Origin of the sequence: Serratia sp. 201 (assembly GCF_037027545.1) — a bacterium.
GTDB lineage: Bacteria > Pseudomonadota > Gammaproteobacteria > Enterobacterales > Enterobacteriaceae > Serratia > Serratia bockelmannii.
Map to the genome: position 1 here is coordinate 1,512,697 of NZ_JAXCHC010000001.1, position 56,689 is coordinate 1,569,385.

General features: G+C 59.4%; 51 protein-coding genes (2 of these 51 running past the window's edge). 20 read left to right on the forward strand and 31 right to left on the reverse strand.

Annotated features, from left to right (window positions below; all coding sequences use genetic code 11):
- Positions 1-880, forward strand: the 3' portion of a protein-coding gene (locus WA302_RS07780; protein WP_025302695.1) for a Mal regulon transcriptional regulator MalI. Its footprint begins 152 nt before the window's first position; 880 of the gene's 1,032 nt are visible here — the last part of the coding sequence; its start codon lies off the left edge, out of view; the stop codon is at positions 878-880.
- Here the strand turns inward: WA302_RS07780 and WA302_RS07785 are convergent.
- The gene (locus WA302_RS07785; RefSeq protein WP_043143290.1) at positions 877-1,758 is read right to left on the reverse strand and encodes a LysR family transcriptional regulator; all 882 of its coding nucleotides are present in this window, start codon (positions 1,756-1,758) and stop codon (positions 877-879) included. The two genes, WA302_RS07780 and WA302_RS07785, sit on opposite strands and share 4 nt — an antisense overlap.
- 206 nt (positions 1,759-1,964) lie before the next feature.
- Here WA302_RS07785 and blaSRT point away from each other — a divergent pair, with 206 nt between their 5' ends.
- Positions 1,965-3,101 (forward strand): SRT/SST family class C beta-lactamase, encoded by a 1,137-nt coding sequence (gene blaSRT / locus WA302_RS07790; protein ID WP_049208135.1) that lies wholly within the window; start codon positions 1,965-1,967, stop codon positions 3,099-3,101.
- A gap of 26 nt (positions 3,102-3,127) precedes the next feature.
- Here the strand turns inward: blaSRT and WA302_RS07795 are convergent, their stop codons facing one another.
- Positions 3,128-4,036 carry a LysR family transcriptional regulator gene (locus WA302_RS07795; protein ID WP_025302698.1) on the reverse strand — a complete coding sequence of 303 codons (909 nt, stop codon included), beginning with the start codon at positions 4,034-4,036 and terminating at the stop codon, positions 3,128-3,130.
- A gap of 102 nt (positions 4,037-4,138) precedes the next feature.
- On the opposite strand from WA302_RS07795, the gene WA302_RS07800 reads away from it, so the two are divergent.
- The gene (locus WA302_RS07800; RefSeq protein ID WP_336063373.1) at positions 4,139-5,302 is read left to right on the forward strand and encodes a serine hydrolase domain-containing protein; all 1,164 of its coding nucleotides are present in this window, start codon (positions 4,139-4,141) and stop codon (positions 5,300-5,302) included.
- A gap of 44 nt (positions 5,303-5,346) precedes the next feature.
- Here WA302_RS07800 and WA302_RS07805 read toward each other — a convergent pair whose 3' ends face one another.
- Both WA302_RS07805 and manA read right to left on the reverse strand, forming a co-directional pair.
- Complete coding sequence (locus WA302_RS07805; RefSeq protein WP_025302700.1) at positions 5,347-6,879, reverse strand: YdgA family protein; 1,533 nt, start codon at positions 6,877-6,879, stop codon at positions 5,347-5,349.
- Between the two features lie 140 nt (positions 6,880-7,019).
- Positions 7,020-8,198 (reverse strand): mannose-6-phosphate isomerase, encoded by a 1,179-nt coding sequence (gene manA, locus WA302_RS07810; RefSeq protein ID WP_197764856.1) that lies wholly within the window; start codon positions 8,196-8,198, stop codon positions 7,020-7,022.
- 476 nt (positions 8,199-8,674) lie between these two features.
- Between manA and WA302_RS07815 the strand changes: the two genes are divergently transcribed.
- Both WA302_RS07815 and fumC read left to right on the forward strand, forming a co-directional pair.
- On the forward strand, positions 8,675-9,007 hold the full coding sequence (locus WA302_RS07815) for a hypothetical protein (protein WP_336063376.1): 333 nt from the start codon (positions 8,675-8,677) through the stop codon (positions 9,005-9,007).
- 230 nt (positions 9,008-9,237) lie between these two features.
- Positions 9,238-10,635: a class II fumarate hydratase gene (fumC, locus tag WA302_RS07820; RefSeq protein WP_025302703.1), complete on the forward strand. Its 1,398-nt coding sequence runs from the start codon at positions 9,238-9,240 to the stop codon at positions 10,633-10,635.
- A 49-nt stretch (positions 10,636-10,684) separates the two neighbouring features.
- Here the strand turns inward: fumC and WA302_RS07825 are convergent, their stop codons facing one another.
- Positions 10,685-11,350, reverse strand: a complete 666-nt coding sequence (locus WA302_RS07825; protein WP_089180859.1) for a peroxiredoxin-like family protein — start codon at positions 11,348-11,350, stop codon at positions 10,685-10,687.
- Positions 11,351-11,453: 103 nt separating this feature from the next.
- Here WA302_RS07825 and WA302_RS07830 point away from each other — a divergent pair, with 103 nt between their 5' ends.
- The 3 genes from WA302_RS07830 (at position 11,454) to WA302_RS07840 (ending at position 13,494) form a co-directional block, all read left to right on the forward strand.
- Positions 11,454-12,344, forward strand: a complete 891-nt coding sequence (locus WA302_RS07830; protein ID WP_043143283.1) for a LysR family transcriptional regulator — start codon at positions 11,454-11,456, stop codon at positions 12,342-12,344.
- Position 12,345: 1 nt separating this feature from the next.
- A complete protein-coding gene (locus WA302_RS07835) occupies positions 12,346-13,035 on the forward strand; it encodes a helix-turn-helix transcriptional regulator (protein ID WP_025302706.1) in 690 nt (229 codons plus the stop codon).
- Positions 13,036-13,125: 90 nt separating this feature from the next.
- Positions 13,126-13,494 carry a VOC family protein gene (locus tag WA302_RS07840; RefSeq protein ID WP_028128189.1) on the forward strand — a complete coding sequence of 123 codons (369 nt, stop codon included), beginning with the start codon at positions 13,126-13,128 and terminating at the stop codon, positions 13,492-13,494.
- Here WA302_RS07840 and tus read toward each other — a convergent pair.
- Positions 13,484-14,422 (reverse strand): DNA replication terminus site-binding protein, encoded by a 939-nt coding sequence (gene tus / locus WA302_RS07845; RefSeq protein ID WP_043143278.1) that lies wholly within the window; start codon positions 14,420-14,422, stop codon positions 13,484-13,486. The two genes, WA302_RS07840 and tus, sit on opposite strands and share 11 nt — an antisense overlap.
- A 366-nt stretch (positions 14,423-14,788) precedes the next feature.
- Here tus and WA302_RS07850 point away from each other — a divergent pair, with 366 nt between their 5' ends.
- Both WA302_RS07850 and WA302_RS07855 read left to right on the forward strand, forming a co-directional pair.
- Complete coding sequence (locus WA302_RS07850) at positions 14,789-16,585, forward strand: glycoside hydrolase family 3 protein (protein WP_336063382.1); 1,797 nt, start codon at positions 14,789-14,791, stop codon at positions 16,583-16,585.
- Positions 16,586-16,711: 126 nt separating this feature from the next.
- Positions 16,712-17,998 carry a glycoside hydrolase family 10 protein gene (locus WA302_RS07855; RefSeq protein WP_197764858.1) on the forward strand — a complete coding sequence of 429 codons (1,287 nt, stop codon included), beginning with the start codon at positions 16,712-16,714 and terminating at the stop codon, positions 17,996-17,998.
- Between the two features lie 51 nt (positions 17,999-18,049).
- Here the strand turns inward: WA302_RS07855 and WA302_RS07860 are convergent, their stop codons facing one another.
- Positions 18,050-19,318 carry an MFS transporter gene (locus WA302_RS07860; RefSeq protein WP_031300458.1) on the reverse strand — a complete coding sequence of 423 codons (1,269 nt, stop codon included), beginning with the start codon at positions 19,316-19,318 and terminating at the stop codon, positions 18,050-18,052.
- Between the two features lie 147 nt (positions 19,319-19,465).
- Between WA302_RS07860 and WA302_RS07865 the strand changes: the two genes are divergently transcribed.
- The 3 genes from WA302_RS07865 to bioD all read left to right on the forward strand — a co-directional run bounded on the left by WA302_RS07865 (position 19,466) and on the right by bioD (position 22,543).
- Positions 19,466-20,356: a LysR substrate-binding domain-containing protein gene (locus WA302_RS07865; RefSeq protein ID WP_025302712.1), complete on the forward strand. Its 891-nt coding sequence runs from the start codon at positions 19,466-19,468 to the stop codon at positions 20,354-20,356.
- A gap of 159 nt (positions 20,357-20,515) precedes the next feature.
- The gene (mlc, locus tag WA302_RS07870) at positions 20,516-21,733 is read left to right on the forward strand and encodes a sugar metabolism global transcriptional regulator Mlc (RefSeq protein WP_025302713.1); all 1,218 of its coding nucleotides are present in this window, start codon (positions 20,516-20,518) and stop codon (positions 21,731-21,733) included.
- 144 nt (positions 21,734-21,877) lie between these two features.
- Positions 21,878-22,543 (forward strand): dethiobiotin synthase, encoded by a 666-nt coding sequence (bioD, locus tag WA302_RS07875; RefSeq protein ID WP_025302714.1) that lies wholly within the window; start codon positions 21,878-21,880, stop codon positions 22,541-22,543.
- A 5-nt stretch (positions 22,544-22,548) separates the two neighbouring features.
- On the opposite strand, the gene WA302_RS07880 is transcribed toward bioD, so the two are convergent.
- Entirely contained in the window at positions 22,549-23,043 is a 495-nt protein-coding gene (locus WA302_RS07880) for a DUF2938 family protein (protein WP_043143271.1), read from the reverse strand.
- Between the two features lie 69 nt (positions 23,044-23,112).
- On the opposite strand from WA302_RS07880, the gene WA302_RS07885 reads away from it, so the two are divergent.
- Positions 23,113-23,505 (forward strand): helix-turn-helix domain-containing protein, encoded by a 393-nt coding sequence (locus WA302_RS07885; RefSeq protein WP_043143268.1) that lies wholly within the window; start codon positions 23,113-23,115, stop codon positions 23,503-23,505.
- Here WA302_RS07885 and clcB read toward each other — a convergent pair.
- The 5 genes from clcB to WA302_RS07910 all read right to left on the reverse strand — a co-directional run bounded on the left by clcB (position 23,502) and on the right by WA302_RS07910 (position 28,362).
- Positions 23,502-24,803, reverse strand: coding sequence for a voltage-gated ClC-type chloride channel ClcB (gene clcB / locus WA302_RS07890; protein WP_049295515.1), 1,302 nt, complete (start codon positions 24,801-24,803; stop codon positions 23,502-23,504). The genes WA302_RS07885 and clcB overlap by 4 nt on opposite strands.
- Before the next feature lie 125 nt (positions 24,804-24,928).
- The gene (osmV, locus tag WA302_RS07895; RefSeq protein WP_016927861.1) at positions 24,929-26,068 is read right to left on the reverse strand and encodes an osmoprotectant ABC transporter ATP-binding protein OsmV; all 1,140 of its coding nucleotides are present in this window, start codon (positions 26,066-26,068) and stop codon (positions 24,929-24,931) included.
- Complete coding sequence (gene osmW / locus WA302_RS07900) at positions 26,065-26,715, reverse strand: osmoprotectant ABC transporter permease OsmW (RefSeq protein WP_015377782.1); 651 nt, start codon at positions 26,713-26,715, stop codon at positions 26,065-26,067. The genes osmV and osmW overlap by 4 nt, the downstream gene beginning before the upstream one ends.
- Positions 26,716-26,723: 8 nt before the next feature.
- Positions 26,724-27,581, reverse strand: coding sequence for a glycine betaine ABC transporter substrate-binding protein (locus WA302_RS07905; RefSeq protein ID WP_169541220.1), 858 nt, complete (start codon positions 27,579-27,581; stop codon positions 26,724-26,726).
- Positions 27,582-27,645: 64 nt separating this feature from the next.
- The gene (locus tag WA302_RS07910) at positions 27,646-28,362 is read right to left on the reverse strand and encodes an ABC transporter permease (protein ID WP_043143261.1); all 717 of its coding nucleotides are present in this window, start codon (positions 28,360-28,362) and stop codon (positions 27,646-27,648) included.
- A 509-nt stretch (positions 28,363-28,871) separates the two neighbouring features.
- On the opposite strand from WA302_RS07910, the gene WA302_RS07915 reads away from it, so the two are divergent.
- Positions 28,872-30,359 (forward strand): MDR family MFS transporter, encoded by a 1,488-nt coding sequence (locus WA302_RS07915; RefSeq protein WP_049203477.1) that lies wholly within the window; start codon positions 28,872-28,874, stop codon positions 30,357-30,359.
- A 50-nt stretch (positions 30,360-30,409) separates the two neighbouring features.
- Here the strand turns inward: WA302_RS07915 and WA302_RS07920 are convergent, their stop codons facing one another.
- Positions 30,410-30,709, reverse strand: a complete 300-nt coding sequence (locus WA302_RS07920) for a DUF1161 domain-containing protein (protein WP_019455911.1) — start codon at positions 30,707-30,709, stop codon at positions 30,410-30,412.
- A gap of 89 nt (positions 30,710-30,798) precedes the next feature.
- A complete protein-coding gene (locus WA302_RS07925; RefSeq protein ID WP_019455910.1) occupies positions 30,799-31,167 on the reverse strand; it encodes a DUF1283 family protein in 369 nt (122 codons plus the stop codon).
- A gap of 148 nt (positions 31,168-31,315) precedes the next feature.
- Between WA302_RS07925 and WA302_RS07930 the strand changes: the two genes are divergently transcribed.
- Complete coding sequence (locus WA302_RS07930) at positions 31,316-31,642, forward strand: YnfA family protein (protein WP_025302721.1); 327 nt, start codon at positions 31,316-31,318, stop codon at positions 31,640-31,642.
- Between the two features lie 36 nt (positions 31,643-31,678).
- Here WA302_RS07930 and ydfG read toward each other — a convergent pair whose 3' ends face one another.
- The 6 genes from ydfG to WA302_RS07960 all read right to left on the reverse strand — a co-directional run bounded on the left by ydfG (position 31,679) and on the right by WA302_RS07960 (position 37,460).
- A complete protein-coding gene (gene ydfG / locus WA302_RS07935) occupies positions 31,679-32,428 on the reverse strand; it encodes a bifunctional NADP-dependent 3-hydroxy acid dehydrogenase/3-hydroxypropionate dehydrogenase YdfG (protein ID WP_025302722.1) in 750 nt (249 codons plus the stop codon).
- Between the two features lie 125 nt (positions 32,429-32,553).
- Positions 32,554-33,075, reverse strand: coding sequence for a GNAT family N-acetyltransferase (locus WA302_RS07940; RefSeq protein WP_025302723.1), 522 nt, complete (start codon positions 33,073-33,075; stop codon positions 32,554-32,556).
- A 199-nt stretch (positions 33,076-33,274) separates the two neighbouring features.
- Positions 33,275-35,626 carry a TonB-dependent Fe(3+) dicitrate receptor FecA gene (gene fecA, locus WA302_RS07945; RefSeq protein ID WP_336063390.1) on the reverse strand — a complete coding sequence of 784 codons (2,352 nt, stop codon included), beginning with the start codon at positions 35,624-35,626 and terminating at the stop codon, positions 33,275-33,277.
- A 115-nt stretch (positions 35,627-35,741) separates the two neighbouring features.
- Positions 35,742-36,698: a ferric citrate uptake sigma factor regulator FecR gene (fecR, locus tag WA302_RS07950; protein WP_060447217.1), complete on the reverse strand. Its 957-nt coding sequence runs from the start codon at positions 36,696-36,698 to the stop codon at positions 35,742-35,744.
- Entirely contained in the window at positions 36,695-37,219 is a 525-nt protein-coding gene (gene fecI, locus WA302_RS07955; RefSeq protein ID WP_336063391.1) for a ferric citrate uptake sigma factor FecI, read from the reverse strand. The genes fecR and fecI overlap by 4 nt, the downstream gene beginning before the upstream one ends.
- Positions 37,220-37,307: 88 nt before the next feature.
- Complete coding sequence (locus tag WA302_RS07960) at positions 37,308-37,460, reverse strand: hypothetical protein (RefSeq protein ID WP_336063393.1); 153 nt, start codon at positions 37,458-37,460, stop codon at positions 37,308-37,310.
- 187 nt (positions 37,461-37,647) lie between these two features.
- On the opposite strand from WA302_RS07960, the gene guaD reads away from it, so the two are divergent.
- On the forward strand, positions 37,648-38,964 hold the full coding sequence (gene guaD, locus WA302_RS07965) for a guanine deaminase (protein ID WP_025302727.1): 1,317 nt from the start codon (positions 37,648-37,650) through the stop codon (positions 38,962-38,964).
- On the opposite strand, the gene WA302_RS07970 is transcribed toward guaD, so the two are convergent.
- Positions 38,946-40,112: an MFS transporter gene (locus WA302_RS07970; RefSeq protein ID WP_261463984.1), complete on the reverse strand. Its 1,167-nt coding sequence runs from the start codon at positions 40,110-40,112 to the stop codon at positions 38,946-38,948. The two genes, guaD and WA302_RS07970, sit on opposite strands and share 19 nt — an antisense overlap.
- Before the next feature lie 103 nt (positions 40,113-40,215).
- On the opposite strand from WA302_RS07970, the gene WA302_RS07975 reads away from it, so the two are divergent.
- The 3 genes from WA302_RS07975 to WA302_RS07985 all read left to right on the forward strand — a co-directional run bounded on the left by WA302_RS07975 (position 40,216) and on the right by WA302_RS07985 (position 44,946).
- Positions 40,216-41,130 carry a LysR family transcriptional regulator gene (locus WA302_RS07975; protein WP_025302729.1) on the forward strand — a complete coding sequence of 305 codons (915 nt, stop codon included), beginning with the start codon at positions 40,216-40,218 and terminating at the stop codon, positions 41,128-41,130.
- Between the two features lie 437 nt (positions 41,131-41,567).
- Entirely contained in the window at positions 41,568-42,854 is a 1,287-nt protein-coding gene (locus tag WA302_RS07980; protein ID WP_016927851.1) for an HlyD family secretion protein, read from the forward strand.
- Positions 42,847-44,946 (forward strand): peptidase domain-containing ABC transporter, encoded by a 2,100-nt coding sequence (locus WA302_RS07985; RefSeq protein ID WP_016927850.1) that lies wholly within the window; start codon positions 42,847-42,849, stop codon positions 44,944-44,946. The genes WA302_RS07980 and WA302_RS07985 overlap by 8 nt, the downstream gene beginning before the upstream one ends.
- Before the next feature lie 186 nt (positions 44,947-45,132).
- On the opposite strand, the gene WA302_RS07990 is transcribed toward WA302_RS07985, so the two are convergent.
- From WA302_RS07990 to WA302_RS08025, 9 genes are all read right to left on the reverse strand, one after another.
- Entirely contained in the window at positions 45,133-45,420 is a 288-nt protein-coding gene (locus WA302_RS07990; RefSeq protein WP_025302730.1) for a hypothetical protein, read from the reverse strand.
- 42 nt (positions 45,421-45,462) lie between these two features.
- Complete coding sequence (locus WA302_RS07995; protein WP_016927849.1) at positions 45,463-45,630, reverse strand: hypothetical protein; 168 nt, start codon at positions 45,628-45,630, stop codon at positions 45,463-45,465.
- Positions 45,631-45,654: 24 nt separating this feature from the next.
- A complete protein-coding gene (locus tag WA302_RS08000) occupies positions 45,655-45,915 on the reverse strand; it encodes a hypothetical protein (protein WP_016927848.1) in 261 nt (86 codons plus the stop codon).
- A 244-nt stretch (positions 45,916-46,159) separates the two neighbouring features.
- A complete protein-coding gene (locus WA302_RS08005) occupies positions 46,160-50,305 on the reverse strand; it encodes a non-ribosomal peptide synthetase (protein ID WP_336063399.1) in 4,146 nt (1,381 codons plus the stop codon).
- The gene (locus WA302_RS08010; RefSeq protein WP_060447212.1) at positions 50,305-54,111 is read right to left on the reverse strand and encodes an AMP-binding protein; all 3,807 of its coding nucleotides are present in this window, start codon (positions 54,109-54,111) and stop codon (positions 50,305-50,307) included. Before WA302_RS08010 ends, WA302_RS08005 begins: the two co-directional genes overlap by 1 nt.
- Positions 54,112-54,128: 17 nt before the next feature.
- Entirely contained in the window at positions 54,129-54,578 is a 450-nt protein-coding gene (locus WA302_RS08015; protein ID WP_025302733.1) for a toxin-activating lysine-acyltransferase, read from the reverse strand.
- Between the two features lie 18 nt (positions 54,579-54,596).
- Positions 54,597-56,123, reverse strand: a complete 1,527-nt coding sequence (locus tag WA302_RS08020) for a hypothetical protein (protein ID WP_050505189.1) — start codon at positions 56,121-56,123, stop codon at positions 54,597-54,599.
- 78 nt (positions 56,124-56,201) lie between these two features.
- Positions 56,202-56,489 (reverse strand): E492 group microcin, encoded by a 288-nt coding sequence (locus WA302_RS25320; protein ID WP_125460888.1) that lies wholly within the window; start codon positions 56,487-56,489, stop codon positions 56,202-56,204.
- Positions 56,486-56,689, reverse strand: partial view of a hypothetical protein gene (locus WA302_RS08025; RefSeq protein ID WP_049208108.1) — the 3' portion only. Its footprint extends 87 nt past the window's final position; only the last 204 of its 291 coding nucleotides appear in the window; the start codon falls outside the window, past its right edge; the stop codon is at positions 56,486-56,488. The genes WA302_RS25320 and WA302_RS08025 overlap by 4 nt, the downstream gene beginning before the upstream one ends.

A 56,689-nucleotide genomic window follows, 5' to 3' on the forward strand; every position in this document is an offset into this window, starting at 1 on the left:
CAATCGCCAGGCGGCGACGCTGCGCGGCGCGGAGTCCGGAGTGATTGGCCTTATTCTGCGCGACATCTGCGAACCCTTCTATGCCGAAATGACCGCCGGGCTGAGCGAGGCGCTGGAGGCGCACGACAAGCTGCTGTTTTTAACCCAGAGCGGACGCGATGGCCAAGGCTTGCAGCGGGCGTTTGACGCGCTGCTGGCGCAGGGCGTTGACGGCATCGTGCTGGCGGGCGGCATCCGCGCGGCGGCGGGCCTGAAGGAAAAGGCGGCCGAGCAGGGCGTGCCGCTGGTGTGCGTGGCGCGCTCCAGCGGTCTCGAGGGCGTGGACGTGGTGCGGCCGGACAATATGCAGGCCGCCAAGCTGGCCACCGAATTTTTGATCAAACGCGGCCACAGCCAAATTGCTTACCTCGGCGGCCAGAGCGACTCATTGACGCGCGCCGAGCGGCTGGGCGGATTTTGCGCCACGCTGGTACAGTACGGCCTGCCGTTTCGCAGCGAATGGATCGTCGAGTGTGATTGCCGGCAGCGTGAGGCGGCGGAAGCGGCGGAACAGCTGCTGCGCCACTACCCGAACATTACCGCCATCGTTTGCCACAAGGCGTCGGTCGCGCTCGGCGCCTATTTTGGCCTGACGCGCAGCGGCCGCAGCATCGGCTCGGACGGGGTCGACGCCTACTACGGCCGGCAGGTAGCGCTGATCGGTTTCGGCGACGTGCCGGAGGCCGAGCTGACCGAACCGCCGCTGACCTTCGTCTCCAGCTCGGCGCGGGAAGTGGGGCGCAGCGCCGCTGCGCGCCTGCTGCAGCGTATCGGTGACGCCGACCTGCCGGCGCAGAACGTCATTCTGCCGCCGACGCTGATCCGGCGCGGCTCCGCCTAGTCCCGCCGCTGCTCCTCTTCCGCCTCCCGGCGGATCCAACCGATAAAGGTTTTCATCGCCGGCGTCAGATCCCGCGACTTCAAATGGGTCAGCCAATAGGCGCCGAGCGCGGCCTCGGTGGCAAACGGCCTTTGCAGCGCGCCGGCGGCCAGTTCGCGGCGGAACATGCTGACCGGCGCCAGCGCCACGCCATCGCACTGGATCGCGCCTTCCACCATCAGCCTTGACGAGTCGAACACCGGGCCGTTGATCCGCCACGGCGTCACCTGCGCCGCCGTGAACCAGCGCTCCCATTCATCCTTGCGGTAGGTGCGCATCAGCTGCTCGTGCTGCAGATCCTGCGGCGTGCTCAGGCGCGCGGCGACCGTCGGCGGGCAGAGCACCGTCAGCGGCGCGTCGAACAGCTTAATATTGCAGGTGGCGGGCCAGAGGCCTTCGCCGAAGCGGATGGCGAAATCCATACCGTCGGCCGACAGATTGACCAGATTGTTGTGGGTTAGCACCCGCAGATCGATAAACGGGTGCGCCGTGCGGAACGCCGCCAGCCTCGGCATCAGCCAGCCGACGGCGAAGGTGCCGACCACCGCCACCGTCAGCACCTCGTGGAAATGCCCGCCTTCGAACTGCTGCAGCACCGCCTCAATGCTGTCGAAGGCGTCGCTCAACACCGGCAGCAGCGCCTGACCCTCTTCGGTCAAATCGAGCCCGCGCGGCAGGCGGCGGAACAGCTGGATGCCCAGCTGTTCTTCCAGCATGCGTACCTGCTGGCTGATGGCGGCCTGGGTCACCCGCAGCTCCAGGCCGGCGCGGGTGAAGTTCAGGTGGCGGGCGGAGGATTCGAACGCCCGCAGGGCGTTGAGGGGAAGTCGATTGCGCATTGTCGATAGCCATAAGTTTTTCTTTATGCTGGCTGAAATTATTATCGCTTGTCAACCCGGCGGCAAAATCCGATATTTGGCGCGGCTGCTGAGAGCGTCGCGGCAGCCGTAAAGGAATGACATCATCAATCAGGGAAAGCGCCGTGTATAACGCCAACAAAAACTTTTGGCCGCGGCCGATGCCCTGCAACCTAAGAGCTTCTATCATGACGAAAATGAACCGCCTGGCGGCCGCGCTGATCGCCGCGCTGATCCTGCCGACCGCGCACGCCGCGCAGCAGCAGGATATCGACGCCGTTATTCAGCCGCTGATGAAAAAATATGGCGTGCCGGGCATGGCGATCGCCGTGTCGGTCGACGGCAAACAGCAGATTTACCCGTATGGCGTTGCCTCGAAGCAGACCGGCAAACCGATCACCGAGCAGACGCTGTTCGAAGTGGGCTCGCTGAGCAAAACCTTCACCGCGACGCTGGCGGTCTATGCGCAGCAGCAGGGCAAACTGTCGTTTAAAGACCCGGCCAGCCGCTACCTGCCCGAGCTGCGCGGCAGCGCCTTCGACGGCGTCAGCCTGCTGAATCTGGCGACGCATACCTCCGGTTTGCCGCTGTTCGTGCCGGACGACGTAACCGACAACGCCCAACTGATGGCGTACTACCGGGCCTGGCAGCCGAAACACCCGGCGGGCAGCTACCGCGTCTATTCCAACCTCGGCATCGGCATGCTGGGCATGATCGCCGCCAAGAGCCTCGACCGGCCGTTTATCCAGGCGATGGAACAGGGGATGCTGCCGGCGTTGGGCATGAGCCACACCTACGTTCAGGTGCCGGCTGCGCAGATGGCCAACTATGCGCAGGGCTACAGCAAGGACGATAAACCGGTGCGGGTCAATCCCGGCCCGCTGGACGCCGAATCTTACGGCATCAAGTCCAACGCCCGCGATCTGATTCGCTATCTGGACGCCAACCTGCAGCAGGTGAAGGTGGCGCAGCCGTGGCGCGAGGCGCTGGCCGCCACGCACGTCGGTTATTACAAGGCGGGTGCGTTCACGCAGGATCTGATGTGGGAGAACTACCCGTACCCGGTGAAGCTGTCGCGTTTGGTTGAAGGCAACAACGCCGGGATGATCATGAACGGCACGCCGGCCACCGCCATCACGCCGCCGCAGCCGGAATTGCGCGCCGGCTGGTATAACAAAACCGGCTCTACCGGCGGTTTCTCCACCTACGCGGTGTTTATCCCGGCGAAGAATATCGCCGTGGTGATGTTGGCCAACAAGTGGTTCCCGAATGACGATCGCGTCGAGGCGGCTTACCACATCATCCAGGCGCTGGAGAAGCTCTGACGCTCAGGGGCGCCGGCGAGGCGCCCCTACCACCGATGCTGCCGTTCACGCCGCTCGCGCATGAAATCGATAAAGGCGCGCAGCTTGAGCGGCAGATGCCTGCCGGCGGGAAAGTAGATGAAAAATCCCGATGCCTCGCTGGCATACTCCGGCAGCACTTCCACCAGTTGCCCCTGCGCCAGTTCTTGCACCACCGTGCCCTGAAAACGCTGTGCGATACCCAGGCCCGCCAATGCCGCATCCTTGATCAACCGATCCTCGTTAAAGATCAAACTGCCGCTGACGTCCAGCGCGCGTTCATCGTCGCCCAGGCTGAAATACCAGGGCTCCATTTTTCCGCTGCCGGGAAAGCGGTAGCGCAGGCAGTGGTGAGCTGGCAGATCGTCCGGCGTGGCCGGTACGCCGCAGCGCGTCAGATAGTCGGGCGAGGCGACCAGCACCCGGCGCTGGCCGTTGTCGATTGGCACGGCGATCATGTCCTTTTGCAGCATCGCGTGCATGCGAATGCCGGCATCGAAACTGCCCAGTACCAGATCGGAAAAGCGGTCTTCGGTAAACAGCTCAAGCTGTACTTCGGGATAGCGCCGTTGAAATTCCGCCAGGTGCGGCATCACCAGCAGCGAAGCGGCCAGTTGCGGCAGCGTGATGCGCAGCAGGCCCGCCGGCTGTGCGCCCAGGGTGCGCACGTCGTCTGCCGCCACGTCGATCTGGCTCATGGCCGGCGAGACCTTCTGATAGAACAACCGGCCCTCGTCGCTGAGGCGCACCGAGCGGCTGGTGCGGTGAAATAAGCGCACCCCCAGCTGATTCTCCAGCGCCTGAATGTTTTGTGACACCGCCGGCGGCGTGACGCCCAGTTGGTTGGCTGCGCGGGTAAAGTTGCCCAGGCGTGCGACGGCTTCGAAATAGGGCAGCAGTTGCAGGAGTGAACTCATCTATTAATAACCTGTGTTTAATGATTCATTAAATTATGCCTTATTTTAATTTATGACGAACGTTTTAGACTGGTTTTACTTTCCCTCAGCGAGATAAAAATCATGTCGGCAACACAACGGGCGTTAACAGAACGGATCGCGGCGATCGATCAACAGGCGATGGCCGAAGGGCGCATCGTGGGCAGCGTGGTGCTGGTGGCGCGGCAGGGCGAGATTTGTTACGCCGGCGCGACCGGTTATGCCGATCGCGAAGCGCGGCGGCCGATGCGGCGAGAAACGCAGTTTCGGCTGTCGTCGGTCTCCAAACCCTATACCACGCTGGCGGCGCTGCGCCTGATTGAACGGGGCAAGCTGAGCCTGGACGATGCGGTCAGCGACTGGCTGCCGTGGTTTACCCCGGCGCTGGCGGATGGCCGGCGCCCGACGATCAAGATCCGTCATTTGCTGAGTCATACCGCCGGGCTGGACTATCGGCTGAACCAACCGCCGGCAGGCGTTTACCATCAGTTGGGGATCCAGGACGGCGTGGAGCTGTCGACGCTGACGCTGGAGCAAAACCTGCGGCTGTTGGCGCAGGCACCGTTGCTGTCGCAACCGGGAGAGCGCTTCAATTATTCGCTGGCTATCGACGTGCTTGGCGCGGTGTTGGAGCGGGTGACGGGCATGCCGCTGCCGCAGCTGTTTGTCGAATGGGTGGCGCGGCCGCTGGGGTTCGGCAATACCGCGTTTTATACGACGGACGCCGCGAATCTGGCGACGCCGTATTACAACACGCCGCAAGGGCCGCAGCGCATGCATGAAGGCCTGCGGGTGGCGCTGCCGGAGGAGATGGCGGGGGGCGAGGTGCTGTTTTCACCCGCGCGGGCGCTTAACGCGGAGGCTTATCCTTCCGGCGGCGCGGGCATGGTCGGCGATGCCGACGATGTGCTGCAGCTGGTGGAAGCGTTGCGCAGCGGCGGGCAGGGCATCTTGCAGCCGGACACGGTGGCGTTGCTGCGCAGTCCGCATGTGGGGGCGCAGGCGCAAACGCAAGGGCCGGGCTGGGGATTTGGTTTCGGCGGTGCGCTGCTGGTGGACGCAGAAGCGGCGCAGACGCCGCAGCATGTCGGCACGCTGACCTGGGGCGGCGTTTATGGCCACAGCTGGTTCTTTGATCCACAGGCGCAGCTGAGCGTGGTGATACTGACCAACACCGCGTTTGAGGGCATGTGCGGCCGCTATCCGCAGCAGATCCGCGATGCGGTGTATGCGGCGCTGCAGGGGTAAATAAAAAGGGCCCCGCAGGGGGCCCTTGTCAGGCTTTCAGGCGATTACTGCGCCGGTGCCGGAGCGGGTTCCGCTTCCTGCGCCGGTTCAGCGTCTTCCGCCGGGGCGCCCAGCATGGCGAACTGGCCGATGAACTCCTGCAGAGACATCTTGTTGCCGTTCAGGTCAACCTGATTGTCAGCGTAGTGGAACTTGCTCGCGATCACGCCGTCTTTCTGGGTGGTCAGCTTGAACATCTGGCCCATGGCCGCCAGGCCCTGCACTTGCTGCTGCGCCAGTTTCTGCGCGTCTTCCTCATTGTAACCCTGCAACAGAGCGGTCTTCGCGGTCACTTCGGTGGCCATCGCTTCTGGAATGGTCAGGCTGAGATCCAGCTTTTTGACCGCCTGAGCGATCACTTGATCCGGCGACTGTGCCGGGGAGGCGGCCTTGCTCGGATCGGTCATCGCCAGATCCAGCGTGAAGAGGCTCTCACCCTTGCTGTTTTTCCAGCTCAGCGGGGCGATGCTGAGGCTTGGGTTGCCTTTCAGCAGCATCGGCAGGTTCTTTTGCAGCATCTCGGAGGTCTGCTGTTCGTAGACGTCCGGATCCAGGTTCTCGCCCTGCTGCAGCAGCGCCATGGTTTGGCGGTTGTAGCTGTCGGAGAAGTCTTTCAGCGCCTTGCCGTCGACGTTGTCGATTTTCAGCGTCAGTTTACCGGCGCCGAAGTCGTTGCCCTGCACCTTGAGCGCGTCCATGGTGTAATCGATCTGGCCGCCGATGTTGCTGCTGCCTTGCTCGCCGAACTTGCTCACCAGATTGAAACCGTCCAACGCCACGGTGTCTTTACCGTCGATCGTCAGTTTGAACTGTTTCAGGGTCATCGTCTGATCGCCGAGCTTCACGCCGAACTTGCTTTCGTTGCTGTTGCCTTTCAGGTTGAAGCCCTGGAAGGTGATCTGCTCGTTTTGGCCGAATTCGTTCGGGCTGGCGAACACGATAGTGTCGCTATTGGCGTCCAGCGCGAATTTTTTCAGATCGCGGGACACGTCGGCGTCAATGGTGGCGCCGCTGAATTTCAACGAAGATTTATCCTTCTGGTAGTCCAGTGGGATAAAGTCGATGGTGGACGCGGTATCGCCGCTGTACGAGATGCGCGAATCGGCGGTAAACAGCGATTTGCCTTTGGTGGTTTCAAACAGGCCTTTCACCGCCGGGGTGTTTTCCAGCTCGGTATGCACCGACGCCATGCTCGGCAGCAGGTTGAATTTTTTCAGCTGCGCGAACGGGAACGGACCGTGATCGATGGTTTCCAGGAACGCCACTTCTTCACCGGCTTTCAGCGCCGCGTTTTCACTGGTATCCGTGCCGTCGGAACGCAGCACATAACGCACTTTACTGCTGAACAGGCCGCGCTGGTAATTTTCATAGCTCAGCTTGACGCCGGCTTTCGGCAGGTAGGCTTTCAGTTGGCCGTTGGCGTTGTCGACGACTTCGCCCATGTGCTGCTCGATCTGTTTCCCGGTGTACCAGGATGCCCCGGTCCATGCTGCGCCAAGAACGACAATGACGCTGACAGCGACTAACGATTTTTTCATAGCTCTGTTTCATCCTTTTTTCTTATCACCCTCCGTTGCGTGGGAGGGGCAAATAGGGGCCGCCAAAAAACGCCCGCAGGCGTTTAATTGTGGGGGCAGCTCTCGCTTTCAGCAAGCAATTTGCTGAAATTTATCAACGGTTAGGCCAGTTGGTTATAAACCCGGGCGATGCGGCCGCTGCCGCTGACGTTGACCGGGGATTCGAAGGCGCCGATAAAGCAGGATTCACCCGATTTGAGCGTCAGGCGCTGCCCGGATTTTTCCAGCGTCGCTTCGCCGCTGACGCAGAACACGATAGCCGCGCTCCGCTGTGCCAGCGCCTGCGGCGCGGCGGTCAAATCGTGCAGTGAGAAGGCGAAATCTTCCACCGGGATCGGGAAGAACAGCTCGTTGCCGCGCCGCTCCGGTTGGGTCAGCAGGCCGGAAGCCGGCTGCGGGCGAAACTGCAGGTTGGCCAGCAGCTCGGGCACGTCGATAAATTTCGGCGTCAGGCCGGCACGCAGCACGTTATCCGAGTTGGCCATCACTTCCAGCGCCACGCCTTTCAGGTAGGCGTGCGGCGTTTCGGCATACAGGAACATCGCTTCGCCCGGCGCGAGCTGCACCACGTTCAGCAGCAGCGGTGAGAACAGGCCGCTGTCGTCCGGATAGAAACCGGCGATGAACCGCACGGTATCCCAGGGTTCACCCTGCTGGTTGTTGAGCGCGGCTTTCAGCACGCCGAGCGCCAGCGACTTCTGCTCGCCGCTCATCGTCAACAGGCTGGCGAACAGGGTGGACAGATGGGCGGTGTCCGGCTGCTGCAGGAAGGCGGCGATATCGTGGTGCGCGCCGGCGATAGGTTGCAGCAGGGAAACGATATCGGCCAATTCACGAAAACCGTTCATCGCCAGGAACGGCGTCAGCGCGAACACCAGCTCGGGCTTGTGATTGGGATCTTTGTAGTTGCGTTCGGCGGCGCTCAGCGGGATGCCGGCGGCGTTCTCTTTCGCGAATCCGACCTCGGCCGCCGCTTTGCTCGGGTGGACCTGGATCGACAGCGGCTGATCGGCGCACAGCACTTTAAACAGGAACGGCAACTCGCCAAAACGGCTGGCGACGTTGGCGCCCAGCTGTTTTGGCTGGTCTTCGTCGATCAGATCGCGCAGCGAACGCAGTTCACCGTCGGCGCCCGGCACGCGGGAAGGGCTCTTGGGATGGGCGCCCATCCACAGTTCGGCCATCGGCTGATTATCCGGGTTGGCGATGCCGTAAAGACGGGTCAGCGCGTCGTGGCTGCCCCAAGCGTAATTCTGTACCGCGTTGGTCATTTTTTGCATGTCGATAAACGTCCTTCTGCGTCATTGCCGCACTATTGGCAATTAACCTTCTGATTTTATACGGTTAACTCAATCTATGCCGACGACCATCATACCCTCGCGTCGGCAGGAAAAATCATGGGCGCGATCAAAACATCGCCGGATAACGTCGCGCCCGGCAACGGGGCCAAAGTATAGCGTGATAACGATCGGCGTCTCAATTGGTGCGCAGGTCTCAACGCGGCCCAGAAAATCCGTCGCAAGATTATTCTTTGGGAGAATGGGTTATTGCCGATAGCCCGCTTATCCTGCGTCATTATTTATTCTTCAACATGTCAAACTATGTCGGCTGAATTTATTTTTTACCGTCTGAGCCATTCCCTTATTATTATTTTCGCGCTGCGCCGGGCGATCACACGCCGAGCTTAAACCGGCGCGTCAGACCCCTTTACCGTAACGGCCAACGAGTCGATTTAACGAAACAAGAGGTCTGTTGCATGAAAAAACTGTTGTTGTTGTTGGGCTTTTGCACCGGCGCAGCTCAGGCGGCGGTGATTGTCGCCTATCCCTACGCGGCTCCGCGCGCCGTGGTGATCGCGCCGGCCCCGATCGTCGTTGTACCCGCGCCGGTAGCGGTTCCCACCTCGATCGCACCCGTGGCGCACCCGCTGGCACTTACCGCCGGCGCGGTGGCGACCGGGGCGTATCGGCATAATGAACGTCAGGACGCCTATGACGAGATCAATCATCTGCAGCAACAACGTATCGATGAGCTCAATCATTTACAGGCGCAACGCATCAATAATTTTAATTCGCGTCATCCGCGTTAATGGCTACCCACACTTTTATTCTCCGGACTCATTTCCGGCCGTTTATTTCGGCGCGGGTTAACCGGCGGAAAATAACCGCGTCATTGATGGGTAAAAGAGATGAAACGTGCTGTGAGATAACTCTCTTAATGCGAATAGTTATTATGTCACTATACTGGGAGTGCATGCCGACGGGGGGTAGCGCGTCGGCCTAACCCTACAATTTTAGGAATTATGCTAAGGAGATCATGATGGCAGGCGTTCGTATCGAAAAAGACTCTATGGGCCCCATCGAAGTCGCGGCCGACAAGCTGTGGGGCGCGCAAACCCAGCGTTCGTTGGCGCATTTCCGTATTTCCTCCGAAAAGATGCCGACCGCGCTGATCCACGCGCTGGCGTTGACCAAGCGCGCCGCCGCGCAGGTGAACGTGGATCTGGGGCTGCTACCGGCCGAGCGGGGTGCCGCCATCATCAACGCCGCCGACGAAGTGCTGGCGGATCGTCATGCTGACCAGTTCCCGCTGTCCATCTGGCAAACCGGCTCCGGTACCCAGACCAACATGAACATGAACGAAGTGTTGGCCAATCGCGCCAGCGAGCTACTGGGCGGCGTGCGCGGTGAAGAGCGCAAGGTGCATCCGAACGACGACGTCAATAAAAGCCAGAGCTCCAACGACGTGTTTCCCACCGCGATGCACGTGGCGGCGGTGATTGCGCTGCGCGAGCACCTGATCCCCGAGCTGAAAGTGCTGCACAAGACGCTGAGCGACAAGGCCGAAGCCTACCGCGACATCGTTAAAATCGGCCGCACCCACCTGCAGGACGCCACGCCGCTGACCCTGGGGCAGGAAATCTCTGGCTGGGCGGCGATGCTGGCGCACAATCTGAAACACATCGAGGACAGTATTCCGCACATCGCCGAGCTGGCGCTGGGCGGCACGGCGGTCGGCACCGGCCTGAATACCCATCCGGAGTACGCGGTGCGCGTCGCTAAAGCGCTGGCGGAATTGACCCATCAGCCGTTCGTCACCGCGCCGAACAAGTTCGAAGCGCTGGCGACCTGCGATGCGCTGGTGCAAGGGCATGGCGCGCTGAAAGGGCTGGCGGCTTCGCTGATGAAGATCGCCAACGACGTGCGCTGGCTGGCGTCTGGCCCGCGCTGCGGCATCGGCGAGATCTCGATCCCGGAGAACGAGCCGGGCAGCTCCATCATGCCGGGCAAAGTCAACCCGACCCAGTGTGAAGCGATGACCATGCTGTGCGCGCAGGTGCTGGGCAACGACGTGGCGGTGAACATCGGCGGGGCTTCCGGCAACTTCGAGCTGAACGTGTTCCGCCCGATGGTGATCCACAACTACCTGCAGTCGATCCGCCTGCTGGCCGACGGTATGCAGGGCTTCAACGAGCACTGCGCGGTGGGCATCGAACCGAACCGCGATCGCATTACCCAGTTGCTGAATGAATCGCTGATGCTGGTGACGGCGCTCAACACCCATATCGGTTATGACAAAGCGGCGGAAATCGCCAAGAAAGCGCACAAGGAAGGGCTGACGTTGAAAGCCGCAGCGCTGAAGCTCGGCTATCTGACCGAAGCGCAGTTCGATGAATGGGTACGCCCGGAGGCGATGGTCGGCAGCATGCAGAAGTAACCGCGTTCATCACCATCTCTTAACGGGGCGCGTTTGCGCCCCGTCTTTATCAGGCCAATCCTTCCAGCACCGACAACAGCGCCTGCGGCTCCGGCCGCCGGGTGTAATCGGCGTGCGCTTCGGCATAGGCAATACGGCCATCGGGAGTAATGACGAACCGTGCCGGCAGCGGCAGCGTCCAGCTGTCATCCTGGTTGAACTGCGCCAGATCGAGGCCGAGCCGCTGTTGATAGAGGGCGAGCAGCGCGTCCGGCAGGCGGTAACGCAGGCCGAATTGAGCCGCCAGGCGGTTGCCTGCATCGCTGAGTAGCGGAAAGGTGAGATCGTGATCGCGCACGGCCTGGCGGTTATGCACCGCGCTCTGCGGTGAAATGGCCACGAGCTGCGCGCCGTGATGCGTGATGGCGGGGAGTGCGGCCTGCAGCGCCTGCAGATCGAGCGTACAGTAAGGGCACCAGACCCCGCGATAGAAACTGATGACCAGTGGGCCCTGCGCCAACAGCGCCGCGGAAGAGCATGGCCGGTTTTCGCTGTCCGGTAGGATAAAGCCGGGCGCGGCGTCGCCGACCGTCAGCGCGCATTCGGTAATGCCCGACGCGATCTGCGCCTGGATCGCCTCACGCATCAGCGCGTGATCTTGCGCCGCGAGTTTGAACGGCAGTTGGTCGGTTTCGAATGCCACTTTGAAGGCATCGAGTTTGTCTTGCAGTGTCATGCGTTCTCCTGATGGGAATGAGGGGGAGCGCTCATCTTGCCCATTCCTAAATGGCGCGTGTAGACTGCAATAAATGCTAACCGTTATTCCATCAAGGAATGTCATGGGTAAATTTGCCGATTACGAAACCTATGCCTGCGTTTACGAGAGCGGTTCCTTTACCGCGGCAGCGCGGCGGCTGCACGTGGGGCAGCCGGCAGTCTCAAAAGCGGTGGCGCGGCTGGAACAGCAGCTCGGCACGCGCCTGATGCTGCGCTCGACCCACGGCCTGCAGCCGACGGATGCGGGACAGCAGCTGTATCAACGCACCCGACGTATCCTTAACGAGCTGGCGGAGACCGAAGCGCTGGTGCAGAGCGCTGGCGAGACCCTGAGCGGCCGGCTTCGGGTCGCTTCGGCGGCGGTGTTCGCCCGCATCGTTCCCTTGCCTGATTTGACGGCGTTTATGCGCGCCAATCCGCGGTTGAACGTCGATCTGCTGCTGGATGACGGCAATTTGTCGCTGATTGAAGAGGGCATCGATATTGCCCTGTGTATTGGCGAATTGGAGGATTCCGGCTTTACCGCCCGCAAGCTGGGTGAGGTAAAGCAATGCGTGATCGGCACGCCCGGCTATTTTGCCGCTGCCGGTATGCCGCAGCGGCCGGAAGATCTGTTGCAGCATGAGATGGTGATTTACCATCACCGTGGCGGCGGCGAGCAGTGGCGCTTCAGCCGTGGAGAGGAACAGCGCATGCTGCGGCTGCCAGGGCGCATGCGGGTCAACGCGGCGGAGTGCGTGCGCGAGCTGGTGATGGCGGACTTCGGTGCTACCGTCGCCAGCGAAGGCATGTTTCGCAACGAGCTGCAAAGCGGGGCGGCGATTGCGGCCTTAGCGGACTGGCAACTGCCGCCGCTGGCGCTGTGGGCGGTGTTCCCCGGCGGCCATTTCGTTTCGGCCAAGGCGCGGGCCTTTGCCGATTTTGTCCAAACCGCGTTATGCAGGGAGCCGTGATATGTCGCGCGCACAACGTTTACTCGATCTGATGCAGCTGTTGCGTAGCCACCGTTATCCTGTAGCGGGCCATGCGCTGGCGCAGACGCTGGGCATCAGCATGCGCACGCTGTACCGCGATATCGCCACGCTGCAGCAGCAGGGGGCGGAGATCGCCGGCGAGGCGGGCGTCGGTTATGTGCTGCGCCCCGGCTTCATGCTACCGCCGCTGATGTTCTCGCAGGCGGAGACAGAAGCACTGGTGCTGGGGATGCGCTGGGTCAGCCGCCACGGCGACAGTCAGCTGGCGAGTGCGGCGGGCCAGGCGCTGGCCAAGATCGCCGACGTGCTGCCGCCGGCACTGCGGGAGGAGCTTGAGGCCAACACGCTGTTGATAGCGCCGGTTCAGGCGCCGCCGGTGGCGGATGAGCTGCGGGTGCTGATCCGTGACACCATCCGCCGCGAGCGCAAGCTGCATATCGACTATCTTGACCTGGCGGGGCAGCGCAGCGAACGCCTGTTGTGGCCCTTTGCACTGGGTTTTTTCGACCAGTTCCAGATGTTGGTCGCCTGGTGCGAGCTGCGCCAGGCCTTTCGTCATTTTCGCCTCGATCGCATCCAGGCCGCCACGCCGTTGGAACCGCGCTATCCGCGCGGACGGCGGCGGCTGCTGAAAGAGTGGCGCCTCAGCGAGGGCATTGCGGAGCAATAGCGGCACGCTGCTGCCATAAACTGTCAGTCGCGCGCCTTAGTCTGTGCCTATCGGGAACCGGCCGGTTCCCATCATCCAGAGGACAGACCGATGACCCTTCCCAGCATGACCCTGCTTTACGTCGACAACCCGCTGAACAGTGCCGCCTTTTATCAACGTTTACTGGGACAGGCGCCGGTAGAGCTTTCTCCCGGCTTCGCCCTGTTTGTGCTCAACAACGGTTTCAAGCTGGGGATGTGGGCCAAACAGGGGGTAAAACCCGCTGCCACGTTGACCGGCGGCGGCGGTGAGCTGGGCTTCTTGTGCCAGGATCCGCAAGAGGTCGAAGCGCGCTATAACCAGTGGCGCGAACTCGGGCTGCCTATCGAGCAAACGCCGACCGAGATGGAATTCGGTTACACCTTCGTCGCGCGGGATCCGGACGGCCATCGCCTGCGAGTATATGCCCTCAGCGAGTAGCGTCATCGGCATACAGGTGCAAGCGCGGCACCAGCAGCCGCAGCGGTCGGGCGTCGGGTTTGTAACGGTGTTTCACCGCGTCGACGTCGTAGTTGAGCAGCTCGCCAATCTTCGGCACTGCGGCGCCGCTCTCTACCTGACACAGGGCGATCAGCGGCAGCGGGCAGGGGTGCTGCACCTGCTTTTGCTGCTGCTGATACCACACGCGGGCGATAGGTTGTACTTTGACCGGCCGCTTGATTTTCAGCGTCGCGTGCTGCGGCAGACGGCTGACATCGTCTATTTCGCGGCTGACCAGGGCGGCCCACTGTTCACGGCTGTGCGGCGGCACCGCGCGGCCGGCTTTCAGGCTTTTCTCCAGCTGCGCCAGGATGTCGTCCCGCTTGATGTTTTTGATGATGTGCTTGTTGGCCCAGCCGAAGCGCACCGAGTCGGGGTTGGTCAGGGCGGTGAGGGTGCGGTAGGCGCTGAGGGTAATCAGCCCGTGCAGATGGGTGTGTACGAACTCGAAACGCTGCTCCGGCGCCAGACCGGAATCGACGGTGATAATCTGCTCCAGTTCGCCCTTCAGGCGGTTGATCAGCGCCAACTGCGCCTGCAGCGTCAGATATTCCGGGTGCTCCACCGCCAGACAGATAACGCCGGGCAGCCGCACGGCGGCCTTGCTGCTGACATTCTCCCGGTTATGGTGGATGAACAGCCGCTGATAATGCTCCAGCGCCAGATCGCGCGCCGCTTGTCCCACATGCTGTTCGACCGCGATATGCGAGATAGCCTGATGTTCCTGGCCTTTTTCAACCTCCGGCAGGCTGAACACCCGCGCTGCCAGCAAGCGCAGCGGGGTGATCTGCTGCTGCAATGCGCCCAGCGCCTGCTCTAGCTCGACAAAGCAGGCATTCATTCGGCCAATCACATCGTATCTGCTCATCGTACGCTCCCATTTTAGTTACAACATACTATAGGAGAGTAGCAGGCTGGGGGCAACATCGGCGATGGGGAAATACTCGGCTTAACTGCCCGCCCGGCTTACCAGGGGGAAATAGGGCGGGTAGCAGGGGGAATTCTCTCGCTCGTCTGCCACACATGCGGGTAAGCGTGATTGTCGAAAATAAACCTGGTCTTCTTATGGTTTTGATTCATGGATGAATTTTTTCCCGCTCGTTTATTTTTTGTTTAGTCCATTTCTCGTTTGCCGTTGTCCAATCGCTGGAACAAACAGAATGGCAGGACGCTATGAGCCCTTGGGGTTATCTTTTCTTCTGTCATTAACGGGTGCTTTAAACGGAGGTTTACTGTGGATATTAAACAGAAAGTCAAAAACATGACGCTGGAAGAGAAGATCGGGCAAAAAATCATGCTGGATTTTCGCTACTGGAATCGGAACGGTAGCAGCAATCAGGATATGACCGTTCCCGATGAAGCCATTGGCAAGCTGATCGCCGATAACCACGTGGGCGGGGTGATCCTGTTTACCAATAATCTGAAAGACAAGCAGCAGATCAACACGTTGACGGCTTGGTATGCCGCGATGAAAACGCACGCCGGCATTCGCCTGTTTATTGGCACGGACAACGAGGGCGGTAACGTTTTCCGGTTGCCGCGCGGCGACTACGCCTCATTTCCCGGCAATATGGCGCTGGCGGCGGCGATTGAGGGCGGTGCGGATAAACAGCTCGCCGTTGAACAAGGCAAACTGATGGCCCAGGATATGCGCGCGTTGCATATCAACACCAACTTTGCCCCGGTCGTGGACGTCAACACCAACCCGTTCAACCCGGTGATTAACGTTCGCGCCTTCAGCGATGATAAGAACACCGTGTCCCGCCTGGCCGAGAAAATGGTTGCGGGGATGAAGCAGCAAGGGCTGATCACCGCTTACAAACACTTCCCTGGCCATGGCAGCACCTCCACCGACTCGCATACCGGTTTGCCGCGCGTCGATCGTACGCGGGAAGAGGCGTTTGCCATCGATATCGCGCCTTACAAACAGGCCATTGACCGCTGTGCGGCGCCGGACATGGTCATGACCGCGCATATTCAGTATCCGGCTCTGGACAACCGCCAGATCGACACCCGCAGCGGCGAAAAAATCACGGTGCCGGCCACCATGTCGCGTGAAATTCAGACACAGATTCTGCGCAATGAGTTGGGGTATGCCGGCGTAACGATTTCAGACGCGCTGGATATGGGCGCGATTGCTGAGCACTTCACCCAACAGGGGGCGGCTGAAAACGTCTTTGCCGCCGGGGTGGATATCGCCCTGATGCCTGTCAGCATCGCTTCGCCGGCCCAGGCTAACCTGCTGCCGGACCTGATTCGTTATCTTGCGGAAAGGGTGAAAACGGGGCATCTCAGCGAGGCTGATATCGATGCCTCGGTCGAGCGCATTTTGCGCCTCAAATTACGCCATCACCTGATGGGGCATCGCGAAGCCTCTTGTTCCAGCAGCGTTTCGTCCTCAGCACACAAGCTGGAAAAGCGCATTGCCGATCGCTCCATTACCGTGGTTATCAACCGTCACAGCCTGCTGCCGTTGAAAGACAAAGCGCTGTGCTATTTTATCCTGACCCCGTGGGGTGAGCAGGCCAAAGGCATCGCTAACGTGATGGCACAGGAAGGCTACCAGAACGTCGTTGCCGCGAAGGAAACGGAACTGAGCGATGCTCAGGTCAGGGCGCATATTGCCGATTGCGACGTGTTCCTGCTCGGCACGCTTTCGACCCGCTTTACGCCTGCTGAACAGGATGGGGTCATTACCTCCGCAACCGGAGCGAGTAATGACAGCAGCCCTTATCCGGGCTGGTTGAAATACGCCGCCGAACAGGGGAAAAAGCGCGTTCACCTCTCACTGCGCGCACCTTACGATATCGTGAACTATGCCGCAGACGTGGAGGCGGCCGTCGCCACCTATTCTTACTACGGGTATGACAGCGGCGTGTGGCGCGGTCCCTCGATGATATCTCTGGCACAGGTGCTGACGGGAAAAATCACACCGCACGGAAAACTGCCGGTCAACACCTGGCATGACTACGATGTGAAGACCAACACGGGCAAGATCGCATTCCCTCGCGGGACCGGGCTGAGCTGGTAATGGGACAAGTACCGGCGTCGTCAGAAAGGGCGACGCCGGCAGCTTGCTCGCGTTGAAAAAGCGGGCGGTTTCTTGCTCTGCACGAAACGACATGGGATAACCGTCACTCACGGAAGGAGAATATTTATGCCGACAGGCGCAACAAAACTAGGCGGATGGCTGTTGATGGCCGCCATGCTGGGCGTGAGCGGATGCGCCAAGCCCCCCGAACCGGAGAAACCTGCACAGCCGACACCGCCGGTTACACCGATGCGAGGCATCTGGCTGGCCACGGTCATTGGCTTGGACTGGCCGCCGGCGGCCTCCCTGAAAGCGGAAACGGCGCAAGAGCGGGTGCGCCTGCAGCAGCAGGGGCTGACGGATGCGCTGGACGACATGGTGAAAACCGGGATTAACACGGTGTATTTTCAGGTTAAACCGGACGGAACGGCCCTGTGGCGTTCTGAGATCTTGCCTTGGTCTGAGGTCTTGACCGGCACCGTGGGCCAGGATCCGGGTTATGATCCGCTGGCCTTTATGCTGCAAGAAGCACACCGGCGCGGCATCAAAGTGCATGCCTGGCTGAACCCTTATCGGGTTTCCATGAATACCCGACAGCAAACGATTGATGCACTTAATCAGACGTTGCAGTCCCCACCGGCCAGCGTCTATGCGCTGCATCCTAACTGGATCCGCACGGCCAACGACCGCTTCGTGCTCGATCCTGGCTTACCCGACGTGCGCAACTGGATCACTGGCGTGGTGGCTGAAATAGTCAAAAACTATGATGTCGATGGCATTCAATTTGACGATTATTTCTATTACGAAACGCCGCAATCGCCGCTGGATGATGGGAAGACGTATCGCGCCTACGGCAAAGGGTTTGCAGACAAAGCCGCCTGGCGCAGGGACAACACGCTGCAATTGATAAAACAGGTTTCAGCCACCGTCAAAGCGTTGAAACCCGCGGTTGCGTTTGGCGTCAGCCCGGCGGGCGTATGGCGAAACAAAGCGGACGATCCTGCCGGCTCGGCGACGCGGGCAGGGGCGCCATCGTACGATACGGCCTATGCCGATACGCGCCAGTGGGTAAAACTGGGGCTGCTCGACTATATCGCACCACAGCTGTATTGGCCTTTTGATCGTGAAATTGTCCGCTACGACGTGCTGGCCAACTGGTGGGCCGAGGTGGTGAAAGGCACGCCGGTTCGGCTCTATGCCGGGGTGGCGCTGTATAAAGTGGGCACGCCATCGGCCAGCGAGCCGGCCTGGACCGTCGATGGCGGCGTTCCCGAGCTGAAAAGGCAGTTGGATCTCAACGAGAGCCTGCCGGGGATGGGGGGAACCATCCTGTTCCGGCAACGCTATCTGACCGAGCCGCAAACGGATAAGGCCGTGGAGTACCTGCGCACCCGCTGGAAAACCGGTCAATAATCACAGGCACTGGCAGGACGAGCCGCGGCAAATCGCCGCGGCTTTTTCTTTTCAAAGACGAGCGGCTTCCGGCAGGCGTTTCAGGTAATGCACCACCAGCAGCGCCAGCAACAGCATCAGGCTGATAAACGCCGCTACGCCATTCCAGCCGAAGCTGTGCCAGAACACGCCGCCGAGGGTGCCGGCCACGCTGGAGCCGACGTAATAGCAGAACAGATACAGCGACGACGCCTGGCCTTTGGCGCGGCGCGCACGGCGGCCAATCCAGCTGCTGGCCACCGAGTGGGCGGCGAAGAAACCGGCGGTGAACAGCATCATGCCGATAAAGATCGCCGGCACCTGCGGCAGCGCGGTAATCAGGATCCCGATCAGCATAATCACGATTGACGCCAGCAGCACCGGGCCACGTCCGAAGCGCGAGGTGAGCGCGCCGGCCTTGGGCGAGCTGTAGGAACCGGTGAGGTACACCACCGACAGCAGGCCGACAATCGCCTGGCTCAGGTGGTAAGGATCCGCCAGCAGGCGATAGCCGATATAGTTGAACAGGGTGACGAAGCTGCCCATCAGCAGGAAACCTTCCGCGAACAGCAGCGGCAGGCCCTTATCGTGCCAATGCAGCTTGAAGTTGATCAGCAGGGTGCGCGGGCGCAGCGAGCTGGCGCGAAAATGCCGCGAGGCAGGCAGGATACGCCAGAACATGCAGGCGGCGGCGAGGGCGAACAGGCCGATGACCCCGAGCGATACGCGCCAGGAGAAGAAGTCGGTCAATACCCCGGTCACCAGGCGGCCGCTCATGCCGCCGATCGAGTTGCCGCTGATGTACAGCCCCATAGAGAAGGCGACGAAGCTGGGATGGATCTCTTCGCTGAGATAGGTCATGCCGACCGCCGCCACGCCGCTCAGCGACAGGCCGATCAGCGCTCGCATCAGCAAAATGCCGTGCCAACTGGTCATAAAGGCGCAGATCAGCGTGCAGACCGCCGCCAGCAGCAGCGCTACCACCATCACCGATTTACGGCCGATGGCGTCTGACAGCGGCCCGGTGAACATCAGGCCGATCGCCAGCAGGCCGGTAGAGACCGAAAGCGACAGGCTGCTTTCCGCCGGCGATACGCCGAAGTCTTGCGACAGCACCGGCAGGATCGGCTGCACGCAGTAGAGCAGCGCGAAGGTTGCCAGCCCGGCGGAAAACAGCGCCAGCGTTACGCGCATAAACTGCGGCGTGCCGCGTTCGATATAGGGGAGTTTGTTGTTGAGGGTGGAGCGTTTTACTTTTGGCGCAGCGGCCGCGTCATCGTTGGCGGCCAGCGTCGACGGCATCACGGCCGCAGAACGCACAGGGGTTGTCACAGCGTTTCCTTACCGAACTTCGGGGAGATAAACAGACACTTTGCAGATAACAAAATGATAGGGAGTGGCGAATTTTTTGTCTAATATATTAATAATTCAAATTAAGACGTTTTAAATATGAATATCGAGCTGAGACACCTGCGTTACTTTATTGCCGTGGCGGAAGAGCTGCATTTTGGCCGTGCCGCCGAGCGGTTGCGGATCTCCCAGCCACCGCTCAGCCAGCAAATCCAGGCGCTGGAAGAGATGGTCGGCGCGCGGCTGCTGGCGCGCAACAACCGCAACGTCAGTTTGACCCAGGCCGGGGAAATGTTCCTCAAAGAAGCCTACCAGGTGCTCGATCAGGTCGGGCGCGCGGCGGAAAAGGCGGCGCGTCTGGATCGTGGCGAACTGGGGGAAATGACCATCGGCTTTACCTCTTCCGCGCCCTTTATCGGCGTGGTGGCGCGCAGCCTGCGCACCTTTCGTCAGCAGTCCCCGCAGGTGCATATCAAAATGCGCGAAATCAACACCAAACAGCAGATCGAACCGCTGCTGAACGGTGAGCTGGATCTGGGGGTGATGCGCAACACGCGGCTGCCGGAGGCGCTGCACTATCAGCTGCTGCTGCGCGAACCGCTGGTGGCGGTGGTGCCGGAGGGGCATCCGCTGGCGGAAACGCCCGGCGGCGCGCTGCGTTTTCAACACCTGGCGCAGGAGCCGTTCGTGTTCTTCTCGCGCGAAGTGGGCACCGCGCTGTATGACGAAATCCTGCTGCTGCTCAGCAAGGCCGGCATTACTCCCTATATCACCCAGGAAGTGGGGGAAGCGATGACCATCATCGGGCTGGTCTCCGCCGGGTTGGGGGTGTCGATTTTGCCAGCGTCATTCGCCCGAGTGCGGGTGGACGGCGTGCGCTATTTGCCGCTGGCGGAGCCGGACGCCACCACCGAAGTTTGGCTGGTGCATCACCGCCGCCGGCCGCTGACCGCCGCGGCGCAGGCGCTGATGGCGTTGATGCTGAAATGACGTTGAGGTTGGGCAAATAAAAATCAATTCACGCTGAAATTGCGAGGAATTTGTGCAGCAAATCACATAACGAATCAAATAGTTGACGCTGTATGACAAAAGCCCCACCATAACCCCTAGTCTTTATTTAGAAGCGCGAAAAATAGTAGGAGCCGGTTTGTGATTGCGGTTGGGCAGCCTGGGCATATCGATCAAATCAAGCAGACCAATGCGGGGGCGGTTTATCGGCTAATCGATCAGCTGGGCCCGATTTCGCGTATCGAACTGTCAAAACGCGCACAGCTGGCGCCCGCCAGCATCACCAAGATCGTGCGCGAACTGCTGGAAGCCCATCTGGTCAAGGAAACCGAGTACCAGGAAATCGGCAGCCGGGGCCGCCCGGCGGTGGGGCTGGTGCTGGACACCGAGGCTTGGCATTACCTTTCCGCCCGTATCAGCCGCGGCAGCATCACGCTGGCGCTACGCGATCTCAGCAGCAAACTGGTGGTGGAGGAGTTGCTGCCGCTGGCGGCCGAACACCCTGAACCGCTGCTGAAACGCATCCTGACCGAAGTCGACCAATTCTTTATCCGCCACCAAAGCAAGCTGGAGCGGCTGACGGCGATCGCCATCACGCTGCCGGGCATGATCGACGTGCAGTCCGGCGTGGTGCACCGCATGCCGTTTTACGACGTGCTGGAGATGCCGCTCGGCCCGGCGCTGGAAACCCGCACCGGCCTGCCGGTTTACCTGCAGCATGACATCAGCGCCTGGACCATGGCCGAGGCGCTGTATGGCGCCTCGCGCGGCAGCCAGAACGTGATTCAGGTGGTGATCGACCACAACGTCGGCGCCGGGGTGATCACCGGCGGCCACGTGCTGCACGCCGGCAGCCACAGCGTGGTGGAGATCGGCCACACCCAGGTCGATCCGTACGGCAAACGCTGCTATTGCGGCAACCACGGCTGCCTTGAAACCGTAGCCAGCATCGAGAACATCCTGGAGATCGCCCAGCAGCGGCTGAGCGGTTCGATGAGCTCCAGCCTGCACGGCGCGCCGCTGACCGTTGAATCGCTGTGCGACGCCGCGCTGGCGGGCGATCAGCTGGCGCGGGACATCATTCTCGGCGTCGGCCACAGCGTGGGGCGCATTCTGGCGATCATGGTCAACCTGTTCAATCCGGAGAAGATCCTGGTGGGCTCGCCGCTCAACCGCGCGGCGGAGATCCTGCACCCGGCCATCGCGTCCTGCATTCGCCAGCAGGCGCTGCCGGCCTACAGCGAGCAGGTCAAGGTCGAATCCACGCAGTTCTTCAATAAGGGCACCATGCCCGGCGCCGCGCTGGTGAAAGAGGCGCTGTACAACGGTTCGCTGCTGGTGCAATTGCTGCAAGGCTAACATCAGAACTTCTTATTAATCCCGCAAAAGATTGAGCTACCTCAAGCCCCTACGTGGCAGCATCCCCTAGAATTTTTCCGAAAGACTTCTTCGCCGCCGATGCGGCGACACATTGTTAACGGGGCATTCTGGGGCATTTTATTCATGTTGAAGCGTTTATTTGTGACAGGCACGGATACCGACGTCGGTAAAACCGTGGTTTCCCGCGGGTTGATGCAGGCTCTGGCCGCCGAAGGCCGTTCAGTGGCCGGCTACAAGCCGATCGCCGCGCGCTGCCAGGAAACCAGCGAGGGCATCCGCAATAAAGACGCTTTGGTGTTGCAGGCATCTTCAACCTTGCCGCTGTCCTACGAGGAGATCAACCCCATCACTTGTCTGGATGAGGTGTTTCACGCGCATGCGACCGAGGATATCAACTATGGCCTGATGAGCAGCGGCCTGCGGGATCTGTCCGCCAAAGCCGATACGGTGGTGGTGGAGGGCAGCGGCGGCTGGCGCGTGCTGATGAACGATCTGCGGCCGTACGCCGAATGGGTGGTGCAGGAGCAACTGCCGGTGGTGCTGGTGGTGGGCATCAAGCTGGGCTGCGTCAGCCACGCGCTGCTGACCGCGCAGTCGATCATCAACGACGGCCTGCCGCTGCTGGGCTGGGTGGCCAACCGCATCAATCCGGGGTTGGCGCACTACGCCGAAACCATCACGGCGCTGCAGCAGCGCATTTCCGCGCCGCTGCTGGGTGAAATTCCGTATCTGCCGCGCGCGGAGCAGCGCGAACTGGCGCACTACCTCGATATTTCCACGTTGCTGTAGCCCATTCAGGCACAGAACGTCGCCAACAATCGGGCGGCGATCAACAGGCCCAGCCCATACACCGTGTGGGTGAGCAGGCTGAGGAGCCGCGCTCTGCGCGGATTGGCGGTTTTCGCCGCCGCCACGCCAAAGCCCAGCGCGGGCTGCATCACCAGAAACGGCGCCGCCAGGCTTAGCCAGCCGCTCAACAGCGCGATGCGCGGTTCCGGCGCCGCATACCACTCGATGCCCGCCAAACCGAGCGGGATAAAGGCGAACGCCAAGCCGATGGCGTAGTGCAGTATCCAGCCGATTTTTCTCTCACCCTGGCGCGGCGGCGCCGTGACGATGGTGGCGTGAAACCAGCGGCCGTCGAACATGCCGAGAAACCAGCGGCCCACCAGCGCGTAATCGAGGGAAGGGATGCCGAAGCGCCGCTTCAGCAGCAACGCCCACAAATCCATGCAGAGGGTGGCGCCGGCGCCGGTTAGCAGGATGCGCACTAACATATCGGGGGTCATACGGGTGTCCTTAACTCAGTGACGTGATAATGTGCGCACAGTGTGCAACTTAAAGTCGGCTTCAAGTCAATGGCGAAAGAACTGGATATCGGCGCGGTGGCGCGCCTGAGCGGAGTCGCGCCTTCTGCGCTGCGGCATTACGAGAAAAAGGGGCTGATTGCGTCGATAGGCCGCCACGGTTTGCGCCGTCAATACGCCGCCGGGGTGCTCGATCAACTGCGGCTGATTGCGCTCGCGCGCCTGGCCGGCTTTACGTTGGATGAGATGAGTGCTTTGTTTGACGAACGGGGCCAAATCGCGATCGATCGCGGGCTGCTGGCGGCGCGGGCGGATGAGCTTGATCGCCATATCCAGCGCCTGATGCAGGTGCGCGACGGGCTGCGGCACATGGTCGATTGTCCTGAACCCGAGCACCTGCAGTGCCCGCAGTTCAGGAAAATATTGCAGCAGGGTGAGTTCTAAGCCTCGCGTTTGGGCGGCGGCGCCGTGTGGTACACCGACACCGGTCGCAGGCCGCGCGACACGGTGGTGGCGATCACGCAGGCCAGCAGAATGCCGGGCAGCAGCGCGTATTCGCCGGTCATTTCAAACACCATCAGCGCCGCCATGATCGGCGCATGGGTGGTGGCGGCCAGCAGGGTAGCCATGCCGGTCAGCGCCAGCAGCAGCGGCACCGCCGCATCCATGCCCGGCCACAGGCCAAACAGCTGACCGATGATCGAGCCGAGCGCGGCGCCGACGAACAGCGTCGGGGTGAAGACCCCGCCGGGTGCGCCCGACCCGCTGCTGGCAAGGATTGCCAACAGTTTACATACCAGGATCGCCCCCAGCAGCAACACCCCCGGTGGCGCAATCAGCAGCGCCTGTACCACGCTGTAACCGTTGCCCCACACCTGTGGGAACAGCAGCGAAAGCAGCCCGACGATCAGGCCGCCCAACGCCAGCTGCAACGGCGGCTTCAACCGCAGCGATCGGAACGCGCGGCCGGTGGCGGTCATCAGCCATAAAAACAGCGGCCCGCCGGCGCCGGCCACCACGCCGACCAGCGCCATCAGCAGGTATTGTGTCGGCAGAGGGGCGGAGAGCGGCGTCACCAGGTAGAGTGGCGCCTGGCCGCCGTTGAGCAGGTTGGTCATCAGCAGGGCGCTCACTGCGGCGATCACCACCGGGCCGAGCGAGGCCAGCATCAGGGTGCCGAACAGGATCTCGGCGATAAACAGGCTGCCCGCCAGCGGCGCATGATAGGCGCTGGCCATCCCGGCGGCGGCAGCGCAGGCCACCCACAGTTTCCATTCTTTCTCGTGCGTAAAGCGCTGGGCAAACAACGAGCCCACCAGCGCCGCCAGCAGGATCATCGCGCCTTCGCGGCCGATGGCGCTGCCGCTCGACACCACCAGCAGCGACGCCAGACACTTCACCAGACTGGCGCCGGTATCCAGCTTGCCGTTGCCGGTCTCAATCGCTTCCATATAGTCGGTGGGCGCCGCCGGACGCTGGTGGCGGTAGCGCTGGTGAACATACAGCAGCAGGCCCGCCGCCAGACCGCCCAGCGCGGGCGTCAGCGCGCGTCGCCAGCCGGGCAGCGCGGCGGCGGCGGCCACCAGGCTGCCGTCGGCATTGCCGAGCAGCAGCCACTCGAGGCCAATCATCGAACGGTGGAACAGCCACACCGCCAGGGCGGCGGCGACGCCGATAAACACGGCGATAAGCAGGCTGCGCAGCAGGGCGCGATAGTGGTGCAGGTGGACCAATCTTTTCATGCGTGGGCGGCGTCGTGAGAAAAATCAAAGGGTCATCAGCGCATTGTGCTTGGCGCTCCGGCCGATGACCAGTGAATCTTTAGCAAACTGCGGCATAGGCGGGGCGGCGAGCGCCCCGGCGGGGGTTATTGCGGCGTCAACACCCGGCGCGTGCGGCCGGAGCTGAGGTAGTCGGCGATATAATCCTGCGAGATTTCGCCGCTGTAGCGGCCGTCTTCATCGACGATCGGCATCCAGGAGGTGTTGTGCTCGTACAGTTTCGACAGCACCACGCGCAGGTTCTCCTCCGCACGGGCGGTGACGCGGAAACGGTGCAGGCTGTCGGCGCAGACCCCGGGCGCGCCGCGCGCCTCACGGCGTTTGACGTATCCCAACGGTTTGCCGTCGGCATCCACCACCGTCACCGAGCGGGCGTCGATATCGTCCATCAGACCGAACGCCTCCACTAGCGGCGTCTCCCGGCGCACCGTCACCGTTTCCTGTTGATCGGCCACGTCGCCGGCCTGCACCAACAGCAGGCGCTTCAGCGTGCGATCCTGGCCGACAAAGGACGCGACGAAGTCGTTCGCCGGGCGCGCCAGCAGCTCATCGGCGCTGGCGTTCTGCACGATTTTGCCCTGGCGGAACACCGCGATGCGATCGCCGAGCTTCAGCGCTTCGTCGATGTCGTGGCTGACCAGCATCACGGTCTTTTTCAGCTGGCGCTGCATGTCGAGAAACTCGTTCTGGATGGTTTCGCGGTTGATCGGGTCTACCGCGCCGAAGGGCTCATCCATCAGCAGCACCGGCGGATCGGCGGCCAGCGCGCGGATCACGCCGATGCGCTGTTGCTGCCCGCCGGACATCTCTTTCGGGTAGCGGTGCAAAAAGCGCTTGGGATCCAGCGCCACCATGCTCATCAGCTCCTCGGCGCGATCGTGGCAGCGTTTTTTGTCCCAACCCAGCATGCGCGGCACTACGGTGATGTTCTCCTCGATGGTCATGTTGGGGAACAGACCGATCTGCTGGATGACGTAGCCGATTTTGCGGCGCAGGCTGACCGTATCCAGCGCGCTGGTGTCCTCGCCGTTGATCAGAATGGTGCCGCCGGTGGGTTCGATCAGGCGGTTGATCATCTTCAGCGTGGTGGTTTTGCCGCAGCCGGAAGGGCCGAGCAGCACGCAGATTTCGCCTTCCGGCACGTCCAGATTGATGTTGTCGACGGCGTTGAACGGTGTGCCGTTCTTCTGCATGAACTGTTTGGTCAGATTTTCCAATTTAATCATGAACGGATCCCCTTGGGCGTTAGCGCAATTTGCAAGCGGTGCAATAACCAATCGAGAACGATCGCCAGCAGGCTGATCATCACGGCGCCGGTAATCAACTGGCGGATGTCGCTGCTGCTGATGCCGTTGAGCAGCAACAGGCCAAGGCCGCCGGCGCCGATCACTGCGGCTATCGCCATCACGCCGATATTCATCACCACGGCGGTGCGAATGCCGCCGAAAATCACCGGCAGTGCCACCGGGATCTCTACCCAGCGCAGGCGTTGCCAGAACGTCATGCCGATGCCGCGGCCGGCTTCGCGCAGCCCGCCGGGCAGGTTGTCGAGCGCGGTGTGGGTATTGCGCACGATCGGCAGCAGCGAGTAGAGGAACACCGCGGTGATCGCCGGTACGTAGCCAATGCCGTGGCCGATTAAGGAAAACAGCGGGATCATCAGCCCGAACAGGGCGATGGAGGGCACGGTCAGCACCAGCGTGGCCAGGCTCAGCACCGGCGTCGCCAACCATTTGTGGCGGACAATCAGCACGCCGAGCGGTACGCCGATCAGGATCGCCAGGCCGACGGCGACGCCGACCAGCAGCAGGTGTTCCAGCGTCAATCCGGCGATATAGGCCCAGTTTTGCCAGGCGTAAAGTAAGGTATTCATCATGTCTCCTAAATCAGGCCGCGCTGCTTGAGGAACGCGTCGGCGACCTGTTGCGGCGTCTGGTAGTCGATATCTACCTTGGCGTTAAGCTCGGTGATGACCTGGTTATTGAACTGTTTCGACAGCGTGTTCAGCGCCGCTTCCAGCCCCGGCGTGTTTTGCAACACGTCGGCGCGCACCACCGGCGTGACCGCATAACTCGGGAAATAGCCTTTGTCGTCTTCCAGCACCTGCAGATCGAACCCTTTCACCCGACCGTCGGTGGTGTACACCAGCCCGGCGTCGACGAAGCCGTCGCGAATGGCGTTGTAGACCAGGCCGGGGTCCATCTGGCGGATTTGCGGGCGATCGAGCGGCATGTCGTACAGCGCCTGCATCGGCTTCAGGCCGTCCGAGCGGCCGGCAAACTCCAGGTCCAGCCCCAGCAGCCAGTTGTGTTTCGGGTCGGTTTTACGCACCTGTTCCACTTTGGCCACCAGCTGCGACATCGTGCGAATCTGCTCTTTTTCCGCGCGCTGGCGCTGCATGGCGAAGGCGTAAGTGTTGTTCATGTCCGCCGGCTGCAGCCACACCAGGCCTAGCTTGGCGTCGAGTTTTTTCACCGTGTCGTAAGTTTCCTGCGGCGTCATGCGCTTATTGATGTGGTTAAAGATGATCAGCGAGGTGCCGGTGTATTCCCAGGTCATGTCGATCTGTTTGTTGATCATCGCGTTGCGGGTGATCACCGTGGCCAGATTGGTCTTGGGTTCGACCTGAAAACCTTTGGCCCGCAGGTATTGCACGGTGATCGCCGACAGAATGCGCTGTTCGGTAAAGTTCTTGCTCGCCAGCGTGAGCGGGGCGGCCCAGACGGCCGCGCCGGTCATCAGCAAGGAGAACAGCAGCGCGTGGCGGAGGCGTTGTAACCATCGAGTCATCGCGTTTCTCCCATCAGGATGCGGTGTGCGGGCTGAGCCGGCGGCCGAGACCGGCCAGCGCCAGATCCAGCAGCAGGGCGATCAGCGCAGTGGCGGCGGCGCCGAGGATCAGCGTCGGGAAGTCGTTCAGGTAGATGCCGGGGAAGATCAGCTCGCCGTAGCTGCTGGCACCGATTAAAAACGCCAGCGGCGCGGTGCCGACGTTAATCGCCATCGCGATGCGCACCCCGGCGAAGATCACCGGTAGCGCGTTAGGGAGTTCGACCTGGCGCAGCCGCTGCCCGGCGGTCATGCCAATACCGTTGGCGGCCTCGACCAGCGCCGGCGGCACCGAACGCAGGCCGGCATAGGTATTGCGCACGATGGGCAGCAGCGAGGCGAGGAACAGTGCCACCACCGCCGGCCGATCGCCGATGCCGATGATTACCATCGCCAGCGCCAGCACCGCCAGCGGCGGCAGGGTGTTGCCGACGTTGAAGATCTGCATCACGTGTTCCGCCCAGCGGCGGGCAAAGGGGCGGCTCAGCAGGATGCCGCTGGGAATGCCGACCAGCAGCGACAGCAGCATGGAGCAGGCCACCAGGAACATGTGTTGCTGGCCGAGATAGATCAAATCTTCCCGGCGCGACTTGAGGGTGTCCCAACCGATGCCGTAAACCAGCAGCGCGATGACGGCGATAAACAGCAGGCTCCCGAGGAGCAGGCGCCGGTATGGCGCTGACTTGTGCATGATGTTGCGTCCTCCGTTGCGCGGAGCGGCCGACGAGACGGCGCATTCCGCTCTGATTGTTACCCACGGCCCGGCGGGCGTGGCGGTACAAAACGGGCGTTTCGCATGAGGTTAGCGACATTGAGCGAAGGGTGCGTTCGGCACAGCGTGCTGAACGTAGGCTCAATACGTGAGTTAATCAGCATAAGATACTGATATTTAAACCCGAGAAAGCACGAAGCCCAAAGGCGTCGGCTAGGGAAGGTATAGCACCCTGTCGTTGGTCGTGCCAAGTTTTATGAACAAAATCAGGTGATTGAGTTTACGCCGATCTGCGCCTCAGCCCGCGTCAGCGCTGGGATGCATGGAAAGTGAAAAAAATCCGCCGCATAACGTTACGCTGTAACAATGAGTCCAAATGGTGCGATTCGCCGCCGGCAAAGACAGGATGTGAGGGCGGATAGACTCGGCGCAGGCGCTTGCTGATATACTCAGAGAAAATAAAAACGCCAGGAAAGCTGCATAACGCCATGACAAATAACGTTTCACCCGCACCCATCGCTCACCGCCCGCTGATTCTGATCGCCTGCATGCTGGCGATGTTCATGTCGGCGATCGAAGCCACCATCGTCGCCACCGCCATGCCGACCATCATCGGCGATCTCGGCGGCTTCTCGCTGCTGGGCTGGGTGTTCGCGGTCTATTTGCTGGCGCAGGCGATCACCATCCCCATCTACGGGCGGCTGGCGGATCTCTACGGCCGCAAGCGGGTGTTCTTCTTCGGCGCCACGCTGTTTCTGCTGGGATCGGTGCTGTGCGGCTTCGCCCCCGACATGTATTGGCTGATCGGCTTTCGTCTGCTGCAGGGGTTGGGCGCCGGCGCCATCATGCCGATAGCGTCCACCATCATCGGCGACATCTACAGCGCCACCGAGCGGCCGAAGGTGATGGGCTACCTGTCGAGCGTATGGGGCGTGTCGGCGATCATCGGCCCGCTGTTGGGGGCGTTTATCGTCCAGCATCTGCCGTGGGCGCTGGTGTTCTGGGTTAACCTGCCGATCGGCCTGCTGGCGATGTTCTTCCTCTGGCGCTATCTGCCGGCGCATCAGCAGCTGCGGCGGCACGCGCTGGATCTGGCGGGCACCGCCTGGCTGACGCTGTTCGTTTCGGCGCTGCTGCTGGCGCTGTTGCAGATGGAAAGTCTGGGATGGTGGGTGGCGCCGCTGTTTGCGCTGGCGGCGGCGTCGCTGGCGCTGCTTGTCCGCCAGGAGCGGCGTGCGGTCGAACCGTTGTTCCCGCTGGCGCTGTGGCAAAGCCGGGTGATCGTCGCCGGCAACATCGGCGGGCTGGTGATCGGTGCGGCGATGATGGGCATCAGCGCTTTCCTGCCCACCTTCATTCAGGGCGTGATGGGCGGCTCGCCGCTGGAGGCGGGCACCACGCTGGCCCTGATGTCGATCGGTTGGCCGCTGGCCAGCACGCTGAGCGGCCGTTTGATGCTGATGACCTCGTATCGCGCCACGGCGCTGCTGGGGGCGCTGCTGTTGGTGGCGGGCGGCCTGATATTGCTGCTGTTGCAGCCGGCGGGCGGCCTGCTGTGGGGCCGGGTGGCGGCGTTTATGGTCGGCGCCGGTATGGGGTTGTGCAACACCACGTTTCTGGTTTCGGTGCAGAACGCGGCGCATTACAGCATTCGCGGCATCGCCACCGCCTGTACCGTGTTTACCCGCATGGTGGGCTCGGCCATCGGCACCGCTATTCTGGGCGCGACGCTGAATCTCAACTTGCAGTGGCGTTTGCCGGAGATTGACGATCCGGTGCAGCGTCTGATGGAACCGGCGGTGCGCCAGAGCATGGGGAGCGAGGCGTTGGCGCAGCTGACCCAGCAGGTGGCGGCTTCACTGCATTGGGTATTTCTGGTGTCGGCGCTGGTGTCGTTGCTGGCGCTGGCGGCGGCGATGCTGATCCCGGCGCGTTGTCGGCCGCAGGGCGAAGAAGAAGAGGCGGAGCAGGCGTAAGGGATAAGGAAAGGGCGCTGCTGCAGAGCGCCCGGGATAGCCGGTGTGGCTTACTGCGTGTTGGAGGTATCCTGGCTGGTGCCGGTCTGCGCCGCGTCACCGCGATCGTCGCCGTTGTTCAGGCGGGTATAGACGATCTTCTGGGTGTCGTTTTCGCAGTGGCCGACCACCTGGCCACCCGCTTGATCGGCCTGATCGTTGGGCACGATCTCCAGTTTGAAGCCGGACTCCGGTACGCCGTTATTGACGATTTTTTGCGAAATGTCCGCTTTCACGCTTTCGCAGGAGGCCAGTGCCGCCAGCGGGGCGCCGGCCAGCAACACAGCGGTTAATATCAGCGTTTTTTTCATCACGTCATCCTTTTAGACAATGGACTTCCTGTAACAGGATAGCAGCAACGGCGACCGGGTTTCACGCTTGCCCGCCCGCCGCAGGCGGATTAAGGATTAATCCGACGGCCGGTCTGGCGATCCAGGCATTTACGGGTGTCCGGTTCCCAGTAGGCGTTGACGTTGTTGCTGTCGTTGCAACGGTCTTCGTCATCCGCGGCGCGATCGGCCTTGTCGAACTCTTTCTCGACGCGAGTGTTAACCTTGTGGCGCAGGGTTTTGGTATCATTCCACTGCTCTTTGCTCTGGCGCGCTTCTTCGGTGCTCATCGCGCCGCTGCCTTTGCCATCGACGGTGACGCAGGTGCTGCCCTGAGTGCAGGTGGCGGCCAGCGCCGGCGCCTGCCAGGCGCCCATAACGGCCAGCATGGCGACCGGCAGCATCCCGCGCAGCAGTCGTTGGGTCGAAAATGTTTTCATCGTTTCATCCTTATGAGTGAGTGCGCCTGATGATGGCGGCACTGGCGTTACCTCGCCCGCAGGCGTGGTGACAAATATACCACTGCGTTCCTGGAATTCACCAGCCAAGCGCCGATTCGTTTACTTTATCGAGAGAAAACTGCGACCGATGTTAAAAACCACGCTGTTGTTTTTCGCCACTGCGCTCGCCGAAATTATCGGCTGTTTCCTGCCTTACCTGTGGCTCAAGAAGCAGGGCAGCGCCTGGCTGCTGCTGCCGGCGGCATTAAGCCTGATGCTGTTTGTCTGGCTGTTGACACTGCATCCGGCGGCCAGCGGGCGAGTCTACGCGGCCTATGGCGGCGTGTATGTGGCGACGGCGCTGCTGTGGCTGCGGGTGGTGGATGGGGTGAAGCTGTCTGCGCTGGACTGGGTGGGCGCCGGGGTGGCGCTGGTGGGCATGCTGATCATCGTTTCCGGCTGGCGCGCGGCCTGAGGAAACAGGGCGGGAGTCGCCTCCCGCCGCCAGGGATCAGGCGCCGCGGTGGATGTTCAGCCCGGCGAAGGACTGGCTGACCGGCATCATTTCCAGCGTGTTGATGTTGACGCGCGCCGGCAACGTGGCGACCCAGAACACCGACTCGGCGATGTCTTCCGGCGTCAGCGCATCGGCGCCTTCGTAGGTTTTATTGACCTTGCCGTCATCGCCCTTGAAGCGCACGTTGGAAAACTCGGTGCCGCCCACCAGGCCCGGCTCGATATCGGTCACGCGGATGCGCGTGCCGTGCAGATCGGCACGCAGGCCCAGGCTGAACTGTTTGACGAACGCCTTGGTGGCGCCGTACACGTTGCCACCGGCGTAAGGCCAGTTGGCGGCGGTGGAGCCGATGTTGATCACGTGGCCGACGTTGCGTTCGACCATGGCCGGCAGCAGCGCGCGTGTCATGTTCACCAGCCCTTTGGCGTTGGTGTCAATCATGGTTTCCCAGTCATCGGCGTTGGCCTTGTGCGCCGGCTCCAGCCCCAGCGCCAGCCCGGCGTTGTTCACCAGCACGTCGATCTGACGCAGCTCGGCCGGCAGTGCCTCGATCGCCTGTTGAATGGCGGCGCGGTTGCGCACGTCGAGCCGCACGATGTGCAGCGCTTGCCCTAATTCGTCCTGCAGCTCTTCGAGACGCTCAAGGCGGCGCCCGGCGGCGATCACCTGGTGGCCTTCACGGATAAAACGGCGCGCAATGGCTTCGCCGAAACCGGAGGTGGCGCCGGTAACAAAAATAATCATGTTGCTGTTCCTCAACTGTTTTTACCCTACATGCCTCTATCATTAGCACAAACCCGCAGGCAGTGGCAGCGGTTATCACGGCGGAAAGCAAAAAAGGTCACACCGGGCCGGCGGCCCGATGCTGATTAGCGCTGAGGCGGCAGGTGGTACACTACGGCATCATACTTGACGCGTTCGCAACGGCCGGCCAGCACGCCGCCCAGCGACTCGACGAGGCGGCGGCTGGCGGTATTCTGTTCGGCCACCGGGTAGATAAGGTGCTGCGGCTGAAAGCGTTCGCTGACCCAGCGCGCGATGCTCTCAACGATTTCGCGGCCGTAACCCTGGCCATGCAGGCTCTCTTTGACCCAGATGCCCAGCTCCGGGGTGTGGCTGCGCAGGTTGTGTGCGCCGCCGACGCCGACGAACTCTCGGTCTTCGCGCCGGCGGGCGACGAAGATCACTTCTTCGCCTTCGCGCATCAGCGGCAGCCAGCCTTGCCAGACGTTGGCGAAATCTTCCGGTGACGCTTCCGGCTCAAAGGTCATAAAGCGCGTCAGAGTGGGGGTGATCGCCTGGTAAACATCGTCGGCGTCTGCTGCGGTAAAGGGGGCAATCAACAAACGGTCGGTGTCCACGCGGCACTGAGAAAGGTCATTATGATTCATCTTATTCCCTCGCTTTTCAGGCCAGAACGGCAAAAAATCCGCGCCCATAAATCGGGGCGGATCGTCGATACTACGCGTATTGGCGTCAGAAGCGACTTATTTTTCGCCGTTGCGGCGGCGCGGAGGAGTGGTTTTATGTGACATCGTCACGTTGATGGGAAAGGCGGCGGGCACGGTTAACCGCACCCGCCGCTGAAGATCAGAACTTCACCGAACCTTGCAGATAGATCGTGCGCGGCTGACCGATGTACAGACCTTTGTTGTTGTCGTCATAGGCGCGGGTGAAATACTCGTGGTTGAACAGGTTTTTCACCCCGACGCCCAGATTCAGACCGGCCATTTCCGGGCCGAAATCATAGGCGGCGCGCACGCCCCACAGCATATAGCCGGGAATGCGGCCGGTGCTGCCGTCGGCGCTTTCCGCCACGGTGTTGGCGTTGTCGGCGAACTGGCTGGACTGGAGCTCGCCGTTAAGATTAAACGCCCAGTTGCCCGGCGTGTAGTCCAGCCCCAGCGTGCCTTTATGCTTCGGCGAGAACGGCACCTGGTTGCCCTTGTAGCCGCCGTCTTCGCGGATGGTGGCGTTGACGTAGGCGTAGCTGGCGTAGGCGGTCAGGTCGTCCAGTTTCGGCGTCAGCTGCGACAGATCGTAACGCAGGCTGCCTTCCAGCCCGGCGTGGCGGGTTTTGCCGCGCGCGGTCACGCTGTCGGTCACCTGGTTGGAGTCGTACTGGTTGTTGAAGTTGATCAGGAATAGCCCGATCTCGCCGGTCAGCGCATCGCCGGCGTAGCGGGTGCCCAGCTCCCAGGTGCGCGCCTTCTCCGGTTCAATCTTGCCGCTGTCGACCGCTTTGCCCATCTGGCTGTATTGCACGGTGCCGAAGGAGCCTTCGGTGTTGGCGTACAGGTTCCAGTATTCGTTCAGGTGATACATCACGTTCAACGCCGGCAGCGGTGCGTTATAGCTAACGTCGAGGCGGTTGTTCTTGATGTAGTTGTTCTGATACGACTTGATGTACTCGTAGCGCATGCCCGGCGTGATAGTCCAGTCGCCGATGTCGATGCGATCGTCGATATAGAAGGCGTGCGCCTCGGTGCCGGACTGGGTGTCGCGATCGTACGGGCTGGCGGTGGACGGCAGCCTGCCGGTGCTGGCCTTGCTGGTGTAGCGTAGCTCGTGGGTGGATTCGCTGACGTAGCGGTAGCCGACGCCGACCTCATGCGCCGAATCGCCCCAGCGGAAGCTCTGGCTGTAGCGCGGTTCCACGCCGCGCACCCAGTATTCGCGCGGCGACAGCGTCAGGTTTTTACCCTGATCCAGATAGCCGCTGCGCAGGGTGTAGGTGTAGAAGCTCTGCACGTCGAACTTATGCTGTTGATCCGGCTGATACTGATAGCCGAAGTTGGCCAACTGGCGGCGGCCCCAGAACTTGTCGTACGGGCGCGTCGACTGGAATGGGTTGGCGTTGTAGTCCGCCCGGCTCAGGCCGCCCGGCATGTCCGCTTCGCCTTCGTAGTATTGCAGCAGGCTGTTGAAGGTGTGCACCTCGTTCGGGGCGTAGCGGCTTTTCAGCATCACGTCGTCAATCTTGGTCGCGCTGTGCTCGCGCCAGTCGCTGCCGCGGGTGCCGGAGTAGAGCAGCGCCGCGCCGAAGCCGTTGTCGGCGGTGCCGCCGATCATCAGGTTGCCGGTGCCTTTCGGGTGATCCTGGCGCGAGGTCGGGCTGAGCTGCCCCTGCATGCCGGCCTCCATGCCGAAGGTTTTCGGGATGGCGCGGGTGACGAAGTTAACCACGCCGCCGACGCTCTGCGGCCCGTAGCGCACCGCGCCGCCGCCGCGCACCACGTCAATCGCATCCATATTGCCGAGCGAGACCGGCGCCAGCGACAGCTGCGGCTGGCCGTAAGGGGCGAAGGGCACTGGGATGCCGTCCATCAGCACGGTGGAGCGGCTGGCGAGGCGCGGGTTGAGGCCGCGAATGCCGAAGTTCAACGCCATGTCATGGCTGCCGGTGCCGTTGTTCTCCGGCGCCACTACGCCCGGCACGCGGTTCAACGCTTCGCGCACGGTGGTGGTGCCGGTTTTGACGAAGTCTTCGCGGCGCACTACGTCGCGTGCACCGGGATGCTCGAACACGTCTGCCTGACGGCCTTCCGCCAACCAGTCGCCGACCACGGTGATGTCCTCTTCTTTCTGCGGCTGCGGCAGTTTGGCCAGCGTGTAGCCGTTGTTGCCGAGCGCTTTAGCCTGCAGGCCGCTGCCCGCCAGCAGGGCGTTCAGGCCGTCATCGACGCCGTAGCTGCCGCTCAGGCCCGGCGAACGTTTACCGGCGGTCAGTGCGCCGTCCACCGAGAGCGCGATGCCGGCGCGCGCGGCGAACGCGTTCAGCGCGCCGTCCAGCTCACCGGCCGGAATGTGATAGGCGGCAGCGGCGCTGGCGGCGCTCGCCATCTGCGGTGCAGCGAAGACCAGGCCAATGGCCACGGCCAGCGGCGTGGCCCGTTTTCCCCAAAGCGAAGCCGGAGCGACCTTTCCCCAAGCGTTGTTCATACCTTCTCCTGAATCATTTTTTATTTATTGCTGCAGTGTTTTCCTGGGAGTCGGATGAGCGAAGCAAAAGGGACAATCAAGAATGCGATTTTTTATCATTTTTATTTAAAAAGATTCAGGCGGGGACGATTTGCAGCCAATAGCGGGTAAAGCTCTGCAGGCGCACCGGCAGGGTCTGGCTGAGCAGGGCGAGGGCGCGATCGGTATCGTTGAGCGGGAAACTGCCGCTGACGCGCAGGCCGGCGACGGCCGGATCGCAGCTCAGGTGGCCGCGCCGGTAGCGCGCCAGTTCGGCGATCACCCGGTCCAGCCGCCACTGGCTGACGCTCAACACGCCGCGCAGCCAGCCGTCCTCCGTCGTGGCCGGTTGTTTGTCGCTGAAGGCCGTGGTGCTGAAGCTGATCTGTTCTCCGGCGTTCACCCGGCGCTTTTGTTGCGCGTCTTGCGCCAGCTGCGCCTCGACCGCGTGTTCCAGCACCGCCAGGCGAGTTTCGCCGTCGCTCTCGCGCACCAAAAAACGGGTGCCGAGCGCGCGCATCGCCCCCTGCGGGCTTTGTACCCACAGCGGCCGGGGATCGCGTCCGGTCACCAGGCTGATTTCTCCGGCGTGCAAGCGGATCAACCGTTGGCGATCGTCGTAATGCACGTCTACCGCGCTGGCGGTGTTCAACACCAGTTGGGTGCCGTCGCTTAACACAATGGGTTTGATTTCGCCGGTGGCGGTGCGGTAGTCGGCGCGCAGCTCCCGGCCGAGCGGCGACTGGTAGAAGAATCCGCCGCCGCCCACGCCGAGCAGCAACAGCAGACTCTTCAGCAGGGTGCGGCGATCGATCGCCGACTGGCGGTCGGCGCGATCGAGCGCACGGTAGCTGAACTTGCCCGGCACGCCCTGCAACTGACTCTGCAGCGCTTCGACGCGCTGCCAGGCCCAGCGGTGATCGTCATGCTGCTGGTGCCAGGCTTGCCATTGTTGGCGCTGGCGTTCGGTGACGTGCTCATCGCACAGCAGGGCATACCAGTGTGCGGCCATTTTCAGCGCCTGGCGCTGCTCGGGGGTGATGGCGTTGCTCATGAATAAATGTCGTTTTCGAGGCTGAACAGCAGGCAATGCTCGGTGGCTTTGGCCATGTATTTTTTAACCGAACTGACCGACACGCCGAGGCGCGCGGCGATGTCCGCATAGCCCAGACCTTCGAGCTGCGACAACAGAAAGGTCTGTTTTACCTTCGGCCCCAGGCCATCGAGCATGGCGTCGATCTGTTGCAGGCTTTCCAGCAGGCTCTGGCGCTGCTCCGGCGACGGGGCGTAGCCTTCCGGGATCAGCGCCAGCATCTCCAGATAGGCGCGTTCCAGCGTTCTGCGGCGGAACAGATCGACCATCACCCGCTTGGCGACGGTGACCAGAAAATCTTTCGGCTCGCGCAGGGTCGCCGCGGCGTCGCTTTTCAGCAGGCGCATGAAGGTGTCCTGCGCCACATCGTCCGCGTCGAACGCGCAGCCCAGCCGCCTGCGCAACCATCCCTGCAACCAGGCATGATGGGTGGCGTAAAGGCGCGACAGCGCGGTGTGCGGGGCGGAAGCGGTGGCGGACATGGTTTTCGCATTGCTGGTCAAAAAGATGCGCGGATGATAATTGAGAATGGTTATCGTTTCAAGTTTGTCGGGTGGCCTGCGGAATGGGTCAGACCGCTTTGCATCGTGTTGGAATAAACGTCACGGCCGCGAAATTATCCGCTTGCCCAATAAAGGTGCAGCGGCGCGGTGTTATTTCGGCAAGCAAACGGTTGCTATTCGTCTGCCGTTGAAGACCGCCACGCGTTTTATTCTTTTTCATCGGTTGGTTTTCTTTGGTTGAATTAGAATCAATCTGTTTTTAAATAAAAATATATTTTATGACCGCCTGTTGGCACACGGCTTGCTATGCTTAATCCGGTCTTTATGTTTGGGTAAAAAAGGCCTTGTTTCATCATCGCAAGTTATTACGCGGGTGGGCTTGGCCGGCCGTCACAAGGAAGAAAATAATGGCACTGCAATTCACCACGGCTATTCGTGGCAATTTTTTTGATATCGCCGCCTGTGTGGAGGCGCCGCAACAGCTCGAGGAACGCCTGCGGCATGTTCCCGACGGTTTGCTGCTGCTGAACGACGGCGTCATCGTCTGGTTCGGCAGCTGGCAGCAGGGCGAGGCGCTGCTGCCACCGGGCTTCGCGGTCACGGAGTATCGCGACAAACCGATCGTACCGGGGTTTATCGATACCCATATCCACTATCCGCAAACCGAAATGATTGGCGCCTATGGCGATCAACTGCTGGACTGGTTAAACAATTACACCTTCCCGACCGAAAGCCGTTACGGCTGCGAGCAGCACGCCGATGCGATGTCGGCCTTCTTTCTGCGGGAGTTGTTGAGCAACGGCACCACCACCGCGCTGGTGTTCGGCACCGTGCATCCGCAGTCGGTCGATACGCTGTTCAGCCAGGCGGCAGCGCTGAACATGCGCCTGATCGCCGGTAAGGTGATGATGGATCGCCATGCGCCGGAGGCGCTGCTGGAAACGCCGGAGCAGAGTTACCGCCAAACGCGTGAACTGATCGAACGCTGGCACGGCAAAGGCCGCCTCGGTTACGCCATTACGCCGCGCTTTGCGCCCACCAGTACGCCGGCGTTGCTGGCGCAGGTGCAGCGGCTGCGCGAAGAATTCCCCGACGTTTGGCTGCAGACGCACCTGAGCGAGAATCCGCAGGAAGTGGCCTGGGTAAAAGCGCTGTTCCCGCAGAGCCAAAGCTATCTGGACGTTTACCACCGCTACGGCATGACCGGCAGCAAAAGCGTGTTCGCCCACTGCCTGCACCTGGAGGAGCAGGAGTGGGACTGCCTGTGCGAGACCCGCTCGGCAATCGCCTTTTGCCCCACCTCCAACCTGTTTCTCGGCAGCGGGCTGTTTGACCTGCAGCAGGCCTGGCGCAAGCGGGTGAAGCTCGGTATCGGCACCGACGTAGGGGCCGGCACCACCTTCAATATGCTACGCACGCTGGGTGAGGCGTACAAGGTCGGCCAACTGCAGCATTACCGGCTCGCCGCCGTAGAAGCGTTCTATCATGCCACCCTGGGCGGTGCCCGCGCGCTGTCGCTGGACGACAAAATCGGCAACTTCAACGTCGGCAAAGAGGCGGATTTCGTGGTGCTCGATCCGGCGGTCACGCCGCTGCAGCAGTTGCGCTACGCCAACAGCGCCACGTCTGCGGAGCAAGGGTTCGTGCTGATGACCCTGGGAGACGATCGCAACATTTATCGCACCTATGTGAATGGTAAGGTGGTTTATGAGGCGTCGCGCTGACGCAGCCGCGCCTGCAGCCAAACGCTGAGCGGTGCGACGGCGACGGCACTCAGCGTGCACAGCCATAACAGACGTTGCAAACTGAGCGGGGTGAGGCCGCCGCTCAGCAGCGTGGAGGAGAGCAAGAAGGCCACCGTGGCGCTCAGGTGTATCAGGGCGGTTTGCAGTACGCCGAAGGCGGCGCGTTGCCGATTGTCCGGCCAGCGCATGCTCAGGGAAGAGATCGCCACCAGCCGCGCATAGGCCGCCGCGAGAAACGCGACCATGAACAGTTCACCGCGATCGCCACCGTGCGCCGCCAGCCACAGGCTGCCCAGCAGCAACAGCGTGGCGCCCACCGTCAGCGTCACGGCACCAAAGCGTTGCAGCCAGCGGCCTGCCAGCACGGTCGCCAGATAACCGGCCACGCCGCCGATGAAAAATAGCCAGGACAAATGCGCGTCTACCACCTGTAACCGCTGGGTGAGCAGCGGCGCCAGCACCGGGATCAGCAGCATTGGGCTGAACTGCGTCAGGCCGGCGGCGGCGGCGAACAGCAACAACCGGCGATCGAGCGTGACGGGCGCGGCAGCCTGTGGCTGCGGCGCATCCCTGGGAACGAACAGCGCCACCAACACCGCCGCCAGCAGACACAGCCCGCCGATAGCCGCCAGCGCAACGCGCCAGCTTGCCACTTCGCACAGGTACAGCATGCCCGGCATGCCGACAATGCTCACCAGCGAAAAAGACGCGATCACCGTCGCCAACATTCTGCCGTGCAGCGCGGCCGGCGCGGCGTTGAGCAGCAAGCCGATCCCGACGCCCATCGTGGTGCCGCCCAACAGCCCGGCCAGCAGCCGCAGCGCTAACAGCCAGTAAAACTGCTGGGTTGTGGCGATCAATAAGGTGGTCACGCCCAGTAGCGTGACATTGAGCATCAGAAAGCGCTGCTTCTCAACGCCGCCGATCCAGAAAAATGCGCCGATGCCGGAAATCACCGCCGCCAGCGTATAGGCCGCGCTGACATAGCCGGCGTAGCTGACGGGCACGGAAAAGTCGGCGGCCATGTAGAGGAATATCGGGTTGAATACCATGTATTCCAGTGCGTTGGTGAACTGAATAAAGGCGATGACCAGCGCTATCGCCGTCAGCTTTCTCGTGGGTGTCATAAGCATCTATCGGTTGCAGAGTCAGGCCGGCAGTGTAGCGCTTGGCGTTGATCGGGATTAGATGGTAGAAATGGCATGGTTTGTTATCAAATCAGGGATAATCATGCGCGATAAATTGGATTTAAACCTATTACGCATTTTCGTGGCGGTGGTGGAGCAAGGCAGCTTCGTCGGGGCGGCGCGGGCGCTGGCGATGCCGACCTCCAACGTCAGCCGCTATATCTCTCAGCTGGAGCGCCAGCTCGAGCAGCGATTGCTCGAACGCAGCACTCGCTCGATGCGGCTGACGCCGAACGGCCAGCTGTTGCATGAACGCACCCAGCCGCTGCTGGCGTCGCTGGAACACACCGCGCAAACCCTCAGCGAACGGCAGCAACAGCTGCGTGGGCCGCTGCGCCTGTGCGTGCCCAATGAAGTGGGGCCATACCTGTTGGGCGAGCCGCTGGCGGCGTTCGCCCTGCAGCATCCGCAGATCGAAATCAGCTGCGTGACTAACCTGGCGGGTATGACGTCGCTGCTCGACGATGTCGATCTGGCGGTGATGATCAGCCGGGGCATGCTGGACGACAGCGACTATGTCGCGCAGCCGCTGGCGTCTTTCCCCTGCATCGTGGTGGCCGCTCCGGCGTTGCTGGCGCAGTGGTCGCCGTTGTCGGAGATTGAACAATTCACGCAATTGCCCTGCATCAGCACGGTGGATGCGCTGAAGGGCATGCCGTGGCAGTTCGTCCGCCCGGACGGAACCTTCGTTACCGTCCCGGTCAATGCGCGCTATCGCGTCAATAGCGGGGAGATGGCGCTGAAGGCGGCCTTGGCCGGCGTGGGGTTCGCCATGCTCTCCGAGCTCGGCTGCCGGCCGTTTCTGGCCGATGGCCGTTTGGTTGAGGTGCCGCTGGCACTGCCGCCGGCGCCGCTGCAGCTGTATGCCGTTTATCCCGGCCGCCGCTATCTGCCGGCCAAAACGCGCGCGCTGCTGACCTTTCTGATACAGCAGGTCGGCGAGGCGGCTCACGTCTAATCACTTGTTTTTTCTCAAACTGCCAACTGCCCTAAGCTAGGAGGTGACTCAGAGGGAGCCATTCCCCGAGACCTTATTCCGTGGACATGGAGGCGTTTCGATTTGATGCGTTTATCCACATTGCTGCTCGATCCGGCGGTCACGCCGCTGCCTATTACATATGGCGAGAGATAGAATGAATAGAGTTATTTGATTAGGAGGCTCTTTATTGGTTTTTTATCGATATGCATAGTGATATACGGCTATGTGGCTGGGTAAGTGCGTAAAAAACATTGCATTTATTCGGAACGCCCGATATCATAATGAGAATAATTATCTTTACGATATCGCTAATTAAAAACAACAGATCTGTTTTAATCTCTGCTGCTGTTTTTCGATATGCTTCCGCATTTTACGAGCCAAGGCTGGCTTGAATTTTATTTCTGGAAAGGGATGTCATGCGTGATTTGTTTCGACAGGAAGCCACGGATCATCAGCGGGCGAAATGGGCGGGTAAGGCTTTATTGATAAACGGCTTGCCTGCCTGGTGCTTTGGTCTTTTATCGTTTTTATTTATTCTTGTTTTCCTCTCTTTTCTTATATTCAGTCATTATACACGCCGCATTAATGTTTATGGTGAAATCACCACCTTCCCCCGCTCAGTCAACGTGTTTGCGCCCCAACAGGGTTTTATCTCGGAACGCTTCGTCGAAGTGGGGGATGTGGTTAAAAAAGGCCAGCGTCTTTATCAGATTGATGTCAGCCGAGTGACGGATAACGGGAAAGTGAGCGCCAATACGCGCCTGGCGCTTGAAAACCAGTTAAAACATGTCGACAGCATCATTCTTAAGTTGCAAGACAACAAGCGTATGACGCTGGAAAATCTACGCGCGCAAAAAAAACAGTATGAATTGGCGCATATGCAGTCCAAACAGCTGTTGGATAATGCACGAGAGGGGGTGGCATTTGCTCAGGACAACATGCGTTCCTATAAGGAATATCAGCAACGCGGTCTGATTACCAAGGATCAGCTTAGCGGGCAAACCTATTCATTTTATCAACAACAAAGTCTGTTCCAAAACCTGCATAGTCAACACATTCAGGAGTCGTTGCAAATTACGAATTTGGAAAGTGACATCGTTACGCGCGCGGCAGATTTTGATAACCAAATTTCGCAGTACCAGTTTCAGCGCAATGATTTGCAACGGCAGTTAGCGGAAGCCGATGCCAGCGGCGCATTGATCGTGAACGCCCCAAGCGATGGCCGCATTGAGTCTCTCAGCGTTACGCCGGGTCAGATGGTCAATAGCGGTGACAGCTTGGTACAGATTATTCCACGTAATGGCGCGATTTATCAGCTAGTTTTATGGTTGCCGAACACCAGCGTGCCTTATGTTTCAGCGGGGGACGGCATTAACATTCGCTATGACGCTTTCCCTTATGAGAAGTTCGGTCAGTTTCCCGGCAGAATAGAAAGCATCGCTTATGTACCGGCCTCCATTCAAGAAATGTCAACTTACAGCAGTTCTCCCGTGCATCAACCCAGCGCGCAAACGGCATCTTTTTACAAGGTGACCGTTTCCCTGGATAAAACGCATATCAGTTACCAGGGCAAAGCGTTGCAGCTCACTAACGGCATGCGGGCTCAATCCACGCTGTTTCTGGAAGAAAGGCCTCTATATCAATGGATGTTCTCACCTTTCTACGATATGAAAAACAGCCTGATGGGGCCAATCAATGACTGAATCTTATTTAGACGCGCTAAAGGGCAAACTCAATTTGTCGCTGCGCCGCAAAGTGCCGCAGATCCTGCAAACTGAAGCCTCGGAATGCGGGCTGGCCAGTTTAGCGATGGTATGCCATTACCATGGTTTGCAAATCGATCTGTTTAATCTGCGCAGCCGCTACGGCTTTTCTTCACGCGGGGCGACGCTCTCCGCGTTGATTGACATCGCGAGCGCACTCAAGCTGCAATCCAGAGCGTTATCGCTGAATATCGATGAGCTTAAAGCGTTGAAAATGCCCTGTATTCTGCATTGGGACATGAAGCATTTCGTGGTGCTTGTCAGTGTCAGCCGAGGGCGGGCGGTGATCCATGATCCTGCTTTTGGCCGTAAAGTGCTGGAGTTGCATGAACTGTCGCGGCATTTTACCGGCGTAGCGCTTGAGCTATGGCCAGACAGTGAATTTCAGCCGATCAAACAGCAAAGCAGATTGCGCTTTCGTAAGCTGATGAGCAATGTGCGCGGCCTCAAGGGAGCCTTGCTAAAGATCTTCTGTCTGTCGATCGTGATTGAAGCGGTTAATCTGCTGTTGCCCGTTGGTACGCAGTTGGTCATGGACCATGTGATTTTGGCCGGCGATCATGATCTTTTAGCGCTGATATGTATAGGATTGCTGTTCTTTATTTTATTCCGCACCGGCGTATCCATGTTGCGCTCGTGGATCTCTATCGTCATGGGCGCGTTGATAGACGTGCAATGGAAGGCGGGAGTGTTTGATCATCTGATGAAATTGCCGCTTTCCTTCTTTGAGAAGCGCAAGTTGGGTGATATTCAATCCCGTTTCGGCTCATTGGATACGATAAGAGCGACTTTCACTACCAGCATCGTCAGCAGCATTATTGATGGCATCATGTCTGTCGGGGTATTTGTCATGATGCTGCTCTATGGCGGCTGGTTAGTTTGGGTGGTGCTCGGCTTTACGGCGATATACGTCATTCTCAGGCTGTCGACTTATCAACATTATCGGCAGCTGTCGGAAGAGCAGTTGGTGAAGGGCGCGCGGGCCGGGTCTCATTTCATGGAGACGTTATATAGCATCAGTACGTTAAAGGCGTTGGGGTTATCTGAAACCCGTTCACAGTATTGGCTGAATCTAAACGTAGAAACGATCAATGCGGGTATCAAGCTGACCAAGTTAAACATGATGTTTGGCGGTTTGGGGGCGTTTATTGCCACCTGCGATCAGGTGATCATCCTTTGGCTCGGCGCGGCATTGGTCATAGACAATCAAATGACGATCGGCATGTTTATCGCGTTTAACGCCTACCGTGGGCAGTTCTCGGAGCGTGCCAGCAGCTTGATCGACATGATGCTTCAGCTGCGAATGTTAAGCTTGCACAATGAAAGGGTGGCGGACATTGTGCTTTCGTCACCGGAACCGCAAATGCCCGCGCGTCAGCTCTTCACAAAAGGCAACGCCGCAGAGCTTCAGGTGCGGAATCTGCGCTACCAGTATGATCGTTTGGCGAAACCCATTATCACGGATTTGAATCTCAGCATTGCCGCGGGAGAAAGCGTGGCGATTGTCGGCCCCTCCGGCGTGGGTAAAACCACATTGATGAAGTTAATGTGTGGGTTGCTGTCGCCGGATGAAGGGGCCGTGCTGGTCGATGGTATGGATATCAGCAACATTGGCGTTAATAATTATCGCCAATGTATCGCTTGCGTGCTGCAAGATGACAAGCTGCTGGCGGGATCTATCGCTGAAAATATTTCAGGATTTGACGCCGAAATGGATCTGAAACGTATTGAGGCGTGCGCACGGCGTTGCAATATGCATGATGATATTCAAAACATGCCGATGGGCTACGAAACATTGATCGGCGAATTGGGGGGAAGCCTTTCTGGCGGACAGAAACAGCGTTTATTGATAGCCCGTGCGCTCTATCGTCGCCCCAGCATTCTGTTTATGGACGAAGCGACCAGCCACCTGGATCTCGATAATGAAACACATATTAACCGCGCTATTTCACAACTGAACATTACCCGCGTGATTATTGCGCACCGTCCATCGACGATTGCCTCTGCGGATAGAGTCATTCAACTCGGGTAACGTCAGCTTCGCTTCACCTGGCTTCTTCATCTCGACATTTTCGCTACGCCAACCGCGCTGCTCACCCTGTGGTGGGCCCATGACAAAAAGGGTTATCATAACGATAACCCTGGCATGAAATGACGCTTTAGGCGCTGAAGCCAACGTTAACCGGGGAGGTCAGCCGTGTGGCTGGCAGGGCCCCGATCAGTTCGAATCGGTATTGTTGTTGTTCCCCCACATGGTACCGCCGCCGTTGCTCCCGCCCCAGGGAATGCCTGATGGGCCAACAGAGCCGGGGGCACGATCGCCGGTGACATAGTTACCGACAGCACCGCCGACAATGGTGCCGACAACGCCGCCCGCCACGCCACCGATAGAGCCGATGCCACCGCCGATCGCTGCGCCGACCGTTTCCGCGGAAACCGTCAATGTACCGCTGCGATCTCCTGCACCGGAAATGATTGAACATTCTTCAGAGGTAAGATTGCGCATATTTGCTCCTTAATCATTAAATTTTAAAATAAGCCACGTTTATCATGCCGAGCGTTGCCCGCGATCGCTATTGAGCAATTTATGCGTGCCGATAACGGCAACGGCGATAAGGGCGTATTTCAAGAAGCGATTGAGGGTGAAATAATCCGCAATCGTGCCAGCAACAAGCCCAATTAAAATGGCGAACAATACAATAAGTGACTTTTTCATATGATGAACACGAATCTTCCTGTATTAGTTACTGTCGGCAGGATTGTTCGTCGATGTTTGTTTATTGCCACCCAACATGGATTCCACCATTTTGCCTGCGGTATAGGCGGCACCACCGATAACGGCACCGGCAACAGCGCCTGGGCCGGCACCGACACCGCCAGCCATGGCGCCGGTCATCGCGCCACCAACCGCGCCGGCCGCGACGGCCCCGCCCAGTTCCGCATAGCTGAAATCCCCAGCGGCTGCGATAAAGTTCACTTCATTAATCGTAAGTTCTCTCATAACGACTTCCTTATATTATTGGTTTTTGGTTTTTGCAGTTTTCCGATACCAGAAAAATGCCACTAGCAAGGTTGAAAATATAAAGGATTGAATGATTGTGCTGGTAAACCTCCTGTCTTCGGAAAAAAATAACGAATAAAAAATATCCATGAATGTGTAGTAAAAGCAGAACAAAAAAATCCAACTGCTGGGTAATTTCATCAGTGCCTCGATAGGTTTGATTGGCCAGGGGTATCTTCTCGCGTTATTCCAATGATGTGGACAACGCGCGCAGCATCCGCGTCAGCGCTCGAAGAAGTTGAGCGTTGTTTAAAATGCTGTAATGCGTTTCTGCACAATAATTGAGTTGAACGTCATGAGAGGATTGCCTCTCCCAGCGTTGTGCAAGATTGGGGTGTTTACGCTGACGTTGCTGGCTGAGCCAAAGCGTCAGCGGTATCGCTATCTGTGGCAGAGGGCCGGCGTTATTCGTCAGATCAAAGGATTTTTTCAGCGCCCAACAAAAGGCTTCGGCATGTTCCAGCGTGATCTTCTCCGCAAGCACGCTCTGATTCAGCGCATAGTGCATTTTTATCTCGTTGGCGAAGCTGTCTATCGCGTTCGTTTCTTGATGCCGACACAAATGGCGCGCAATACCGAGAGAGTCGAACAGGCTGAGATAACTTTGCGCCACGCTGAAACCTCGATTCACTGAGGGGTGCTGGGCGGGCAAACCGCTGTCGACAAGCACCGCATGCGCAAAGGGCGCGCCTTGTTCCGTAGCCTGCGCCGCCATATGGACAGCTAATTGGCCGCCCAATGACCAGCCGGCGATAACGGCAGTGTCGCGTTTGGCACGCGGTATGGCCGCCAAATGGGAGGCGGCCAATCGCTGCAGGGTGAGTGTGTCGTCTGCGCCTGGCGCGGCCAACCCCGGGCTGGCGATGGTGATGATGTTGGCGCAGGCGTAAAGTTGTTTTGTCCACTTTGCATATTGATGTACCTGGCCACCGGCACCATGCACCAAATACAAGGTGGGCAGAGAGGGGCGATCGGCTGCGCCGGACAACATCGATAACGGCAGGGGCGCGTTATCGCGCAGACGCTCGGCAAGTTTATCGAGCTGTGAGTAGCCAAGGATTTCCGCCAGGGTTAATTCCACATTAAGGGCGCGCTTGATGTTACCCAAAAACGTAATGCCGGAAAGCGAGCTGCCGCCATTGCTGAAGAAGCTGGCATAGGGGTCGATCTTGTCTGGATCACAGCCTAACGTATCCGCCAACAACTCACGTAGCAGCATGAGTTCCGCGGACGCGGCGGGAACAACATCGCTGGCCTGGCTTCGTTCGGTGCCTGGCGATAGCAAGGTGCGATCCAATTTGCCGTTGCGTGAAAGCGGGAAACGTTCAATAAGATGATAGTGGGATGGCGCCATATACGCGGGCAATGCAGCCGTAACCTGCTCGCGTATTCTTTGCTCCGCCTGGACGCTGGCTTTCCCCGCCTCGGTCAATGTGATATAGGCTTCCAGATACGGTGTGCCGTTCCTGGTTTCATCGCGACAGACGACGCACGCTTCAGCGACCAGTTCGCTGCTTTTGAGCGCGAATTCGACGTCACCCAATTCGACGCGAAAACCCTGCAGTTTCACCTGTTGGTCTTCGCGGCCGAGGAATTCGATGTAACCGCTGCGATGCCAACGGCCACGATCGCCGGTGCGGTACACGCGTTCTCCGGTGGTTGGGAGAAGAACAAAGCTGCCGGCGGTGGTTTGCCTATCGCGCCAATACTCGCGGGCAACGCCAACGCCACCGATATAAATGTCGCCGGTAACGCCGAAACCGCACGGCTCGAGTTTTTCATTCAACACCCACATGCTTTGATTCGGCAATGCGGTTCCATAGGGGATGGCGTTTCTGTAGTGCGTATCTCGTGTAAGTGGATGATAAATTGACCATATTGCCCCTTCGGTGGCACCGCCAAGGCTGGTGATGGTGGCGTTGGGGCAAAGCCGATGTGCTTCGGCGATCAGCCGCGGAGAGATACGATCGCCGCTCAGCCAGATATGCCGCAGTTGAGGCAGCGACAGGATGTTTTCTTGTGCGCAGTATTGCACCAGCATTTGCAAGATGGCGGGAACCGAGTTCCAGATGCTGATTTTCCGCTGGCGTATCGCATGTAGCCATGCTGACGGCTCTTTAGCGTCGTGCGGCGATAACACGGTTACCGATGCGCCGGCTAGCCAACTGCCGAACAGGTCATAGACCGATAAATCGAAGGCCAGGTCGGCGAGCGCCAATACGTTGTCACGATGTGAAACGTTAAACAGTTGATTCATGGTCAGCAAGGTATTGGTGACGGCGCCGTGTTCCATCGCCACGCCTTTTGGCGTGCCTGTCGTCCCCGATGTATAAATGACATAGGCGAGTGCTTCCGCTTCGCCTGATGGGAAGGTTGCTGTGCCTGCGGCAGGGGGAGAAAACAGCGCCTCCAGATCCTGAACGCGGGTTGTCTGCGGATAGCGGGCGCGATGGTGAGCCCGATTGCTCAAAACCCAGACGCAACCCGATATTCGCATAATGGCCGCTACGCGGGCATCCGGTAATCCTTCGGCCAACGGCAAGTAGGCGCGTCCGGCGAGGATCACGCCGAGCGCCGCAATAGCTTGATGAGCGCCGCGTGGAAGATCGATGGCGATGAGTGTGCCAGGGGCGGTATGGGCGTTCAGCCAATGCGCCACGAGGCCGGCGTGCCGCAATAGCCGATCGTAATGCCACACCTGATCTCCCTCGAACAACGCCGGGCGATCCCCATGCTGGTGGGCAGCGCGTAACAGCCGATCGGAAAGAGGTTGCCGCAAGCATACCGGCATCGCCTGCCCGACGGAGAGCTGCCGCAATTGCCGGTTATCGGCCATTGGCGCCAGCGAATAGTGGTCGACGGCCCGCGAAGGATCGCAGGCAATTTGCTGCAACAGCAATGCGTAAGCTTGCGCCAATCCGTTAATACGCTCCGGCGTAAACAGCTTGGCGTTGTATTGCCACTCCAATTGAATGCCCTCTGCGCCGGAAATCACTTCCAGAACCAGATCAAACTTGGGCGGCGCATAGCGTCTTGGCAGGGTGTTAACCTGCGCACCGCCAAGATTTAGCTCGTTGCTTTTGCGATGTTGGCAGACGAACATGATTTGAAAAATGGGGTGGAACTTGCCGCGCGTGGGCTTGAGTTGTTCAACCAGGTAAGAGAAGGGCAATCCCTGATGTTTGAAAGCGCGCGCAAATTTATTGGCGTTCTTTTGCAGCAGCGCGGTGAAACTGTCGTCGCCAGTGATGATAAATTGGTGAGCGATCGTGTTGACGAAGCTGCCAACGGCGTCGTTTAACGTCGGCTCGTTCCTGTTGGCGATCGGGCTACCGATGACCACGCGATCCGTCGCCGATTCTCTGGCAATCAGTAATGCGAAGGCGGAGTGCAACAGCGTAAACAGCGTCGTACCGTTATGTTTGGCTAACTGGGCCAGGGCCGGCTGCAGTTCGTTCGTCAGCGATGTTCTGACGATATTCTGTGTTTTGCCTCCCGCGGTGATGGCGATATCGTATTCAAGCGCGTGTTTTTCCGGCGCACCATCCAGTTCATCGCGCCAAAACGCCATGCTGTCATCGACATTGGCGACGGCGAGGAAAGGGTCTTCAAGATAGCGGAAAAACGCCTGACCGTTGTCATAATGCCAATGCTCTTCGTACGCTTGATAGTCACGGCTCAGTTCATCCACCAGCAAATTGGCCGTCCAGCCGTCGACCACGCAATGGTGGAAGGTCAAGAACAGATAGTGGTGCTGCGCGCTCTTTCTCAAGATCCGGCAGCGCAGGGGATACTCAGCCGCGAGGTCAAACGGAATCGTACACTGGGCGTTAAGCGCCGCCAGCATATTTTCTTGCTGCTCTTCACTGTTCAGCCTGCTGATGTCCTCGAGGCTGTGTTCGAAAATGGTTTCATCAGGATGCACGATGTCAACGGTGATGGCTTCACCGTCTAGCCGGTAGCGGCCGCAAAGCGCACCGTGCCGCTTGAGCAGTTTTTTCAACGCGGCGAGCAAACGCTCGGGTTCAAAGGGCCCCAGGATCTCTTTAGCGATCGGAATGTTATACAGCGGGCTGTTCTTGGTGAAGTTTTCATACAGCCACAGGTATTGGCCCGCGTAGTGATTGACGGTGTAACAAGGCTTCTCGCCGGTGTGCCGCTCTGAATTGTCTGGCGTACAGACAGATAAAAATGCGGTAATGTCTTCCTGCACCGCACTGAGTGCGGCGGCGTCAACATGCTCGATGGTTTGGCGTCGAGGCGACAGCTCGCCGAATTTTGCTCCCTGTTTCGCCATTTCCATCAGATTGATCAAGCCGATGACGCTCATCAGTGCGCTCCTTCCATGTTGACGTCGATAGTTTTCGCTGTTCGACCGCTTTTATTCGGGCGTTTGTCGCTGTGGGCGGAAATCAAATTCAGCCAATGCGCTAAGCTACACAACTGCACTCCCGGGTTTCTCCGCTGCGCCATTGTGAAGGCGGCGCGATGGTCGATATTCTCGCCATCATCGAAACCGAAGATCCTCAGTACGCAGCCGTTCAATCGCTCATTGGCCGTATCGAACCGAATGTGCGGGAAATAACCCAGCCGCGCAGAGAGGGCTATCAACTCTGTAACACCGGCGTCGACGGCTTGGCGGCGCGCATCGACTTTATGCAGCAACAGTAGTCGCTCATGCCGGAAATCGCGTAGCAGGCCTTGCGTGAGTCTGGCTCCGCCGGCCGTATCATGCATAAAGATCATGTGGTTAACTCGGCCGGGCAGGGTGTGCAGCAGGGCCGAAAGTGCATCGAGCCAACTGGCATATTGAGTGGCTTCGTTCGGTACGTTGAATATGGCCGCGTTCAGCGACCATTCAGCAGGCAACGGCAGCGCCTGCGGTGACAGAATGTCCACACCGCGTTTGTCGGCGAGGGCGGCCAATAAAAGCCGTTCATCTGTGCCTTCGGGAGATTGAATAAACAGCCTGCTGCTGGTCGGCGCCTCGGTTGATAGACAGCGGCCGATAGCGCAACGGATGTCCAGATGCTGCGGATCCAGACCATAGCGTGCATGGGCCAACTGCGTCAGGTGTCGGCAGAAATCGGCGAGTCTTGGATGTTCAAGAATGTCGCTCAGGTTCAGATCCAACCGACAGTGGGCGTTAAGCACGTTAATGATTTTTATGGCCTGCAGGGACTCGCCGCCGAGCGTGAAGAAGTCGCCATCGTCACTGCCCAGCGTCGCCAGCCAAACTTCATGCACCAGGGTGTTGAATGTCGTCGAACGCAACTCCCGTGTGGGTTCAGGCATCCGGGATTGTCTCTCCAGGGTGCGATAATCAATCTTGCCGTTAGCCAGTTTGACCAGCGGCGTTGGATGATGCACGAAGCGCTGAGGAATATGGGCATTGGGCAGTTCGCCGTACAGTGTGCGGCGCATTGCCTCACTGAGCGGCTGCCGGCTGTGATAATGCGCGTACAGTTCCGTTCCCGCGTCGCCGCTTTTGGCCAGTACGGCAATCTCGACAATGGAGGGCAAGCGGGCCAGACAGCTTTCTATCTCACCCATATTGACGCGCTGCCCGGCGATTTTCGCTTCACGAATTTTGCGGCCAAGGAACACCAACTGCCCATCTTGGCGCTGGCAGGCGATATCGCCGGTACGAAAGGCGGGCATGAGATGGCCGTTGGCCTCAAGGGTGACGAACTTTTCCGCGCTCAGCGTTGGCTGATGCCAATATCCCAGGCCGACGGTCGCTCCGGCTATCAGTAATTCGCCGCTGCAGCCGAGCGGCAACGGCCTGAGATCCTCGCCGACGATCGCCGTGTATATACCATCCAGCGGTGTGCCTATCGTCACGGCGGCGCCATCGTTTTTGATTTCTGCGGCCGTCGCCACCACGGTTGTTTCGGTTGGGCCGTAGGAGTTGAATAACTTCCTGCCTTTGGGGTAGTGCGCGAACCAGCGTTCTTTGGCTCGCGGTGAAAGGCTTTCGCCGCCGATGATAACGGTAGTGACGGCCGGCGGTAGCGTCTGTTCACCGCCGGAGGCGAACAGCATTTCATTAAAGTAGGCGGTCGGCAGATCCAACAGGCTGATTTGATGATCGTCGCAGAATGTGAAGAAAGCGGCAAAGCTGTGCTTGACGGTCTCGGGGGCGATACACAGGTGGGCGCCGGCCCCCAGCGTCATGAAAATTTCTTCGATGCAGGCATCGAAATGCAAGGGCGCAAATTGCAACACGCGTTCGTGCGGTTGAATGCCATAGCATTTTATCGCCGCATCGACAAAAACGTTGAGAGCATGTCGGGCGCCTATCACGCCTTTAGGCATTCCCGTCGAACCGGAGGTAAACATGATATAGCTGGTACCGACCGGGAACGCCGGCGCCTCAGTCGATGTTTGCCGGCGAAACACGGTGAAGTGTGCGAAATCCGTCGGCATATTGAGTGTCGATGCGCGCCAATGCGCCAATGCGCCAGGCTCGGAATGAACGGAGGGACGCGTGCGATCGGTAATCAGGATAGCGTCGCTAAACTGTTCAAGCAGTTGACGGTAAGCCGCTCCATCCCCTTTGGCATTCAGGTTGACGAAGGGCATTTTCAATTGCAACGCAGCAAGCATGCAGATGATGGCCTCCGGCCCTTGCGGCAAGTCGAGCAACAGTACGGTATGTGCGGCGCGAACGGGAGCCAGGACATCGGCCAGCGCACGCCACTGCTGCTGCAAAACGGCATAAGACAGCGTTCTGAGCGATGACGAAGCGTGTTCAGGCGTGAGGATCGCCGTGCGTTGCGGCGCTTGAACGACGGCACGATCGATACGCTGCATGATATCGACCACGTTGTCGTTGGCTGTTTTACCCAGCAGCGAGAGCGGGAAACGTTGTCGCAATGCCGCGACGGAAAGATTTTCCGGATCGTCGTACAGCAAGGTGCACAAGGTCTGTATCCCCTGGCTGTGCCGCACCAGACTGGCCGCATCGTAAAGCCCTGAGTCGGCATCGATCTCCAGCCGCAGCGTTTGGTTATCGAGATCGGGACGCATGTTGAAGACCAGATCCTGCGCGCCTCCTGAGCGTAAGTTACGGATTTCACTACGCTGAGCGGGAGAGAATGAGGCTGCCGCTTCAAAGGGAATGATATTGACCACGATGTTGAACAACGGCGAGCGGCTGGCGACGCTCCTCAGACTTTTTATCTCTTCGTAACGAAACGCTTGATGTTTCTTGAGTTGCTTGAGCGCGTGTTCAATGGTTTGCGCCAACTGTCGGCATGAAGCGGTGTCCTCAATATCGAGAGTCAAAGGAACAACGTTGGTCTTGCAGGTTAGCGCCTGCCTCGACAGGGCGTCTGTTCGCGCCATCATAGGGACGCCGATCGTTTGCTGCTTCTCGCCGGTACATAGGTACAAATACGCCATCACCGCTACAAAAGTGCGCGCCAGCCAGGAAGGATGTTCGGTTTGCAGCGCAAGGCGCTCGGCAGGATAGGGCAACGACGTCACATGGCGGATGGTCTGTCCCGAGGGAATATTGGCGCAGGCTAATGTCATCGGGTCTGGCAGTGAGGCGCTGGCCGCTTGCCAAAAATGTCGGTCTGCTTGATAGGCGGCTGACTGTTTATACTCAGATTCAGCCCTGAGCAAGGCATCGATCGCCGGTACGTCTTGCGGTTGTTGTGTCTGGTCTCGGTAGGCCTGCGCCACTTGATGGATCAGCAAATAAGTGCCGTAACCATCAAGCAGCAGATGGTGGCTGCAGAAATACCACAGAAAGCGTTTCTCACCCAGCCTGATGATTTTTTGTCTGAATAATGGCGCTGCGTTCAGCGAGAAGGGGCGCTTAGCATCCGCTTCCATTAATTCGATAGCGGTGGCCATATCGTTGGCGCTCTGCGAAAGATCTACCCATTCCACTGAGATATTGGCGGTGACGGAATATTGATAAGGCGTGCCGTTATTCTCATCAAACAGAACGTGCAGCGTAGGGGTTTGGCTGATGACACGATGAATAGCACGTTTCATTCTTGCGATATCGAGAGTGTGATTTATTTCGACATATTCCGCGATATTATAGCTCGATTTATCATCGCCGATCTTGGTGCCATAGTAAAATCCTGCCTGTGAATCCAGTAATTGATGTTTGCTCATTGCCTCATCCCTGACAATTATTTTTCTTTATTTTTTACAGTCATCAGTCTGCCCGTTCGGCGGGAGCGCCACACAACCGTGCGGCGTTCTACGATGGGGTGAACTCTTTTAAGGTGTTCCAAACATAAATGCGCGCTGCCTGGCTTGCAGCAAAAATCTAAAATACACAGCGTACCGCCCTCATCCCATTCTGAGTTATGGAGAAGAAACTGCGGATCGTTAATAAATCGACTCAGCGTCTCATCTCTCAGGTAGGCCCAGGTTATATACCCTATCGGGTTATCCAAATGGTCGAATAATATTTTAAATTGGTTTTGATTAATCGCTTCCTGAGTCCATAGCTGCAACGTTTTTATATGGTACAAACTGTAATTTTTATTCATCAACATACAGTTAACGGCGAAGCCCAGGCTCTCGTATTGACTGAACCTACTTTTACCCTGCTGGTTTTCTTTGATAAAACTCACGAAATATCCTCAGCGTTGTTATTGTAATACGTTGATCGCCTGGCGCTCGAAACGGTCGAGATAGGTTTGCAATTGTTCGGTGATCTCGCTGACTTCGCCGCGCCAGCCGGAAATTTCTTGAAAAATCACTTCACGGCGCATGAACGTGCGGGAACCCAACCTTCTGGTGACGGTCTGCTTCATCGCCAGTTGTAATCCGGCGGAGGTTTGAGCTGCTGATGTTTCCTGAAGGTATTGCGCGTATAACCGACGGAACGCCAGAGAAAATCTCTCCTCCGCGGTCGTACCCTGTTGTTCGGCGGGAACCCTTACGGGTGCGTCGATGAGCCGGTGCAATAGGGCAATCGCCGGATGAGCATTCCCCAGGCCAAGACCTTGTCGACGGGTAAAGACGCCGGGAGCCAAATCGAACATTTTTTGCAAGCGTTCGCCTAAGGAGAACCACTCGGCGGTGAGAGGCAGGCGTTGTAAAAATGCAGGGTCAAAACCCGCCATACCGAGATTATCCAGCAGGCAGGCTCGTTTATAGGCCATGTTGAAGGCCGCACCGATGCCTTGGTGCGCTGCCGCGAGAAATGCCGGGCCGAATTGATGCTTGGCTAAATAAAAAGCGAGATCTTGCAAGCCTCTCAGCAACAAAGGGGCGTCTTCATTGAGCTTGTTGTGTTGAATGTAGCTGCGCCCGGGATCGCGACGTTCTGCGGGAAAAACACTGCGGACACCATGAAAGTCCAGCAGCCTACCGGCCATATCGCAATTGGAGGGTGAGGTCATCATCACCAAATGCCGGGTGCGGCAGTACGCGATCTGCGTCGCGAGACGCCGGGCAAGCTCGCAGAGCCCGTAGAATGCTTGTTCTTCCTGGGGCAATGCCAACCAGCTTGCGGCGTCAAACTCCGGGGGACGAGGCAGAAAAGCCGGCGCGGCGACAATCAGCTTTTCGACCCGCTGAATATCCGAAGGCTGCCTTTGCATCGCATCATGAGGATGATAGTAGGGTGCGCGGCAAAAATGTGCAGGGCGCACGACGGGCTCACGCACCAGCAACGCCTTGCGGTTATGGGGACTTCTCGCCGATTCAGGAGAGATGGCGGCTAAGGGGCTATCGGTCACCAAGATCGCCTGATTGGGCACGGCACCGTAAGGCAGCAGTTTGGCCATGACGTTCCCCCATAATGCCTCCAATACTGCGCCGGTCATCGTCAACTCGCCATCGACATGCTTTGCCCCTTGACCGACTAACGCATTAGCCCCAATACCTTTAACCTGCCAACGCCCATCAAAGCCACAGCGTGCTCCGCCGCCGTTGCGCGAAATAGCGCCGCCGCCATAACGTTCGGCGAAAAAGACTTTTTCATCGTTTAAGCGCGGCGTACCATCATCAAAAATAGCATGGCGATTATTTTCTTCGATGAGATAGCTGGTCTCTTTTTTCAGTTCGTCTTGTTCAGCAGGGCTTAATGCATTGTGCCAGAGTAATTGAGAACCTGTCTTTTTTGCGACGAAAGGGATCAAGCTTTCGTGAAGCATGGCGAGCTTTGTCATTTTTTAATCGTTATTTTTATTGGTGCAGAGTAAGTTAAATCCCGGCCTTATTGCACAAGGAATAATAAGACTGTTTTTTTAATTTGATGAATCCGGTGTTGAAAGTGAAGACGAAGGTGAAGGGCGGCCACCGCCACTGCCATTCCAGGTTGGGCCCATAGGAACCTGTGGAATAGCAACGTTAACCGGCATGTGTGGTGCGGCTTGAATAGCTATTTCCGTCCCGACGCCCACGGCTAAGGATACGGGGGTGGGTAATTTCGCTATTGTGCTCAGGCTACCGACAATGAGCGAAGTCGGATTATAAGAATCGTTGCCGTCAGATCCGTTAATACATGACAATTCAACTTCCGTTAAGGCTCTCATTTAAACTCCTTCTTGCGAGAGGTGATAGATAAAACAAGCGAAAAAATAATCGCCATCGGCAAACCATAACTGGCCGTGGTTTTAAGGGCGGCCGTATCCAAAAGGATCGCCTGGCGCTGCAGGCAGTAGTCTAAAAATACGGCAAGGGGAAATATCAAGAACAGCATAACGATGTGGTACGTGCGCACGCCTTTTTTCTT

Bases quoted from the DNA above. Each gene is read 5' to 3' on its own strand.
- WA302_RS07785 (WP_043143290.1), bottom strand. From the start codon at position 1,758: ATGCGCAATCGACTTCCCCTCAACGCCCTGCGGGCGTTCGAATCCTCC.
- blaSRT (WP_049208135.1), top strand. From the start codon at position 1,965: ATGACGAAAATGAACCGCCTGGCGGCCGCGCTGATCGCCGCGCTGATC.
- WA302_RS07795 (WP_025302698.1), bottom strand. From the start codon at position 4,036: ATGAGTTCACTCCTGCAACTGCTGCCCTATTTCGAAGCCGTCGCACGC.
- WA302_RS07800 (WP_336063373.1), top strand. From the start codon at position 4,139: ATGTCGGCAACACAACGGGCGTTAACAGAACGGATCGCGGCGATCGAT.
- WA302_RS07805 (WP_025302700.1), bottom strand. From the start codon at position 6,879: ATGAAAAAATCGTTAGTCGCTGTCAGCGTCATTGTCGTTCTTGGCGCA.
- manA (WP_197764856.1), bottom strand. From the start codon at position 8,198: ATGCAAAAAATGACCAACGCGGTACAGAATTACGCTTGGGGCAGCCAC.
- WA302_RS07815 (WP_336063376.1), top strand. From the start codon at position 8,675: ATGAAAAAACTGTTGTTGTTGTTGGGCTTTTGCACCGGCGCAGCTCAG.
- fumC (WP_025302703.1), top strand. From the start codon at position 9,238: ATGGCAGGCGTTCGTATCGAAAAAGACTCTATGGGCCCCATCGAAGTC.
- WA302_RS07825 (WP_089180859.1), bottom strand. From the start codon at position 11,350: ATGACACTGCAAGACAAACTCGATGCCTTCAAAGTGGCATTCGAAACC.
- WA302_RS07830 (WP_043143283.1), top strand. From the start codon at position 11,454: ATGGGTAAATTTGCCGATTACGAAACCTATGCCTGCGTTTACGAGAGC.
- WA302_RS07835 (WP_025302706.1), top strand. From the start codon at position 12,346: ATGTCGCGCGCACAACGTTTACTCGATCTGATGCAGCTGTTGCGTAGC.
- WA302_RS07840 (WP_028128189.1), top strand. From the start codon at position 13,126: ATGACCCTTCCCAGCATGACCCTGCTTTACGTCGACAACCCGCTGAAC.
- tus (WP_043143278.1), bottom strand. From the start codon at position 14,422: ATGAGCAGATACGATGTGATTGGCCGAATGAATGCCTGCTTTGTCGAG.
- WA302_RS07855 (WP_197764858.1), top strand. From the start codon at position 16,712: ATGCCGACAGGCGCAACAAAACTAGGCGGATGGCTGTTGATGGCCGCC.
- WA302_RS07860 (WP_031300458.1), bottom strand. From the start codon at position 19,318: ATGCCGTCGACGCTGGCCGCCAACGATGACGCGGCCGCTGCGCCAAAA.
- WA302_RS07865 (WP_025302712.1), top strand. From the start codon at position 19,466: ATGAATATCGAGCTGAGACACCTGCGTTACTTTATTGCCGTGGCGGAA.
- bioD (WP_025302714.1), top strand. From the start codon at position 21,878: ATGTTGAAGCGTTTATTTGTGACAGGCACGGATACCGACGTCGGTAAA.
- WA302_RS07880 (WP_043143271.1), bottom strand. From the start codon at position 23,043: ATGACCCCCGATATGTTAGTGCGCATCCTGCTAACCGGCGCCGGCGCC.
- WA302_RS07885 (WP_043143268.1), top strand. From the start codon at position 23,113: ATGGCGAAAGAACTGGATATCGGCGCGGTGGCGCGCCTGAGCGGAGTC.
- clcB (WP_049295515.1), bottom strand. From the start codon at position 24,803: ATGAAAAGATTGGTCCACCTGCACCACTATCGCGCCCTGCTGCGCAGC.
- osmV (WP_016927861.1), bottom strand. From the start codon at position 26,068: ATGATTAAATTGGAAAATCTGACCAAACAGTTCATGCAGAAGAACGGC.
- osmW (WP_015377782.1), bottom strand. From the start codon at position 26,715: ATGAATACCTTACTTTACGCCTGGCAAAACTGGGCCTATATCGCCGGA.
- WA302_RS07905 (WP_169541220.1), bottom strand. From the start codon at position 27,581: ATGACCGGCGCGGCCGTCTGGGCCGCCCCGCTCACGCTGGCGAGCAAG.
- WA302_RS07910 (WP_043143261.1), bottom strand. From the start codon at position 28,362: ATGCACAAGTCAGCGCCATACCGGCGCCTGCTCCTCGGGAGCCTGCTG.
- WA302_RS07915 (WP_049203477.1), top strand. From the start codon at position 28,872: ATGACAAATAACGTTTCACCCGCACCCATCGCTCACCGCCCGCTGATT.
- WA302_RS07920 (WP_019455911.1), bottom strand. From the start codon at position 30,709: ATGAAAAAAACGCTGATATTAACCGCTGTGTTGCTGGCCGGCGCCCCG.
- WA302_RS07925 (WP_019455910.1), bottom strand. From the start codon at position 31,167: ATGAAAACATTTTCGACCCAACGACTGCTGCGCGGGATGCTGCCGGTC.
- WA302_RS07930 (WP_025302721.1), top strand. From the start codon at position 31,316: ATGTTAAAAACCACGCTGTTGTTTTTCGCCACTGCGCTCGCCGAAATT.
- ydfG (WP_025302722.1), bottom strand. From the start codon at position 32,428: ATGATTATTTTTGTTACCGGCGCCACCTCCGGTTTCGGCGAAGCCATT.
- WA302_RS07940 (WP_025302723.1), bottom strand. From the start codon at position 33,075: ATGAATCATAATGACCTTTCTCAGTGCCGCGTGGACACCGACCGTTTG.
- fecA (WP_336063390.1), bottom strand. From the start codon at position 35,626: ATGAACAACGCTTGGGGAAAGGTCGCTCCGGCTTCGCTTTGGGGAAAA.
- fecR (WP_060447217.1), bottom strand. From the start codon at position 36,698: ATGAGCAACGCCATCACCCCCGAGCAGCGCCAGGCGCTGAAAATGGCC.
- fecI (WP_336063391.1), bottom strand. From the start codon at position 37,219: ATGTCCGCCACCGCTTCCGCCCCGCACACCGCGCTGTCGCGCCTTTAC.
- WA302_RS07960 (WP_336063393.1), bottom strand. From the start codon at position 37,460: ATGAAAAAGAATAAAACGCGTGGCGGTCTTCAACGGCAGACGAATAGC.
- guaD (WP_025302727.1), top strand. From the start codon at position 37,648: ATGGCACTGCAATTCACCACGGCTATTCGTGGCAATTTTTTTGATATC.
- WA302_RS07970 (WP_261463984.1), bottom strand. From the start codon at position 40,112: ATGACACCCACGAGAAAGCTGACGGCGATAGCGCTGGTCATCGCCTTT.
- WA302_RS07975 (WP_025302729.1), top strand. From the start codon at position 40,216: ATGCGCGATAAATTGGATTTAAACCTATTACGCATTTTCGTGGCGGTG.
- WA302_RS07980 (WP_016927851.1), top strand. From the start codon at position 41,568: ATGCGTGATTTGTTTCGACAGGAAGCCACGGATCATCAGCGGGCGAAA.
- WA302_RS07985 (WP_016927850.1), top strand. From the start codon at position 42,847: ATGACTGAATCTTATTTAGACGCGCTAAAGGGCAAACTCAATTTGTCG.
- WA302_RS07990 (WP_025302730.1), bottom strand. From the start codon at position 45,420: ATGCGCAATCTTACCTCTGAAGAATGTTCAATCATTTCCGGTGCAGGA.
- WA302_RS07995 (WP_016927849.1), bottom strand. From the start codon at position 45,630: ATGAAAAAGTCACTTATTGTATTGTTCGCCATTTTAATTGGGCTTGTT.
- WA302_RS08000 (WP_016927848.1), bottom strand. From the start codon at position 45,915: ATGAGAGAACTTACGATTAATGAAGTGAACTTTATCGCAGCCGCTGGG.
- WA302_RS08005 (WP_336063399.1), bottom strand. From the start codon at position 50,305: ATGAGCGTCATCGGCTTGATCAATCTGATGGAAATGGCGAAACAGGGA.
- WA302_RS08010 (WP_060447212.1), bottom strand. From the start codon at position 54,111: ATGAGCAAACATCAATTACTGGATTCACAGGCAGGATTTTACTATGGC.
- WA302_RS08020 (WP_050505189.1), bottom strand. From the start codon at position 56,123: ATGACAAAGCTCGCCATGCTTCACGAAAGCTTGATCCCTTTCGTCGCA.
- WA302_RS25320 (WP_125460888.1), bottom strand. From the start codon at position 56,489: ATGAGAGCCTTAACGGAAGTTGAATTGTCATGTATTAACGGATCTGAC.